Annotated in this window: 57 protein-coding genes and 1 pseudogene (1 of these 58 running past the window's edge); 28 read left to right on the top strand and 30 right to left on the bottom strand. The window is 28.3% G+C overall.

What is annotated here, in order from left to right:
• Positions 1-96 precede the first annotated feature (96 nt).
• Positions 97-309 carry a 30S ribosomal protein S21 gene (gene rpsU / locus GBG18_RS04370; RefSeq protein ID WP_071628030.1) on the bottom strand — a complete coding sequence of 71 codons (213 nt, stop codon included), beginning with the start codon at positions 307-309 and terminating at the stop codon, positions 97-99.
• A gap of 114 nt (positions 310-423) precedes the next feature.
• Here rpsU and moaC point away from each other — a divergent pair, with 114 nt between their 5' ends.
• From moaC to GBG18_RS04390, 4 genes are read left to right on the top strand one after another with little or no spacing between them, the layout of a single operon-like run.
• The gene (moaC, locus tag GBG18_RS04375; protein ID WP_152188752.1) at positions 424-897 is read left to right on the top strand and encodes a cyclic pyranopterin monophosphate synthase MoaC; all 474 of its coding nucleotides are present in this window, start codon (positions 424-426) and stop codon (positions 895-897) included.
• Between the two features lie 8 nt (positions 898-905).
• Positions 906-1,169, top strand: coding sequence for an HP0495 family protein (locus GBG18_RS04380; protein ID WP_152188754.1), 264 nt, complete (start codon positions 906-908; stop codon positions 1,167-1,169).
• 5 nt (positions 1,170-1,174) lie between these two features.
• Entirely contained in the window at positions 1,175-1,945 is a 771-nt protein-coding gene (locus tag GBG18_RS04385) for a D-alanyl-D-alanine carboxypeptidase family protein (protein WP_152188756.1), read from the top strand.
• A complete protein-coding gene (locus tag GBG18_RS04390; RefSeq protein WP_152188757.1) occupies positions 1,917-3,233 on the top strand; it encodes a M99 family carboxypeptidase catalytic domain-containing protein in 1,317 nt (438 codons plus the stop codon). The genes GBG18_RS04385 and GBG18_RS04390 overlap by 29 nt, the downstream gene beginning before the upstream one ends.
• Before the next feature lie 14 nt (positions 3,234-3,247).
• Here the strand turns inward: GBG18_RS04390 and GBG18_RS04395 are convergent, their stop codons facing one another.
• From GBG18_RS04395 to GBG18_RS04415, 5 genes are read right to left on the bottom strand one after another with little or no spacing between them, the layout of a single operon-like run.
• On the bottom strand, positions 3,248-3,511 hold the full coding sequence (locus GBG18_RS04395) for a hypothetical protein (RefSeq protein ID WP_152188759.1): 264 nt from the start codon (positions 3,509-3,511) through the stop codon (positions 3,248-3,250).
• Positions 3,512-3,521: 10 nt separating this feature from the next.
• Positions 3,522-4,310: a 5'/3'-nucleotidase SurE gene (surE, locus tag GBG18_RS04400; protein ID WP_152188761.1), complete on the bottom strand. Its 789-nt coding sequence runs from the start codon at positions 4,308-4,310 to the stop codon at positions 3,522-3,524.
• On the bottom strand, positions 4,307-7,858 hold the full coding sequence (dnaE, locus tag GBG18_RS04405; RefSeq protein ID WP_152188763.1) for a DNA polymerase III subunit alpha: 3,552 nt from the start codon (positions 7,856-7,858) through the stop codon (positions 4,307-4,309). Before dnaE ends, surE begins: the two co-directional genes overlap by 4 nt.
• A 37-nt stretch (positions 7,859-7,895) precedes the next feature.
• Positions 7,896-8,648, bottom strand: coding sequence for a patatin-like phospholipase family protein (locus GBG18_RS04410; RefSeq protein WP_152188764.1), 753 nt, complete (start codon positions 8,646-8,648; stop codon positions 7,896-7,898).
• A complete protein-coding gene (locus tag GBG18_RS04415; RefSeq protein WP_152188766.1) occupies positions 8,645-9,382 on the bottom strand; it encodes a UDP-2,3-diacylglucosamine diphosphatase in 738 nt (245 codons plus the stop codon). Before GBG18_RS04415 ends, GBG18_RS04410 begins: the two co-directional genes overlap by 4 nt.
• Before the next feature lie 111 nt (positions 9,383-9,493).
• On the opposite strand from GBG18_RS04415, the gene GBG18_RS04420 reads away from it, so the two are divergent.
• Together GBG18_RS04420 and GBG18_RS04425 are read left to right on the top strand one after the other, a co-directional pair.
• Complete coding sequence (locus GBG18_RS04420; RefSeq protein ID WP_152188768.1) at positions 9,494-10,159, top strand: FlgO family outer membrane protein; 666 nt, start codon at positions 9,494-9,496, stop codon at positions 10,157-10,159.
• A 4-nt stretch (positions 10,160-10,163) separates the two neighbouring features.
• The gene (locus GBG18_RS04425) at positions 10,164-10,742 is read left to right on the top strand and encodes a FlgO family outer membrane protein (protein WP_152188770.1); all 579 of its coding nucleotides are present in this window, start codon (positions 10,164-10,166) and stop codon (positions 10,740-10,742) included.
• Here the strand turns inward: GBG18_RS04425 and recJ are convergent, their stop codons facing one another.
• The 5 genes from recJ to mnmG all read right to left on the bottom strand — a co-directional run bounded on the left by recJ (position 10,743) and on the right by mnmG (position 18,269).
• Positions 10,743-12,311, bottom strand: coding sequence for a single-stranded-DNA-specific exonuclease RecJ (recJ, locus tag GBG18_RS04430; RefSeq protein ID WP_152188772.1), 1,569 nt, complete (start codon positions 12,309-12,311; stop codon positions 10,743-10,745).
• Positions 12,311-13,927: a CTP synthase gene (pyrG, locus tag GBG18_RS04435; RefSeq protein ID WP_152188774.1), complete on the bottom strand. Its 1,617-nt coding sequence runs from the start codon at positions 13,925-13,927 to the stop codon at positions 12,311-12,313. The genes recJ and pyrG overlap by 1 nt, the downstream gene beginning before the upstream one ends.
• A 141-nt stretch (positions 13,928-14,068) precedes the next feature.
• On the bottom strand, positions 14,069-15,451 hold the full coding sequence (gene ccoG, locus GBG18_RS04440) for a cytochrome c oxidase accessory protein CcoG (protein WP_152188776.1): 1,383 nt from the start codon (positions 15,449-15,451) through the stop codon (positions 14,069-14,071).
• 97 nt (positions 15,452-15,548) lie between these two features.
• Complete coding sequence (locus GBG18_RS04445) at positions 15,549-16,385, bottom strand: hypothetical protein (RefSeq protein ID WP_152188778.1); 837 nt, start codon at positions 16,383-16,385, stop codon at positions 15,549-15,551.
• Positions 16,386-18,269, bottom strand: a complete 1,884-nt coding sequence (gene mnmG / locus GBG18_RS04450; RefSeq protein WP_152188779.1) for a tRNA uridine-5-carboxymethylaminomethyl(34) synthesis enzyme MnmG — start codon at positions 18,267-18,269, stop codon at positions 16,386-16,388.
• Positions 18,270-18,457: 188 nt separating this feature from the next.
• Here mnmG and ribE point away from each other — a divergent pair, with 188 nt between their 5' ends.
• Entirely contained in the window at positions 18,458-19,072 is a 615-nt protein-coding gene (gene ribE / locus GBG18_RS04455; RefSeq protein WP_152188781.1) for a riboflavin synthase, read from the top strand.
• Between the two features lie 7 nt (positions 19,073-19,079).
• Here ribE and GBG18_RS15515 read toward each other — a convergent pair whose 3' ends face one another.
• The 15 genes and pseudogenes from GBG18_RS15515 to GBG18_RS04530 form a co-directional block, all read right to left on the bottom strand.
• A complete protein-coding gene (locus GBG18_RS15515) occupies positions 19,080-22,292 on the bottom strand; it encodes a flagellin N-terminal helical domain-containing protein (protein WP_226896457.1) in 3,213 nt (1,070 codons plus the stop codon).
• A 20-nt stretch (positions 22,293-22,312) separates the two neighbouring features.
• The gene (locus GBG18_RS04470) at positions 22,313-22,525 is read right to left on the bottom strand and encodes a hypothetical protein (protein WP_152188783.1); all 213 of its coding nucleotides are present in this window, start codon (positions 22,523-22,525) and stop codon (positions 22,313-22,315) included.
• Positions 22,526-22,588: 63 nt separating this feature from the next.
• Positions 22,589-22,726, bottom strand: a pseudogene (locus tag GBG18_RS15730) (hypothetical protein); the annotation flags it as partial.
• 15 nt (positions 22,727-22,741) lie between these two features.
• Positions 22,742-24,460 (bottom strand): sensor histidine kinase, encoded by a 1,719-nt coding sequence (locus GBG18_RS04475; RefSeq protein ID WP_152188785.1) that lies wholly within the window; start codon positions 24,458-24,460, stop codon positions 22,742-22,744.
• Complete coding sequence (locus GBG18_RS04480) at positions 24,450-25,100, bottom strand: response regulator transcription factor (protein WP_152188786.1); 651 nt, start codon at positions 25,098-25,100, stop codon at positions 24,450-24,452. Before GBG18_RS04480 ends, GBG18_RS04475 begins: the two co-directional genes overlap by 11 nt.
• A gap of 2 nt (positions 25,101-25,102) precedes the next feature.
• Entirely contained in the window at positions 25,103-25,315 is a 213-nt protein-coding gene (locus GBG18_RS04485; RefSeq protein ID WP_152188788.1) for a hypothetical protein, read from the bottom strand.
• A gap of 104 nt (positions 25,316-25,419) precedes the next feature.
• Positions 25,420-26,232: a rod shape-determining protein MreC gene (gene mreC / locus GBG18_RS04490; protein WP_152188790.1), complete on the bottom strand. Its 813-nt coding sequence runs from the start codon at positions 26,230-26,232 to the stop codon at positions 25,420-25,422.
• On the bottom strand, positions 26,225-27,256 hold the full coding sequence (locus GBG18_RS04495) for a rod shape-determining protein (RefSeq protein WP_152188792.1): 1,032 nt from the start codon (positions 27,254-27,256) through the stop codon (positions 26,225-26,227). Before GBG18_RS04495 ends, mreC begins: the two co-directional genes overlap by 8 nt.
• Positions 27,257-27,268: 12 nt before the next feature.
• On the bottom strand, positions 27,269-28,489 hold the full coding sequence (gene clpX / locus GBG18_RS04500; protein WP_152188794.1) for an ATP-dependent Clp protease ATP-binding subunit ClpX: 1,221 nt from the start codon (positions 28,487-28,489) through the stop codon (positions 27,269-27,271).
• A 14-nt stretch (positions 28,490-28,503) separates the two neighbouring features.
• Positions 28,504-29,286: an acyl-ACP--UDP-N-acetylglucosamine O-acyltransferase gene (gene lpxA / locus GBG18_RS04505; protein ID WP_152188796.1), complete on the bottom strand. Its 783-nt coding sequence runs from the start codon at positions 29,284-29,286 to the stop codon at positions 28,504-28,506.
• A 7-nt stretch (positions 29,287-29,293) separates the two neighbouring features.
• On the bottom strand, positions 29,294-29,737 hold the full coding sequence (gene fabZ, locus GBG18_RS04510) for a 3-hydroxyacyl-ACP dehydratase FabZ (protein ID WP_152188797.1): 444 nt from the start codon (positions 29,735-29,737) through the stop codon (positions 29,294-29,296).
• A 52-nt stretch (positions 29,738-29,789) separates the two neighbouring features.
• Positions 29,790-30,833, bottom strand: coding sequence for a lipid-A-disaccharide synthase (lpxB, locus tag GBG18_RS04515; protein ID WP_152188799.1), 1,044 nt, complete (start codon positions 30,831-30,833; stop codon positions 29,790-29,792).
• A complete protein-coding gene (locus GBG18_RS04520) occupies positions 30,830-31,903 on the bottom strand; it encodes an epoxyqueuosine reductase QueH (RefSeq protein ID WP_152188801.1) in 1,074 nt (357 codons plus the stop codon). The genes lpxB and GBG18_RS04520 overlap by 4 nt, the downstream gene beginning before the upstream one ends.
• 87 nt (positions 31,904-31,990) lie before the next feature.
• On the bottom strand, positions 31,991-32,947 hold the full coding sequence (locus GBG18_RS04525) for a tetratricopeptide repeat protein (protein WP_152188802.1): 957 nt from the start codon (positions 32,945-32,947) through the stop codon (positions 31,991-31,993).
• Positions 32,944-33,885, bottom strand: a complete 942-nt coding sequence (locus GBG18_RS04530) for a TP0624 family protein (protein WP_152188804.1) — start codon at positions 33,883-33,885, stop codon at positions 32,944-32,946. Before GBG18_RS04530 ends, GBG18_RS04525 begins: the two co-directional genes overlap by 4 nt.
• Before the next feature lie 128 nt (positions 33,886-34,013).
• Here GBG18_RS04530 and GBG18_RS04535 point away from each other — a divergent pair, with 128 nt between their 5' ends.
• Positions 34,014-35,084: a hypothetical protein gene (locus tag GBG18_RS04535; protein ID WP_152188806.1), complete on the top strand. Its 1,071-nt coding sequence runs from the start codon at positions 34,014-34,016 to the stop codon at positions 35,082-35,084.
• Complete coding sequence (locus tag GBG18_RS04540) at positions 35,081-35,662, top strand: hypothetical protein (protein WP_152188808.1); 582 nt, start codon at positions 35,081-35,083, stop codon at positions 35,660-35,662. The genes GBG18_RS04535 and GBG18_RS04540 overlap by 4 nt, the downstream gene beginning before the upstream one ends.
• Before the next feature lie 92 nt (positions 35,663-35,754).
• Here GBG18_RS04540 and GBG18_RS04545 read toward each other — a convergent pair whose 3' ends face one another.
• Entirely contained in the window at positions 35,755-36,921 is a 1,167-nt protein-coding gene (locus GBG18_RS04545; protein WP_152188809.1) for a hypothetical protein, read from the bottom strand.
• Between the two features lie 246 nt (positions 36,922-37,167).
• Here GBG18_RS04545 and GBG18_RS04550 point away from each other — a divergent pair, with 246 nt between their 5' ends.
• The gene (locus GBG18_RS04550; protein ID WP_226896421.1) at positions 37,168-37,461 is read left to right on the top strand and encodes a hypothetical protein; all 294 of its coding nucleotides are present in this window, start codon (positions 37,168-37,170) and stop codon (positions 37,459-37,461) included.
• A 17-nt stretch (positions 37,462-37,478) separates the two neighbouring features.
• On the opposite strand, the gene GBG18_RS04555 is transcribed toward GBG18_RS04550, so the two are convergent.
• Positions 37,479-38,678 (bottom strand): NAD(P)/FAD-dependent oxidoreductase, encoded by a 1,200-nt coding sequence (locus GBG18_RS04555; RefSeq protein ID WP_152188811.1) that lies wholly within the window; start codon positions 38,676-38,678, stop codon positions 37,479-37,481.
• A 234-nt stretch (positions 38,679-38,912) separates the two neighbouring features.
• Between GBG18_RS04555 and nfo the strand changes: the two genes are divergently transcribed.
• Positions 38,913-39,758 (top strand): deoxyribonuclease IV, encoded by an 846-nt coding sequence (gene nfo, locus GBG18_RS04560; RefSeq protein WP_152188813.1) that lies wholly within the window; start codon positions 38,913-38,915, stop codon positions 39,756-39,758.
• 24 nt (positions 39,759-39,782) lie between these two features.
• Here nfo and GBG18_RS04565 read toward each other — a convergent pair whose 3' ends face one another.
• Together GBG18_RS04565 and GBG18_RS04570 are read right to left on the bottom strand one after the other, a co-directional pair.
• Positions 39,783-40,406, bottom strand: a complete 624-nt coding sequence (locus tag GBG18_RS04565) for a tetratricopeptide repeat protein (protein WP_152188815.1) — start codon at positions 40,404-40,406, stop codon at positions 39,783-39,785.
• 6 nt (positions 40,407-40,412) lie between these two features.
• Positions 40,413-41,030, bottom strand: coding sequence for a tetratricopeptide repeat protein (locus GBG18_RS04570; protein ID WP_152188817.1), 618 nt, complete (start codon positions 41,028-41,030; stop codon positions 40,413-40,415).
• Between the two features lie 112 nt (positions 41,031-41,142).
• Here GBG18_RS04570 and GBG18_RS04575 point away from each other — a divergent pair, with 112 nt between their 5' ends.
• The 17 genes from GBG18_RS04575 to GBG18_RS04655 all read left to right on the top strand — a co-directional run.
• The gene (locus GBG18_RS04575) at positions 41,143-41,502 is read left to right on the top strand and encodes a hypothetical protein (RefSeq protein WP_152188819.1); all 360 of its coding nucleotides are present in this window, start codon (positions 41,143-41,145) and stop codon (positions 41,500-41,502) included.
• 8 nt (positions 41,503-41,510) lie between these two features.
• Entirely contained in the window at positions 41,511-43,244 is a 1,734-nt protein-coding gene (locus GBG18_RS04580; RefSeq protein WP_152188820.1) for an ATP-binding protein, read from the top strand.
• 249 nt (positions 43,245-43,493) lie between these two features.
• Complete coding sequence (locus GBG18_RS04585; protein WP_152188822.1) at positions 43,494-43,883, top strand: NAD(P)H-quinone oxidoreductase subunit 3; 390 nt, start codon at positions 43,494-43,496, stop codon at positions 43,881-43,883.
• Entirely contained in the window at positions 43,865-44,374 is a 510-nt protein-coding gene (locus tag GBG18_RS04590) for a NuoB/complex I 20 kDa subunit family protein (RefSeq protein ID WP_076088921.1), read from the top strand. Before GBG18_RS04585 ends, GBG18_RS04590 begins: the two co-directional genes overlap by 19 nt.
• Entirely contained in the window at positions 44,374-45,177 is an 804-nt protein-coding gene (locus GBG18_RS04595; protein ID WP_152188824.1) for an NADH-quinone oxidoreductase subunit C, read from the top strand. The genes GBG18_RS04590 and GBG18_RS04595 overlap by 1 nt, the downstream gene beginning before the upstream one ends.
• Positions 45,178-45,181: 4 nt before the next feature.
• Positions 45,182-46,408, top strand: a complete 1,227-nt coding sequence (nuoD, locus tag GBG18_RS04600; RefSeq protein WP_152188825.1) for an NADH dehydrogenase (quinone) subunit D — start codon at positions 45,182-45,184, stop codon at positions 46,406-46,408.
• A gap of 11 nt (positions 46,409-46,419) precedes the next feature.
• Positions 46,420-46,695 carry an NADH-ubiquinone oxidoreductase subunit E family protein gene (locus tag GBG18_RS04605; RefSeq protein WP_152188827.1) on the top strand — a complete coding sequence of 92 codons (276 nt, stop codon included), beginning with the start codon at positions 46,420-46,422 and terminating at the stop codon, positions 46,693-46,695.
• Positions 46,695-47,504 carry a hypothetical protein gene (locus tag GBG18_RS04610; RefSeq protein WP_152188828.1) on the top strand — a complete coding sequence of 270 codons (810 nt, stop codon included), beginning with the start codon at positions 46,695-46,697 and terminating at the stop codon, positions 47,502-47,504. The genes GBG18_RS04605 and GBG18_RS04610 overlap by 1 nt, the downstream gene beginning before the upstream one ends.
• Complete coding sequence (locus tag GBG18_RS04615) at positions 47,504-49,978, top strand: NADH-quinone oxidoreductase subunit G (protein ID WP_152188830.1); 2,475 nt, start codon at positions 47,504-47,506, stop codon at positions 49,976-49,978. The genes GBG18_RS04610 and GBG18_RS04615 overlap by 1 nt, the downstream gene beginning before the upstream one ends.
• Position 49,979: 1 nt before the next feature.
• Positions 49,980-50,972: an NADH-quinone oxidoreductase subunit NuoH gene (gene nuoH / locus GBG18_RS04620; protein ID WP_152188832.1), complete on the top strand. Its 993-nt coding sequence runs from the start codon at positions 49,980-49,982 to the stop codon at positions 50,970-50,972.
• A gap of 9 nt (positions 50,973-50,981) precedes the next feature.
• Positions 50,982-51,602, top strand: coding sequence for an NADH-quinone oxidoreductase subunit NuoI (gene nuoI, locus GBG18_RS04625; protein WP_152188834.1), 621 nt, complete (start codon positions 50,982-50,984; stop codon positions 51,600-51,602).
• Positions 51,603-51,611: 9 nt separating this feature from the next.
• Positions 51,612-52,202 (top strand): NADH-quinone oxidoreductase subunit J, encoded by a 591-nt coding sequence (locus tag GBG18_RS04630; RefSeq protein WP_152188836.1) that lies wholly within the window; start codon positions 51,612-51,614, stop codon positions 52,200-52,202.
• The gene (gene nuoK, locus GBG18_RS04635) at positions 52,199-52,498 is read left to right on the top strand and encodes an NADH-quinone oxidoreductase subunit NuoK (protein ID WP_152188837.1); all 300 of its coding nucleotides are present in this window, start codon (positions 52,199-52,201) and stop codon (positions 52,496-52,498) included. The genes GBG18_RS04630 and nuoK overlap by 4 nt, the downstream gene beginning before the upstream one ends.
• A 2-nt stretch (positions 52,499-52,500) precedes the next feature.
• Positions 52,501-54,372, top strand: coding sequence for an NADH-quinone oxidoreductase subunit L (gene nuoL, locus GBG18_RS04640; protein ID WP_152188839.1), 1,872 nt, complete (start codon positions 52,501-52,503; stop codon positions 54,370-54,372).
• Positions 54,373-55,899 carry an NADH-quinone oxidoreductase subunit M gene (locus GBG18_RS04645; protein WP_152188841.1) on the top strand — a complete coding sequence of 509 codons (1,527 nt, stop codon included), beginning with the start codon at positions 54,373-54,375 and terminating at the stop codon, positions 55,897-55,899.
• Entirely contained in the window at positions 55,896-57,398 is a 1,503-nt protein-coding gene (nuoN, locus tag GBG18_RS04650) for an NADH-quinone oxidoreductase subunit NuoN (RefSeq protein WP_152188842.1), read from the top strand. Before GBG18_RS04645 ends, nuoN begins: the two co-directional genes overlap by 4 nt.
• Before the next feature lie 63 nt (positions 57,399-57,461).
• Positions 57,462-57,671: the 5' end (the start) of a transglycosylase SLT domain-containing protein gene (locus GBG18_RS04655; RefSeq protein WP_152188844.1), read on the top strand. It continues 279 nt past the right edge of the window; 210 of the gene's 489 nt are visible here — the first part of the coding sequence; the start codon lies at positions 57,462-57,464; its stop codon lies beyond the right edge, outside the window.

A 57,671-nucleotide genomic window follows, 5' to 3' on the forward strand; every position in this document is an offset into this window, starting at 1 on the left:
GCAGAATATGATATTTTAAGATACTTATTATTAGATTTTTTACATAAAAAAAGGCCAATCTTTCGATTGACCTTTTTCTTGGAAGAAAAGTAAAATCTACAGTCTAGACTCGTATCGTCTAAGCATGTATAATCTCTTAAGCATTTTCTTTCTAGCGTTAATTTTTTGTTTTTTTCTGATCTCTGTCATTGGTTCAAAAAATCTTCTAGCTCTTGTTTCAGTTACAATAAGATTTCTATCACATTGCTTCTTAAACCTTCTGTATGCTTCGTCAAATGATTCACTATCTTTAACTTTAATGCCTGGCACTAAAATCACCCACTTTCTTTTTAAATTTTAGGGTTGCATTATATTTAAACTTTACTTAATTCTTATTTAACTAAAAATTAAATATAATAAATACATTAATAAAAAGGTACTTTTATGGAATTAACACATTTAGATGATAATAATAGACCAAAGATGGTTGATGTTTCAAGTAAAAATGAAACACATAGAATAGCAGTAGCTACAGGGCAAATTACAATGTCTTCTGATGCATATAAGGCAATTATAGATAATACTTCTAAAAAAGGTCCTGTAATACAAACAGCAGTTATTGCAGCTATTATGGGTGTTAAAAAAACTAGTGAATTAATACCTATGTGTCATCCACTATTATTAAGTGGAATTAATTGTGATGTTGAAGAAAAACCTGAACTTCCTGGTTTTAAATTAACTGTTACAGCAAAACTTAATGGACAAACTGGTGTTGAAATGGAAGCATTAACAGGTGTATCTGTTGGACTTCTTACTATTTATGATATGGTTAAAGCAATTGATAAATCAATGGTAATATCAGATGTACAATTGGAGACTAAATCTGGTGGTAAAAGTGGCGATTTTAAAAGGAAATAAAATAAGAGATGGTAGATTTAAGTAAAGAAAAACTAGAACTTGATTATCCGTGTAATTGGACGTATAAATTAGTTGTACTAGAGAAAATAAATATTAAAAGAACAGTAAAAGATGTTGTACTTGAAAGAGAGCATACAGTTATTGAATCAAAAACAAGTGCTAAAGGTAAGTTTAAAAGTTATACTTTGGAATTACTTGTTCATAACGAAGATGATAGAAAAACGTTATTTGAAGTTTTAGGTGAACATGATGATATAAAGATGGTAATATAATATAAATGCATCAAAACAGAAGAAACTTTTTACAATTAGGAGCAATATCACTATTTACATTATCTTCAAATTCTAACTTATTTGCAGGTACTAAAATAATTACTAAGGAAGATTTATATATTGCAAAAAAAGATTATGATGTTTTTCAATCAGTTAGAAATAAATTAAAATTAGTACAAACATATATTGGATATGGCAATTTTAATATCATAAATTTGGATACTATGCTAAGAATTTCAAAAAATGCTTCTAATATTGAAGAGTTTACAAAAGCTGAGATAGATTTCTTAGAATTTATTTTTTATTATAATCCTTCATCTCATGGTTTTTTTGGTGAAAGAATTAGTAATAATATTACGGATACAATTGATAAAAAGATAATTACAAAGATACCTAGAACTGGACATTATTTATTTAAAGGCAAGGCTGAAAAGACTTATTATGAAATGACAAATGATGTTGGGTCTTCACTTACTTTAACTTCAGGAATTAGAAGTATTGTAAAGCAAACAAAATTGTTTCTTGATAAGATTAATGCAGTTGAAGGAAATATTTCTGTCGCTGCTAAATCAATTGCACCTCCAGCTTTTACATATCATGCTATTGGAGATTTTGATGTTGGTAAAAAAGGTTTTGGATATGCAAATTTTACATCTAGATTTGCAAATACTAATGAGTTTAAAAAGATAAAAGAACTAAAGTATGTTGATGTTCGATATACAATAAATAATAAGGACGGCGTTAGGTATGAACCTTGGCATATTACAACTATTTAAATTTTTATTAATATTTATCTGTTTACAAAATTTAAATGCAGAAGTGAAGAGTTTTGATTTTGATTTTATAAAAAAAGGTCAACAAGATGAAAATACATTATTAATTATTGGTGGTATTCAAGGTGATGAACCAGGTGCTTTTATGGCTGCTTCACTTATTGCTACACATTATGATATTAAAAAAGGTTCTGTTTGGGTAATTCCAAATTTAAACTTTTACTCAATTATTAAAAGATCTCGTGGTCCTTATGGAGATATGAATAGAAAGTTTGCTGCATTATCTAAAGATGATCCAGATTATAATGCAATTGAGAGAATAAAGAAATATATTAAATCTGATGAAGTAAAATTGATTTTAAACTTACATGATGGAAGTGGATTTTATAGAGAGAAATATATTAATAATAAAATGTCACCAAGACGCTGGGGACAATGTGCAATTGTTGATCAATCTACTTTAGATATAGAAAAATATGGAAACTTAGAAGAGATATCTTCAAAAGTTGTTAAAGGTATTAATACTAATTTAATTAGAGAACGTGATATGTATCATGTTAAAAATACTAAAACAAGACTTGGTGATAAAGAGATGGAAAAAACTCTTACTTATTATGCTATTAATAATGGAAAAGCAGCCTTTGCAAATGAAGCTAGTAAAGAGCTTAATTTACAAGAAAGAGTCTATTATCATTTATTAGCAATTGAAGAGTATATGAATATTATGGGTATTGAATTTGAAAGAAAGTTTAGTATTTCCACTCCAGAAATTAAAAAAGTGATAAATAATGATATCTTTATCTCTTTTTATGATGAAAAAATAAAATTACCACTTTCTAAGGTTCGAAAACTTTTAAAATATTTTCCTATTAATAAAGATGGAGATTTAAGTTTTACTGCTTCGAATCCTTTAATGACTATTGTAAAAGAGGGCAAAGAGTATATTATTCATTATGGAAATAGAAAATTAGCTAAACTTCATCCTGATTATATAAAATTTATTGAAGATGAAAGAGATATAAATATATCTATTGATGGTGTTAATCAAAGTATAAAATTTGGTTATATTATTTATGCAAAAGATAGTTTTAATATTGAAGCAATACCTGATTTACGTGTAAATGTAATTGGTTATGTTAATAAAAAATATAGAAATGAAGTAGGCATAAATATAAATAAAAATGAAGTTGCAAAAAGATTTTCTATAGACCAAGATGGAAATTTATTTAGAATTGAATTTTATAATGGAGATAAGTTTGCGGGAATGATTCTTTTAGGATTTGAAAAATAGAGTATTTTTATACTCTATTTAAAGAAAACTAATTCTTTTTTAATTTTTTCTTGATTTAATTTTTTACAAGCAGTTTTATAAATTTCGTTAATTCTTTCTTCATCGTCATTTACAATAGTTTTAACTTCATCTATAGTTTTTCCCTCAGCAAATGCTATAAAAACTTTAAACTCTTTTTTTGTAAATTTCTTTTTAAGAACTTCTTCTAATTCATCTTCATCTTTTAATGTTCCAACTAACTTATCTATATTTAATTCTATTGCTTCTGTAAAATTCATATCTTTCCTTTTAATTATTTAACCAATTTTCTATATTTTCAATATCTTCGTATGAAGTTAAATCTAACATTATTGGTGTTATTGAGATGTAATTAGCTTTTATAGCTTCAAAATCACATGTTTTATTTTCAGACTCTTTCCATATTAATGGATGTAATCCAACCCAATAAAACTCCTCGCCTCTAGGATTATGATGCCTATGTGTATCATTTCCATATTCTCTATATCCAGCGTTTGTGATTTTAATACCATTACACTCATCTGGTTTTATTGGTGGGATATTAACATTTAAAAACTTTCTTTCCTCTAATGGAAAGTTATTATCTAATATTTTTTTTGCTAAAGATGCAATAGTTTGTCTTGCAAGTGCAAAATCCCAACCATTTTTTATATCATTACATCCTTTTTTACATACTTGTGATATTGCAATTGCTGGAACTCCTTGTAAAACTGCTTCCATTGCTGCTGCTGCTGTTCCACTATAAGTTATATCTTCACCCATATTAGCACCAATATTTATACCACTTATTACTAAATCAGGTTTATATCCATCTTTAAAAAGATTATTTAAAGATATAAATACACAATCTGTTGGACTTCCATCATCAACTCTATAATAGTCATCATCAACTCTATCAAGTTTTAGTGGTCTATCAAGTGTTAAAGAGTGTCCACAAGCTGATTTGTTTTTTGCTGGTGCAACTATAATAATTTTTGCAATAGGCCGTAAGGCTTCTATTAAGGCTTTTAATCCAATAGCATCAAAGCCATCATCATTTGTTAATAAGATTTGTTTCATGAGACTACAAATGCTCCCTCAATTTGGTGTATTAAATTTTCTACATTTGAAGTTACTTTAAAACCACTTTCTAATTCAATGTCAGCAAGTTTTGATTTAACTAAAATTTTTAATTCTCTTTTTCCTTGATTATTTGCAACAATTTCAAAGAGTTTAAAAATACTTATATCTTGATTTACAAAAGGTATTGCAATTGTAAGAGGTGGTTCAATAACTGCTTGTTGTTTAGTTTTAATTTTCTCTTTTTTTGCAGCTTTTAAATCTTCAATTTTGATAATATTCATTCTTGTAAAGTTTTCATCTTTAGAAATCTTTACTTTAAAAGCAATAGGTTTTTCTAAATCAAAATCATCTTCAAGCTCTTTAATTCTATCTTCAAATAGTAAAAGTTCAATACTTCCATGTAAATCCATAATAGAAGCAATTCCAAATTTATTACCTTTTTTTGATACTTTTGTAACGATATTTTCGATTTTTCCTACAAATAAAGCTTGCGAACCATCTGCTAATTCATCAATTTGAGAAGAAAGTGTATATTTAATTTGATCTAATTGCTCTCTATATTCATCAAGTGGATGTCCTGAAACATAAAAACCAAGTGATGCTTTTTCAAACTCTAAGATTTCTTTTGCTTCGTACTCTTCAAGTGCATCTAATTCAATATCAATTTTTGTAAGTTCTTGTGAATCACCAAATAATGAACCTGTAGCCATCTTTTTGGCTTTCATAGAGTTTGCAACACATTCAGAAATTTTTTCAATTTGCTCTAGCATTGCACGTCTTGAATATCCAAAACTATCAAAAGCACCAGTTTTTGTTAAAGATTCAATTACTCTTTTATTTACCTTACTTCCATCAATTCTTGAAATGAAATCTGAAAGGTCAGTAAAATCACCACCTTCATCACGTGCAGCAATAATTGATTTAATAGCAACATCTCCTGCACCTTTTACAGCACCCATACCAAACATTACAACTTCATTTTCTTTATCTTCTAAAGTAGTAGCTGAAAATACAAGGTCCGATTTATTAATATCAGGTGGAAATAAATCCAATCCTAATCTTTTTACTTCATCTACATATTTTACAACTTTATCAGTATTATCTTTTTCTAAAGTAAGTAATGCTGCCATAAATTCTGATGGGTAATATCTTTTTAAATATGATGTATAAAATGTTACAAGAGCATATGCTGCTGAGTGAGATTTATTAAATCCATATCCAGCAAATTTTACAATTAAATCGAACAGTTCTTCACAATGGGTTCTGTTATAACCTTTTTTAACTCCACCATCTGCAAACTCACCTTTAAGTCTATCCATCTCTTCAACAATTTTTTTACCCATGGCTCGTCTAACTAAATCGGCACCACCAAGGCTAAAACCACCAATAGTTTGCACAATTTGCATAACTTGCTCTTGATAAACAATAACTCCATAAGTAGGTTTTAAAATTGGTTCTAAAGGTGATGTAAATTCATCATAGAAATAGTCAATTTTTGCACGACCATGTTTTCTATCGATGAAGTCATCAAGCATCCCTGACTCCATTGGTCCTGGTCTATATAATGCTAGAACGGCAATAATATCTTCAAAATTATCAGGTTTTAGTCTTTTACATAAATCTTGCATACCATCTGATTCTATCTGGAATAATCCAATTGTATTTCCAGTTTGAATTAGGTCATACACACCTTTGTCATTAACATCTGCTGTTAAGAAATTAATTCTTTTACCATGTCTTTTTTCAATAAGTTTTAAACCCTCTTCAATAACTGTAAGAGTCTTAAGACCTAGGAAGTCAAACTTAATTAAATCAACATCTTCAACATATTTACCGTTGTATTGAGTGGCAAGTGTATCAAGTCCTGAGGGCTTAAATAAAGGAGTTTTATTCCATAAAGGCTCATTTGAAATAACTACACCAGCTGCATGAGTTCCTGCATTTCTATTAAGTCCTTCTAATGCTATTGCATATTCCCATACACGAGCTGCTTGTGGATCTGCATCACAAAGCTCTTTTATTTTTGGTTCTTTTTCCCAAGAATTTGTAAGGTCAATTCCTAATTCATCAGGAATTAGTTTTGCCATTGCATCTGCTTTTGAGTATGGCATATCTAAAACACGGGCAACGTCTCTGATTACCCCTTTTGCAAGAAGCTTACCAAAAGTAATAATTTGAGCAACATTGGCCCGTCCATATTGTTCAACAACATAGTCAATAATTTCCCCACGTCTTGCTTGACAGAAATCCATATCAATATCTGGCATAGATATTCTTTCAGGGTTTAGGAACCTCTCAAAAAGTAGACCATAAGGCATAGGGTCAATATCGGTAATTTCTAGCGAGAAGGCTACTAAACTTCCAGCAGCTGAACCCCTTCCAGGACCTACAGGAATTTTCATTTGTTTTGCAACAATAACGAAATCCCAAACAATTAACATATATCCTGGGAACTTCATACTGTTAATAATGTCTATTTCAACTTGAAGTCTATCTTTATACTCTTGGTGTTTTGATTCATCAACAATCTTAAGTCTTTTTTCTAAACCTCTCCAGCATTCATCAATAAATAATACCTTATCATTTTCAAGTGAGTATTCAAGTTCTGGTTCAGGAAGAGTAAGATTATTAACTTCAGATTTTTGACGTGTAAACTTGAAATTTGGAGGAGTTGGGTCTCCTAGTTTTATCTCTAAATTACATTTATCTGCAATCTCTTGTGTTGCTGTAATTGCTTCAGGAATATCTGCATAAAGTTTTGCAATTTGTTCTGGTGTTTTTAAATAAAACTCATGAACACTATGTCTTAATCTATTTGGATCATCATAAAGTTTATTCATAGCAATACACATAAATGCTTCGTGTGCATCAGCATCTTTTTGGTTTAAATAGTGTGTATCATTAGTTGCTACTACTTTGATATTTAGCTCATGTGCTAGTTTTAAAATTTGATCATCAATAAAATGCTGGTCACCAATACCATGCCTCATGATTTCTAAATAAAAATCATCTCCAAAGATTTCTTTATATTCTAAGGCTGCTTGTTTTGCTCCCTCATAACCTTTTGCACCATTTTTTACATTTCTTTCATTTTGTAGATTTAAATGCCAGTTTACTTCACCTTGTAAACAAGCAGCTGAACACACTAAGCCCTCAGAGTTCTCACGTAATAGTTTTTTATTTATTCTTGGATAATAGTAAAAACCATGCATATATGCTTGTGAGCTTAAAAACATTAAGTTTTTATAACCAGTTTGGTTTTTTGCATATAAACATAAGTGAAATCTTTTTCTTGTAGTTTTATCTCCGACTTCTTCATTGTTATGAATATAAGCTTCCATCCCAATAATAGGTTTAATACCTTCATTTCTCATTGCATTGTAAAAATCAATTGCTCCAAAAAGGTTACCATGATCTGTCATAGCAACAGAAGTCATTCCCATTTCTTTTACTTTTTTTGCAAGAGGTTTGATTTTATTTGCACCATCAAGTAGTGAGTATTCTGTATGTAAGTGTAAATGCGTAAATTGTGGTGTTGTAGACATATATAAATCTTTATAATAATTTTTATTTTTTAATAGTTTATAGTATATCTAAAAAATGATTTTGTGCCTCTTTAAAACCCAATTTAAAACACTCATCAATTTCATGAAAAGTGTATAATGAAAAGTTTCTAATATGCTTACTTCCTAAGTAGTGATTTGTATTTTCTAGTGAGTATTTGTGGTTTGTATACAGCTGTGTAAAAACTCTTCTTTTAATGGCTTTTATTGGGTTTAATCTCAAGATTGGATTTGAATATTTCTTTGGAAATAAATCAACAGAAAAAATATCATAGTTTTTATTTTCTAGAGGTTTAATTGGAATATTATCAAATAAACCACCATCAATTAAATACATATTTTTATATTTAACTGGTTTAAATAAAGGAATAATAGCACTTGATGCCATGCATAAAGTTATAGTATCCCCACTATTAAAATAATGAAGTTTTTTCTCTTTAACATCATATGCATTTACAAAAACTGGTTTTGGAATATCTTCTAACTTTTCAATAGGTAATAATTCTTTTATGATTTTATTTGAAGTATCAATTTTTAGTAAACCATTTCTAAAATAGTTGAATTTTAAAGCTTGTCTTATATCCTTTGAAGAGAATATTTTTAATTGTTCTTTTGCAGAAATTCCACTTGCATGAGAGCATGAAATAATACTTCCAATTGAAGAACCACTATATGCTTGTATCTCTATACTATTTTCTTCGCAAAAATGTAAAACTCCTAAGTGAAAAGCTCCACGAGCTGCTCCTCCACCTAATGCTAGTGCTAAATTCATTTATCTAACCAATTTATTATTTTAAATTCACCCTCATATGTCTCAACAATTGCTGTACATGATTCTACCCAGTCTCCACAATTTAGATATTCAACAGAATCAATATTTCTTATTTCTGCTTTATGAATGTGTCCACAAATAATACCATCATAACCTTTATTTTTTGCATGTTTTGAAAGTACAGATTCAAAGTCATTTATAAAAGAAACTGAGGATTTTACACTATCTTTTACATATTTTGATAAAGACCAATATTTTTGTATACCAATTTTTTTTCTTAAAAAATTTAATACAGAGTTTAGATGAAGTAATAAGTCATATCCATAATCACCTAATATTGCAAGCCATTTCTTTGTCATTGTAATTGAATCAAAAAAGTCACCATGGGTGATGTAATATTTTTTGCCATTTAAAGCTACATAGTCTAACTCATTACAAATATTTAGTGAATCACCTAAAATTAACGGTACAAAAGGTCTTATAAACTCATCGTGGTTACCAGTTATAAAGCTTACTTTTGTTCCTTTTCTAGCTTTTTTTAATATCTTTTGAATAACATCTGAGTGTGTTTGTGGCCATATAAATTTACGTTTTATTGCCCAACCATCAACAATATCTCCTACTAATATTAAGTTTTCACTTTCAGTGTGTTTTAAAAAGTTTAAAAGTTCTTTAGTTTTTGAGAATTTTGTTCCTAAATGTATGTCTGAGATAAATATGCTTTTATATTTCATAAAAATATAATATACAATCATGATTACAATTGAATAACAAAATTATTATATTTCAAGAGTATATAAGCAAAGTTTAAATAAAATTTAAATAATTAGTAAAAGGGGATTTTAATGTTTAAAAGTATTTCTAAAGTAGGTATAACTGCTATTTTATCAGCATTTGTTATATCTGGTTGTACATATAAAAACGAGATTACAAGTACAACAGTTGATGGTGAAGTTTTAAAAGAGTACAACAAGGTACAAACAACAAAGCAACATCTTGAAATTGCAGAAGATAAGCAAAGAAACGTAACAACACAACAAACATTAGAAGGTACAATTTCCTCACTAGCCACTCAAATGATGAGAAATAAAAAAATGACTACAAATAAACCTGTACTTATTACATCATTTGTAAGACTTGATTCTTTTAAGAAAACTTCAGAGTTTGGAAGAATTGTTAGTGAAAGTATGATTGATGAATTATCAAATAGAGGCTTTAACATTATAGAGTTTAGAGGTCAAATGGCTGTTTCTATAAATGATAAAGGTGAATATTTTATAACTAGAAAAACAAATAGATTAAAAGATAAAGTTCCAAATACTTATGTTGTAGTAGGAACTTATTCAAGACAATTTGGAAAAGTAATGTTAAATGCTAGAGTAATAGATAATGTTACAGGAAAAATAATCTCTAGTTCAAGATCTACTTATAATCACGGACTAAGAAATGACTGTATGTTATTTAAAGATTGTAGACCAGCTAGAACTATAAATATTATAAAAGAACGATAGTTAAATGAGTTCTAGCTTTTTTAAGATTATAAAGTATCTTACCCTTTCATGCTTTATAATTTTATCTTTTACTTCATGTACACATAAAAATCTAATAAATGGTACAAATGATTTTCATTCATTAGTATCACAACTTGTAGATGATTCTGCAAAAAAAATACAAAAATATACAATGCTTGATGATATTGTTTTAGTATCAGATTTTGTAAATCTTGATAACTTAAAAAATAGATCGGAATTAGGCTTTTTATTATCTGATATTTTAAAAGATAGATTAGTATCATTAAATATTTTAGTTCGAGAAGTTGAGTTTGGAAAAGAGTTTGAATTAGGACCTAGTGGTTTTAATTTATTAACTAGAGACCAAAGTAAGATTGTTTCAAAAGTAGTAAAAGAAGAAAAGTATGCTGTTGTTGGAACTTATTCAATTACAAGCAGAAGCTTAAACTTATTTATAAAACTAATTGATATTAGAACTGGGCATATATTAGCCTCTTCTTATGAAAGAACGGGTATTGATGAAGAGATATTACAACTTGAGGGAAGTGATCAGCCTGTGATTCGTCCTCATGTTGTATTGTAGTTATATTATTATCTCTTGAATTAAAAACTGAGGAGTAACCTCTCCTCTAAACTCATTTTTATTTAAAGAAACAATTAAATCAAAACTATTAGGTAAATTGATATTTGAATCATTAAATTTTATAGCTTCAAATATTACACCTTCTGAATTTAAAACTAATTTCATATGATTTTTATCTCTTCCCATTAGATTAATTTTTACAACACTTACTTTTGAAACTTTGAAAATTGGTTTATGATTTTCTAAACCATAAGGCTCAAATTTATCGATAATATCTAAAAACTCTAAATCAACTGATGCTACATCTAATTCACCTAAGGTTACAGGGTCAATATGTAAATCATCTTTGAAGTCTTCTAGTTCTTGATTTATCAAGGTTTTAAACTCTTCTAAATTCTCTTCTTTTAAAGATAATCCAGCAGCATTTTTATGTCCACCAAAACCTAATAATAAATGAGATGCTTTTGTAATAATCGTATGAAGATTTATATTAGCATTAGCTCTTGCACTTCCTTTTGCAATTCCATTATTTAAAGAGAATATAAAAGCAGGTTTTTTAAAAGAGTTTGATAGTTTTGAAGCAACTATTCCAATCACTCCCTCGTGCCAATCTTCTCCCCAAACGATAACTGCATTATCTTCTTTTGATGATTTACTTTGGGCTCTTTTTGTAATTTCTTCTTGTAAAGTTTTTCTATAGTTATTTAACTCTTCTAACTCTTGTAGGGATTCATTTGCTTGAAAAGAATTTTTTGAAAGTAAAAACTCTAAAGCAGTACTTGCATCTTGCATTCTTCCTGCACTATTAATCTTAGGAGCTATAAAAAAGCCAATATCATCAGAAACTAAGGCTTGTTTACCCATAACTTCATTTAGCTTTTTAAAGGCCTCTCTTGGAGATGTTTTGATTTTTTTTAAACCTTGTTTTACTAGTGTATAATTTAGTGCAGTCATTGGCATAATATCTGCAATAATTGCAACACAAAGTAAATCTAAAAAGTCAGTCATCTTAACATCTAAGTTTAACTCTTTTTTAATAGCTGCACATAAATACCAAGCAACTTGAGCTCCACAAATATCTTTAAACTCAAAAGTACAATCTTCTTGTTTAGGGTTTATAATTGCATATGCATAAGGGACTTCAATTCCTACTGTATGATGATCTGTAATAATTAAATCTATACCTTTTTCTTTTAGTTTTAAAGCAGCGCTTACTGCTGATATTCCATTATCAACAGTAATTACTAAACCTGAATCAATCATATCTACAATTTTAGGAGATAATCCGTAACCATGTTTAAATCTATTTGGAATTATATAGTCTATTTTTACATTTATTTTTTGAAAAAAATCAACCATAATAGTAGTAGAAACTACACCATCAACATCATAATCTCCAACTATTGTAATAGTTTCATTATTTAGTATTGCAGTTTTAATTCTTGAAGTTGCTTTGTGAATATCTTTAAAATTATTTGGAGTTGGAATATCTGCTAGACGCGAATAAAGGCTATTCGCGTGTCTTGCAGAGAGTAGTTCAAAAAGTCTATTTTTTGTAACTTTTGACATTAATCTTTTTTATTTGCTTGTTTTACAAATTCAAAGATAATTGGGTTTGGAGTTTCTAAATGTGAAGTAAACTCAGGATGGAATTGAACACCAACAAACCATGGATGGTCTTTAATTTCAACTGCTTCAATTAAACCATTTGATTGTCCTGAAATAACCATTCCAGCTTTTTCTAATACTTCTTTATATTTTGGATTTGCTTCATATCTATGTCTATGTCTTTCATTATATATTTCTTCATTTCCATAAGCTTTTTGAAGGTTAGTTCCTTTTAATGGTTCAAATGGATACTCCCCTAATCTCATAGTTCCACCCATTGGTGATTTATGAGTTCTAAGTTGTTTTTGTCCACTTTGGTCCATAAATTCATCAATTAAATAAATTAATGGATTAGGTGTTTCTTTATCAAACTCTATTGAGTTTGCATCTTCTAAACCTAGTACATTTCTTGCAAATTCAATAACTGCTAATTGCATACCAAGACAGATACCTAAGTATGGAATTTTATTTTCTCTTGCATATTTAATTGCTTCAAGTTTACCCTCAACACCTCTGTGTCCAAACCCACCAGCAACAAGTACTGCATCAGAATTACCAATGATATCATAAGCACCGTGAACTTCGATTTTTTCAGAATCACACCAGTGAATATTTACTTTTGTGTTTAAGTGTGCACCACTATGAATTAATGCTTCTGTTAATGATTTATATGATTCTTTTAATTCTAAATATTTTCCAACAAATGCAATTGTTAATTCATCTTTTGGTACTAATATATTTTTAACTAAAGTATCCCATTTTTCCATATTTGGTTTAATTTTGATATTAAAGTGTTCTGATAAAGGATTAATAATACCTTCTTTAATAAAGTGTAATGGAACTTGATAAATAGATTGTGCATCACCTGCTTCAATAACTGCATTTCTATCAATATCACATGACATTGCAAGTTTTTCTTTAAGGTTTTTAGGTAAGGCTTTTTCTGTTCTACAAACTAACATATGTGGAGTAATACCAATTCTTCTTAATTCTTGAACTGAATGCTGTGTTGGTTTAGTTTTAAGTTCCCCAGCAGCTGCTATAAACGGAATTAATGTAACGTGAATATTCATTGTATTTGTTTTTGGAAGTTCATGTCTTATTGCTCTAATTGATTCCATAAATGGTAATCCCTCAATATCACCAACTGTTCCACCAAGTTCAACTATTAAAAACTCATGACCTTCAGCTGCTGCATAAATTCTATCTTTAATTTCATCAACAACATGAGGAATTACTTGAATAGTTTTACCTAAGTAACCACCTTCTCTTTCTCTTTTAATAACACTTTGATAAACTTGACCAGTTGTAAAATTGTTTTGAGCAGTTAATGTAGTATCAATAAATCTTTCATAATTTCCTAAATCTAAATCAGTTTCAGCTCCATCAGCTGTTACGAAAACTTCTCCATGTTCTAATGGACTCATAGTTCCTGGATCTACATTTAAGTATGGGTCGATTTTAAGCATAGATACTTTAAATCCAGATTGTTTTAATATTGTTGCAATTGATGCTGCGGTGATTCCTTTTCCTAGTGAACTTAGAACCCCACCTGTTACGAAGATGAATTTAGTCATTTTAAAATACTCCAATGATATTAGTTATTAATTATATTCGCGATTGTAGCTAGTTTTTGTTGATAAATAAGTTAAGTAAAGTATATTTTTAATTTAAGTAGAGTGACAAGTTTATAAAATATAAACTTGTCATTTAAATAATTATTTTAATTTATCCATTCTTGGATAAATAAATACAGCTTTTCTAAATACTGTAACCTTTTCAGGGTTTTCTTTTGCATAAGCTTTTAAAGTTACTGTAATTGGAGTATCTTTAGTAGCATCATTTACTAAAACTTTGTCTGTTTCTAAGATAAGAACTTTTTTAGCCATTTTACCTGGACTTAAAGTAAAAGGTTTAAATCTTTTAATATTAATTTCTGGGTGATCCATAACTTCTACATTAAATGTTAATTTTTCTGATTCAGTATTTTGGAAAAGTAATAAGAAGTTATTTGTAACTACATTATTTTCTTTTACTTTATATAACTGTGTTGTTTTATTTACATTTAAAAGCATATACTCTTTCTTTCCACCCATTACAAATAAAAGACCAATAACAACAATTAGTGCAACTGCATACATAATAGTTTGTTTTCTTACAATTTTTGTAGGGATATCTTTCTTGATTGTATTTGTACTTGACCATTGAACAAGTGATGGTTTTCCAAGTTTTCCCATAACTGTAGTACATGCATCAACACATTCTAAACAGTTAATACACTCTAATTGAAGTCCTTTTCTAATATCAATATGAGTAGGACAAACAGTAACACAAGCTTCACATGTCGTACATTCATTTGTGTCCATTGGTAAATCTTTTGCTTTGAAGATAATTTTTTCTTTATCTTCATTATAAATTTCTCCACCTCTATTTGTTGAGTAAATAGCTTGGTATGTATCATCATCATATAAAACTGATTGAACTCTTGAATAAGGACAAATATAAATACAAAAATCTTCTTTTAACCAAATTGCATCATATATAATAAAAGCAGCAATTCCTAAAACAAAACCAATTAATACCATATGTTCTGTTGGGTCTTGTAAATAAGCAAAGAAATCTTCTGGTGGAATAAAGTACCACATGAAGTTTGAGGCTGCAAGTAATGCTAAGGCTGACCATATCAAAATGGCTACAATTCTTTTAGCTGCATTTTTAGGTTTTGAAAAATCTGGATCTTTTTGTTTATTTTTTATTCTTCTTAAACCTAATAGTTTTGTTTCTATCAAGTCTCTATAAATAACTCTAAAAATAGTTTGAGGACATGCCCATCCACACCATGCTCTACCACCTAAAGATGTAGCTGCAAATATTCCTAAAAATAAAAGCATCAGTAAAAAAGGCATTAAATATAACTCTTGCATATCAAAAGCAGTACCAAGTAAGTGAAGTTGTTTTTTATCAAATGATAATAGAAATAGATGGTTACCACCAATTGTAATAAATGGCATTGAAATAGAAACTAAAGTAGCAAGTATATATCCATAATATCTTTTTATTCTATAAGGAATCTTATCTAAAAACTCATTTTTTTCTTTCATAAAAAAACCTTTTTGTTTAATTTCATATATTATATATAAAGATAACTTATAATTAACATAAAGTATTATAAGCTAAAATTATACTTTTAAAATTTATTTAATTACCTACAAGCTTTTTATACTCATCAATCTCAACTTTTATCTTATTTGTAATATCTTCTAAATATGCATTTTTGAAGTTTTTAATTTCAGGATAATCTTCAATAATTTTTTCAAAATCTTTTACTATTGTTTTAAAATTCTTTGAATTAATACATGGAATATTTAATTCTTTTATTAGTTCTTCATCATAAGTTTTATCTTCTCTTTTAAATAAAACTGCTTTGTTTCCACACGAAATTGATTCTAATGCTGTTTGAAGTGATGCTGTTAAAAGGTATTTTGTATTTTGAATAGTCTCTACGTACTCTTCTTCATCAATTACATTGTTAAAATAGTTTTTAAATATTTTTTCATTTCCTAAGAAAAAATAATGTCCCATTAATAAATCCATATCTAAATTTTGGGCTTCTTTTATATTTTCTAAAAATAAGTTGTTATAATCATCATCTCCAAAAAACATAAGTTTTTCAATTGATGGATTTTCTACTTTTTTATAAATAGTTTCATCAACTACAATTTTAGAAATATCATTTTGTACAGAGTATAAAAGTGTGCAAAATTCTTTCATATCATTTTGCATAAACTCATTTGTTTCATCTGTATCATATATTAAGATGTCTCTTTTTTCCATGATATTATAAAGATTTCTTACAACATCAATATTTACATATTTTTTTACACCTAATAAATCTTTAGCAAATGCACCAGCTCTAAAGTCACTAGTACACAATACAGGTTCAAACTCTTTTAGAGCATTTGCGATAGTTGCACATCTTTTTGTAGCTTCTAATCCAATTGCATGACCACTTTTTGCATATAAATATACTTGCATCTATTTCTCTTTCTTTTCTTGTTGCTGTTTTAAGTTGATATTTAAATGAATAATATCAATAGCTGATGGCGTAATTCCAGAAATTTCACTTGCATTAAATAGTGTAGGCGGCTTGAATTTTTCTAGTTTTTCAATAACTTCATTTGATAAACCAGCAACTCCTTTAAAGTTAAAGTTTTCAGGAATTTTTAGTTTTAACATTTTTTTCATTTTGTCAATTTGCTTTTGTTGTTTTAAAATATATCTGTAATATTTTGCTTCAATAATAATCTGCTCTTTTAAATAAGATTCAGTATTAGCTAAACTTGGAACTAATTTATCAAACTTTTCTTTATCTACAGTGTTTCTTCCAACTATGTCAATTAAAAGTGCTCTATCTCTAATCTTATCTTCACCAATTGATTCTAATAAATCTAAGTTTTCTTTCTTTGAAGTGAACCACTCATTTGACATTAATTCAACTGCATCATTTAAAACTTTTCTTTTATTTTCAACTTTACTCATAGTTTCATCATCAATAAGCCCTAAGTCATGACCATATTTTGATAATCTTAAATCAGCATTTTCTTCTCTTAATAATAATCTATATTCAGCACGAGATGTGAACATTCTATAAGGTTCACTTGTACCTTTTGTAACTAAATCATCTATTAAAACTCCAATATATCCTTCATCTCTACGTAGGATAAAAGGCTCTTTTTCATCAATTGCTAAACATGCATTAATTCCTGCCATTAAACCTTGTGATGCCGCTTCTTCATAACCAGTTGTTGCATTAATTTGTCCTGCATTATAAAGGTTTTTAACTTTTTTAGTTTCAAGTGTATGTTTTAATTCAGTTGGGTCTACGTAATCGTATTCGATTGCATAACCATATCTAATAATTTTTGCATTTTCAAGTCCAGAAATTGAGTGTATCATCTCTTTTTGAACATCAATAGGAAGTGAAGTTGAAAGTCCATTTATATAATATTCAGTACACATAGCAGTTTGTGGTTCTAAAAATAATTGATGTCTATCTCTTTCAGAAAATCTATTTACTTTATCTTCAATACTTGGACAATATCTTGGACCTGAGCCTTGAATCTGACCTGTAAATAAAGGAGCTCTATCAAAATTTGATCTAATTTTATCATGAGTTCCTAGGTTTGTATATGTAATATAACAAGGATACTGAGTTGGATTAAAATTTGATTTATCTGTTCTAAATGAAAAAGGTGCTGGCATAACATCACCACCATGTGCATCCATATTTTCAAAGTTTATTGACTTTCCATCAATTCTTGCAGGTGTTCCAGTTTTAAGTCGTCCAACGTTTAGTCCTAACTCTTTTAGTTGAGTTGATAGCGTTGATGATGGTAATTCCCAAGCTCTTCCTGCATCATATGTACTTTCTCCAATATGAATAAGTCCTTTCATAAATGTACCAGTTGTGATGATAACTTTTGAAGCTTCAAACTCTTCGCCAAGTTTTGTTTTTACACCATAAACTTCATTTTCATTTTTTACAAGTAGTGTTGAAACTTCGTCTTGATAAACTTCTAGATTAGGAGTATTATGACAAACTTTTCTCATATACTCTCTATATTTATCCATATCAATTTGAGCTCGACTTCCTTGAACTGCTGCACCTTTTGATGCGTTTAATATTCTAAATTGAATACCAGTTGCATCAGTGCAAAGACCCATTTCTCCACCAATAGCATCTAGTTCTCTAACTAAATGTCCTTTAGCAAGTCCTCCAACAGCAGGGTTACAAGAAGCTGCTCCTATTTGTTCAACTAGCATAGTAATTAATAAAGTATTTTTCCCCATTCTTGCAGCTGCTAAACATGCTTCAATCCCTGCATGCCCACCACCAACTACGATAATATCGTATTTCATTTTATTCCTTTTAAAACACTTGCTATTAGATTCTAATAATCAAGTAGTTCTTTTTATATTTTTTATTTATATAGTTTTAGTATTTATTAATGTTTGAATTTTCAAAAATAGATTTTAGATTAATGTCAAAATTAGCTTCTTAACATATTTTAGATATTATACCTAAATTATATCAAAAGGTTTTTTAAGTGTTTACAGGTCTGATTAGAGAAATGGCAAAAGTTGTAAGTTTAAATAATAGTTTATTAACATTAAAAGCGAAATACACTCCTAAGATAGGTGATTCTATTGCGATTAATGGAGCTTGTTTAACAGCAGTAAAAGTTACAAAAGATACATTTTCAGTAGAAATTTCTCCAGAATCACAAAAGATTTTAGCAATGGAAAACTATAAAAATGAGGTTCATATTGAGCCTGCTATGATGATGGGTGATAGATTTGAAGGACATATTGTTCAAGGTCATGTTGACTGTTTAGGAACAGTAAGTGCAATTAAAAACAGTGGAAATTCTACAGATTTTTTCATATCTTTACCTTGTGAATATACAAAGTTTATAATACCAAAAGGTTCAATTACTGTTGATGGAGTATCTTTAACTGTAAATGAAGTTTTAAAAGATTCTTTTAGACTTACCATTATTCCTCATACTATTAAAAATTCATTATTTAAAAATTACAGTATTGGTTCTAAAGTCAATCTAGAAACTGATATGTTCGCAAGATACGTTTATAATATGTTTAAAAATAGTAATGATTCTAAAATGTCATGGAATGATGTAGATAAGATTATGGCAGCTTATTAAAAAGTTTTCACTTCAGTAAATTTAATATATTTTCAACTTGTTTATAGCTTTGTGATAAAGCAAAACTACCTGCTTGAGTTATTATATTTAGTTTATTAAAGTTTGCACTCTCTATTGCATAATCAACATCTCTGATTATAGATTCAGCATTTTTAATATTAACATATGAAGTCATTAAATTTCTAGTAGCTGATTCTAATTGATTTTGAGCAGAACCAAAATTTCCTCTAAATTCGTTTATTGTAGTAAGATTTTCATCAACTATTGACATAAACTCTTTAGCAATATCTATTGTTAAATAATCAAGATTTTTTAGCGATGCTAAACTTCTAACTCTTTGCAAGTTTTGAGTATCTATATCTTGTGTTTCATTATCATATTTTATTGTTGAATCTTCAGTATAAGTTTCATATTTACTTGTTGATGATTCAAAGGTTGCTACATTTGAAGAATTAATAGATAAATCATTTTTAATTTGGTCTGAAGTTATATTAGAAAGATTAACACTTGCACTAATTGTGTATGTTATTGAAGGTTTTATTAAGACTTGTATTGGTGGAGGAGTTTTAAATGCTACTACACCTGATAAAGGTGAACCACTAACACCACTTGCACTATCTCCATTAATTGATTTAACTAACCCATCTATTATATCTTCTTTTGAATCTCCACTTTGAGCAGTGTAAATTGCTCCACCAATATTATAAATATTTCCTTCATTTATAAAACCTGAAATATCATAAAAACTTTCTGCTCCAGCAGGTACATTATCAATTGTATTAATTAAACTTATTGCTTGGTCATTAGTACCTACATTTAATGCTTCAAAACTTGGTAAAGTAAAAGGAGTTCCTGTAACATCTGCTGTTAATAATAAACTAGTTGTACTATCTTTAGATGCAGTAACACTTGTTAAAGTAGAAGTTCCTGATAATCCTGTTGCTGTTCCACCATTAAGACCAATTATAAGTTTATCTACAACATCTTCAATTGTTGTGTCACTTGCTTGAATTTGATATGTAATCCCTGCAATATTATATTTATCACCTTTTTCAATAGTTCCTGATAATGTATATTTTTCTTGTTGATTCTCAGGAGATATTGGAGATACGGGTGAAATGTAACTATCATTAATATTGGTAATAATTGGACTTAAATTTGGAGTATCTGGAACTCTACCATAAAGACTTGGACCTCTAATATAATCATCTATAGTATTTCCCACTTCATCTTCATATGTAGAAGAGTATGATGAAAAAGATACTTCGGGAAAAAAAGTATTATTAATTGTACGATAGGCACTTTGTTGATATGAACCTGTAATAATATCTCCATTCGCATCTTTTGAGATACTAAACTGGTTTACATCTTCTAATGCTGTTCCATTGTAAATTTTTACAAGAGTATTACTCCTTGAATCATTATTAAAAGTGTTTATTAATCCATCTACAATATCTTCTTTAGTATCACCAGATTGTACTGTATAACCTATTCTAAAACTTGTTACTTCATCGTTATTAATATCATAAAAATCTCTACTTCCATTTGTAAAACCTATGTATACAGTAGCTCCTACCTGAATATTACTTTTCAATACAGTTTTAGTTAGTTCTTGTTTCGAAGTAACAGGTAAATAATTATTTACATTTACAGAACTTCCTACAACTCCTTCTTGTAATATTGATTCAGTATCAACAACTTCATAATTATGTTCAGCAGGGGTTCTAATTACATTTTCCCAAGCAGATATATTAATTGCATCTTTTGATTTGAAAGTAAAAGTATCACCACTTAATGAAAAAGTAACTCCATACAATGCGTCACTTGTATTTGTTGAAGGTGCATTTAAAAGTTTATTATTAAAAAAGTTTAACAAATCTTCTTTTGTAGTTACACTTGGATTTAAATGTGGAACAAAATCCATTGAATAACCATTAACAGTAAAGTAGTATCTATCTGCTTCTTGAATTGTTGTTGTTCCACTCCATTGAACAGTTTTTTCAATGAATTTTTCTTCTACTGCTAATATCTCTTTAACATTATTTTGGACAGTTGAAGTAGATATTAACTGGTCATCAATACTTGTTAGATTTGATGCTGAATAACTAAGTGGAGTAAAGGCTGTTCCTGCTGTATTTGCAGTTAATACTAAATTGCCTGAACTATTTCTTGAAGCTGTTGCATCACTTAATGTTGAAATTACATTTAATCCTACAATAGAACCACCATCTGTTCCATTTAGTCCTTCAACTATTTTATCAACAATATCATTCATTGAACTATCACTATCTTGTACTGTATAAGATACACCACCAACTGTAAATGTGTCTGCTGATTCAATAGTTCCACTAAATTCATAAGTCATTTCTTGGGCAACTGCAGCTAAAGAGCTAGAAGAACCAAGACTAATATCAGTGTCTAAAGTTATAGTTCCAGGATTAACAGTAAATGTTTCTCCATCACTTTTACTACTAAATTGTAATACACCATTAGATGTGTTTTCAACTGTAATTAATTTAGATAATTCACTACTAGATTCTATTTCACTCTTTAATCCCAAGGCTATCTGATTATGTTTATCACTTGTTGTTCCTACATCAGAAGCAGTTGCCACATAACTAACTGCAATATCATTTATCACAACAGTAAATATATCTTTTTCTTTGATTTTACCAGATATTGTTAAAGTATCAACTTGATTTCCACTTCCATATGAAGTATTTGCTTGAACAACTTCAATAGAAACTATATCTTTTGCATTATCCCCAACTTGAAATGTATGCTCAGAAGATTCACCTTGGTCATCTGAACTCTTTTGTAAAATTGTAATTCCATTATAGTTTGTAGTTGAAGCGATTTGGTCATATTGGGTAAGTGATTTTTGTATATCACCTAAAATCATTTGTCTACCTTCATCACTTGTCGTCATTGTGGCAGCTTGAATTAGTTTTTGTTTTGTAAAATCTAAAATATTTGATTGTTCTGCCATTGCTTTATCACCAATTTGTGCGAAAGCAACTGCACTATTTGCATTTGATATTGCTTGTTTAATACCTGATGCCTGAGTTCTTAATTTATCAGAAATTGCAAGTCCTGATGCATCATCACTAGCTTTATTTATTTTAAGTCCACTTGATAATTTATTTAAAGAATCAGATATTTTATTTCTGTTATTGGTAAGGTTTTCTTGTGCAATTAATGATAAATAACTTATATTCATTCACTATCAAAATTCTTAGGTTATGGATAATAAGGAATAAATACATCAGAATGATAAGGTACTGGTGTATGATAACGCATCGGTCTTGCGTAATACAGTGGTGACGGATAATAGGTATTTTGATAATAGTATGGTGTTCCATAAGAACTGTAATATGGAACACATCCACTTAATAAAAGAATACTGATTATTCCAAGTAATAACTTATAAGAGTGTTTTAAAGATTTGAGCATATTAAATCCTTCTAAATAAAATAATTTTTATTTTAGATTATAATTGTCAAATCTATGTCAAATTTAAAATGTATATGTAAATATGTTTTTTGAATCTTTAGAAGTTAAATTAATTTTAATATTATACTTATCACAAACATTTTTTACAATATTTAGTCCAATCCCTGAACCTCTTTGTGAATCATTCTCTCTATAATATCTATCAAATAGTTTATCTTAATCTTTAATCTCATCACCTCTTGAAATAAACTCTAGTTTTATACTATCTTTATTTTTTGTTAACGATATTTCAATTAAAGTATTTGGTTTAGAATATTTTATACAGTTTGATATATTATTATCAATCATCCTTTCTAATTCTATTTCATTAATAAAAAAGTTAATATTTGATTCTATTTTATCAATAATATCTCTTTTTCTAGAATTAGCAATTGAAGAAAAAAAGCGACACCTGCTTTTTAAAAGTTCAGATATAGATAACATTTTGGGAGTATACTTAATATTATCATTTGCAACAATAAAAGATAAATCTTCATAAGAGTTTGTAAGCATATTAATTGAAGAATTTATACTATCAATAAACTCTTTTGTGTTTTTATCTTTTTGAGTTAATTCAATTAAATTTGTATTTGCCATAATTACACTAAGTGGAGTTCTAATTTGATGAACCATATCAGATATAAACTGTTTATTTTGAGAAAGTAGAAGTTGGTTTTTCTGAACTTCATTATTTAATTTATTATGCAATTGATTATAATCGTCTTGTAGTGTTTTAATCTCTTGAACTATGATATCTTTTTCATTTGATATTTGGTTATTATTAATTTCTTGAATGATATTTAAAAGTTTTGTTGTTACATTACTCAAAATAAATCTATATACAAAAAATAGAATCAAAAATAAAACAACAAAAACTAATATTGAAGTATATAAAGTCTTATTAATCTCTTCCTTAAAATATTCATTATTAAATTTAGTTTTTACTATTAGTTTTGTTTCATCATTTTTATTAAAAAGTCCGTTTGTAATTGAATAAACTATAGAATATTTTTCTGAATTATCAACCTTAACTAAAAGATTATCTTTATTTTTCAAAATTTTAGTTAATTCTTCATTAAAGACTAAACTCTTCTCGTTTACATTTATTGATACTAATTTCTTAATTTCTTTTTTATGCTCAGGAAAAGTATTTGATAATTGGTTTAAAAAAACAAGTGTTTCCTTCCAACTATCTTCCATAGTTTTTTTCTTTAGTTTCTGATTATACAAATCTATATGTTGTAATGTATTCTTTGTAGCAAAAGATAAATCAATTTCATCCGCAAGATATTTCAATGACTTATGCTTTTGTTTAATTAAGGCAAAAGAGTCTAAAGCAAAAGCAATTTGAATAATTTTATTCCCATCTGTTGAAAGTTTTACAAGATATCTTTTTAAACTCATTGTAGATGAGTCAACTTTTGGTGCAGAAATATCAATATCAATTTTTTTTTCAAAAATAGAATCAAATAACTCTTTTACTACTTTAAACTTTGAGAAATCAAGTCCAAGATCAGCTTTGAAAGAAGTTTTTTCTATGGTATATTTTTTATTAATTATAAATATTTCATATTTTCCTAAAGTTACATTTTCATTTAATAGTTTTTGTAATTTATCAATAGAAAAATCTTCATTTTTATTAATATAATCCACTGCAAAATTTAATTTCTCTATATTTTCTTGCTCTTTTTGTCTAAAATCATATTGAATTTTATCAACTAAAAGCCTAAACTGTTCTCTAATATGGAGAGAATTTTTATAAATCCTATTTTTAAAATTATCAGTGATATTTTTTTGGGATAAATAGTATAAAGTTGATAAACCAATTACTAGTAAAAATAATACAAGATAAAATATTGATGATAAATATTGATTTAATCTGTAATTATCCTTCAATTTTATAGCCAATTCCTATTTCTGTTTTTATAATATCATATGGAAGTTTATTTCGAATAGTATTAACAAGTTGTCTTATTGGATACTTCTCTTTTACTTCTCCTTCCCATACATAATCTATTATTGAATCATTTGAAACAATAAACCCAATATTTTTAAAAAGGATATCAACAAAAAGTTTTTCTTTTTTTCTAAATTTAATTGACTCTTCTTTATATTTTAATTCCATTGAACTTTTATCATAAAAAAAATCATCTTCAATTTTTACAATATCAGTTTTTGTATAAAAAACTCTATCTAGTCTTATTTCAAGTTCAAGTAAATTAAATGGTTTTTTAATATATTCTGTACAACCATAATTAAAAGCAGTTTGAAGTGTTTCAATTTCAAGTGAAGCAGTTATAATAATTACAGGTACATCAATTTTAGTTTTTCTAATAAACTTTAGTATCTCTAATCCGTCAATATTTGGAACATTTACATCTAGAATATATAAGTCATAATCTATATTTTTCTCTTCTAAATGATTAATAACATCAAAACCATCATAAAATGTATCTATATTGTGAGCTTTTATTTTAAAAAATCTTTCTATAGAAGTTGCTAACTCAACATCATCTTCAATTAATAATATTTTCAATTTTAACCTTTTGAGTTTCTTTCAATATATTCTTTAATAATCTCTATAGCACTATAATTTGATTTATACCAGTTTAAAATCATTTCATCTGACGCATTGTTTATAAGTAATATATCTATTTGATCTAAAATGAGATTTACAGTTGGATATCTTTTTACAATATAATCATTGTGTTCATTTATACTATTTAAGAATTCAATTATTTCTTTTTTCATAAAATGATTATGAACTCTTAATGTAAAATATATGTCAAATTTTTAAAGATATAATTATAACTAAAAGGTATTAGTATCTTTTTGTAGTTTACTAGAAAATCATTTTACTTCTTAGTAGACTCTTTTTTCTTCTCGTTTATTTCCTCTTTTTTATCATGTGAATAGTGTTTATATGTATAAAAATATTTCTTTTTTAATACATTTGCATATGGTTTAATAATTGCTGTTTGCATATCTGGAAGTTTATTCTCTTCTGAAATTCTTCCAACTTTTAGTCCTTCAAAAAAGATATTATCCATTCCTGAAGTTATAACTTCATCGCCTATTTTTATTTCAGCCCAAATTGGAATATATTTAATATGTAAGTTTTTCCCATCTTTTGAAGAGGTAATAATTCCAGGAACCTTATCTTCTCCAATAAAAACTGCATAAGAACACTCTTTATTTCCATTTAGAAGTGCTACTGATTTTCCATTTTCATTTACAACAATTCCCGCTGCATACTCTTCAGTTATAAGACCTAAAATAGAGTCATCTTCTTTTTTTTGATCTAACCATACCTTTGTAAAGTCATTAAAGTTTATATATGATAATACTTTTGCTAAATGAATATTAGGTTTTGTTTCGTCAGCATGCATAGTAATTACAAACTCTTTTATTGTATCAAGTTGCTTTTGTGTTGCTGTGTAAAGGATTCTATACTCTTTTAATTCATTATTTTCAATTCGTAGTTTTTCTATACTACTTGCTTGATTAAAGTATTTTTCTACAGTTGTAGATATTCCTATTACTTTATTTATATATGATAGTTTTAGGTCATTAAAAAAGGTAAAGTTCTTGATAATTAGCTTATCTACCTCAAAGAGATATAATAAACCAATTATAAGAAAAAGAATTACAAATAAGAATTTACGCATTAGTGATTAGTTTAAGTAAAGCATCCTCATCTAATACAGCACTAGTTCCATAAGCAACTGCTAATAATGGATCTTCAGCAACTTTTACTGGTAGTTTAATAATATCAGCTAAGTAAGTATCAATACCTCTAATTAAAGCACCTCCACCTGTTAAGATAACACCATTATCAACAACATCTCCAGCTAAATCAGGCGGCATCTCTTCTAATACAGAACGTACTGCAGATACTATCTCTTTTAGTGGTTCTTTAATTGCAGATCTAACACCCTCACTACCTAATTCAATAGTTGAAAGTAATCCAGAATTATCTCGACCTTTAACTTTGATTTTTAGTTCAGTATCAAGTTTAACAGCCGTACCAATTTCAATTTTAATATTTTCAGCAGTTCTTTCACCTATATATAAATTGAAGTTTTGTCTAACATGTTCAATAATTGATTTATCAAACTTATCACCTGCAATTTTAATAGATTTAGAAAGTACTAATCCTCCTAATGAAGTTACACCTATTTCAGTTGTACCTCCACCAATATCTACTACTACATATCCAGATGGATCTGATACAGGAATTCCTGCACCAATTGCTGCAGCCATTGGTTCTTCAACTAAAAATACTTCTCGTGCACCTGCACTCATAGCTGATTCTTCAACTGCTTTTCTTTCAACTTGTGTAATTCCATAAGGAATACAAATAATGATTCTTGGACGAATAAAAGATTTTCTCGAATGAGCTTTTTCAATGAAATATCTAATCATTCTTTCAGTCATTTCAAAATCGGCAATAACACCATCTTGCATAGGTCGAACTGCTTGAATATTTAAAGGAGTTTTTCCTATCATTTGCTTAGCTTCTTGTCCAACTGCTAAAATTTTATCTCTACCATATTTATCATTTTGAACAGCAACAACTGAAGGTTCATTTATAATGATACCTTTTCCTTTTACTGAAACAATTGTATTAGCAGTTCCCAAGTCAATAGCCATATCACTTGAAAATAATCCTATTAATTTATCTAAAAACACGTTTCATCCTTTTTATGCAACTTTTGGTTCTTTTAGTTTTAGAACCACATCTTTTGTTATTGTTATAGTTTTATCTTTGTAATCTGGTAAATCAAACATGATATCAAGCATAATATCTTCTAAAATAGATCTAAGACCTCTTGCTCCTGTTTTTCTCTCAATTGCAAGACGAGCTAGTTCTTTTAATGCTGATTTATCAAATTTAAGTGTTACATCATCCATTTCAAAAAGTTTGATATATTGTTTAATTAATGCATTTTTAGGTTCAGTTAAAATATGAACCATATCATCTTCTGTGATTTCATTTAATGTGGCTAACATATGAAGACGACCAATTAATTCTGGAATTAAGCCATATTTTACTAAATCATCTGTTTCAACTTTTGAGATTATTTGTTTATCATCTTTTTTGCTTTTTGCTTCATGATTGAATCCTAAAACATTAGCACCTTCTTTTTTCTTGATAATATCTTCTAAACCATCAAATGCACCACCACAAATGAATAAGATATTAGTAGTGTCAACTTGAAGTGCTTCTTGTCCTGGATGTTTTCTTCCACCTTTTGCAGGAACATTTACAGTAGCACCCTCAACGATTTTAAGTAATGCTTGTTGAACACCTTCACCCGAAACATCTCTAGTAATTGATCTATTTTCACTCATTCTTGCTACTTTATCAACTTCATCAATAAAGATAATACCTCTTTGAGCTTTCTCAATATCTCCACCTGCTGCTTGAACTAATCTTGTAACAACATTTTCAACATCGTCACCAACATAACCAGCTTCTGTTAAAGATGTTGCATCAGCAATTGCTAAAGGAACATCTAAATATTTAGAGATAGTTTGAGCTAATAAAGTTTTACCAGAACCTGTTGGTCCTATTAATAAAACATTCGACTTATTTAATTCTGTATCGTCATCAATTTCATGATGTCTAAATATTCTTTTGTAGTGATTATATACAGCAACTGATAAAACCTTTTTAGCTGTATCTTGACCAATTACATACTCATCTAAAATTGCTTTTAATTGTGCAGGTGTTCTTAATACTACTTCTTCTTTTGAACTTGTATTTTCTTGTTCATTTTTATCTTCTGCAGGAAGATTACCACTCATAATATCGTTTGCAGCAGTTACACAAGCTTTACAAATTGAAGCATTGTCTCCTGCTATTACTGGATTATCTTTAGAGTCAGTTGCTCCACAAAAGTCACATATAATTTTGCTCATTTTCTACCTATTATCTATTTTCTGTTGTAAGGAATACCACGTTTTGTATTAACTACAAAATTCGCTAATTCTTTTACATGTTCATTTTCACTAGTTTCAAGTAATTCTTTTGCAACATCTGCTAATGGATTACCTGATTCAAATAGTGCTTTATAAGCGCTTTTGATTGCATTTATATCTGCTCTATCTTTGAATCTTCTTCTTAATCCATTTAAGTTAAGACCTCTTAAAACAGCTTTATTCCCCTCAACTAAACAGTAAGGTGGAATATCTTGAGCAACTGCTGAAGCACCACCTACCATTACATGAGTTCCAATTTTACAAAATTGATGTATTGGAGTTAGCCCACCAACAACTACAAAGTCATCAACTTCTACATGACCTGCAAGTGTTGCACCATTTGCAAATACACAATTATTTCCAATAATTACATCATGCGCAACATGAGTATATCCCATGAATAAATTGTTATCACCAATTTTAGTGATTGAACCACCACCAATTGTTCCTGGATTAAATAGTGTGAATTCTCTAATTTTATTGTTATCACCAATAATTAGTTCTACATCTTCACCATCAAATTTAAGGTCTTGAGGTATTGTTCCAATTGCTGCATGTGAAAAGATATGGTTGTTCTTTCCTATTGTAGTTTTTCCCTCAATTACTGTATGAGAATCTACAACTGTTCCATCACCAATTGATACATTACTTCCAATAATAGTGAAAGCACCAATTGTGATATTATCACCTAATTTTGCGCCTTCTTCAATTATTGCAGTTTTATGTATATTATTCATAATAAGCCTATTTGTCCACTATCATAGCTTTAAATTCAGCTTCAGCAGTTAACTTACCATCTACATAAGCTTTTCCACTTAACATCATTAAAGTACTTTTCATTTTGATTACTTCTAATTCGTAATCTAATCTATCACCTGGTTTAACTGGGTTTCTAAATTTTGCTTTATCAATACTCATGAAGTAAATTACTTTATTTTTCATCTCTTCTTCGCTTAAATCTGAACTCTTAAGAGCTAAGATTCCACCAGCTTGAGCCATACCTTCTAAGATTAATACACCAGGGTAAATTGGGTGACCTGGAAAATGTCCTTGAAATGCTGGTTCAGAAATAGAAATATTTTTGAAGCCTTTGATTGATTTTTTTAAGTCCATTTCAGTGATTCTATCCACAAGAAGAAGTGGATATCTATGAGGAAGAATTTCTTGAATTTGCGTAATATCTAACATGTACAATCCTAATTTTATTTGATTAATGGTAAAGATTATATCTAAAAAAAAATTAGTTTTGAATTATGCTTGCTACATTTTTAGAACTTCCATTTTGTAAGTATTCTCGTAAGATTTGTGATTTTTTGAAAAATAACTTTTTATCCATTGAATTATAATCATTTAATAGATTTTCAACTGTTACTTTTTCTTGTAGAAATTCTTTGTGAATTTGTTCTTTTCCCATTTTTTCAAAGAAAATATTTGCAAGTCCTACAAAGTTTAATTTTACAAATCTTGAACCAATAAAATAGTCAAGTTTTTTAGCAATATATGAAAGAGTAAAAGGAGTTCCAATTAGAGCTGCTTCAAGTGTTGCAGTTCCTGAACAAATAAAACCATATTCTGCCTCTTGTAGTGTTTCATGTGCCTGTGTTGATATTGTAAAACCTGATATATCACCATACGTTTTTTCTATATAATCTTTATCAAATTTTGAAGGTACTATTAGAATATGCTCTTTATTTGGTATCTTTTTTGCAAGCTCTTTGAAAATTGGCATATGATTTTTAATCTCTGTTTTTCTACTTCCAGGCATAAATGCAATTTTTCCACTTGAATTTAACTCTTTTTTAAAATCAGAAATTTCATCTAATAAAGGATGTCCTACATAAATAATTTTTTCTTTATCAGTGTACATTTCTTGCTCAAAAGGTATAATTGAACATAGTTTTGTACAATATTTTTCTAGTTTTTTTACACGCTTTGGTTTCCAAGCCCAAGCTTGAGGTAAAATATAATAAATTATTTCTTTATTTGGATAAGTTGCTTTTAACTTCTTTGCAAGAGGAAGATTAAAGCCTGATGAGTCCATTAATAAAACTTTGTCGCAATCACTTGCTAGTTCTACTAATTCATCTCGAAGTTTAAAGAAAAATCTTAGTTTTTTTAAAGCATCTACTATTCCCATTATTGCTAAAGCTGTTAAATCATATAAAGGATTTCCAAGTTCTTTATCAAAAACACCTACCATTTCAATATCATCATTAAAATGTTTTTTTAACTCTTTTAAGTGAATATTTGAAGATGTCTCCATTGCGCAAACTAATAGTTTCATATAATTTCCTCTCTTACGTCATCGTAAGTTTCAGCATTTAGTTCAATCTCATATTTTGCGTCTATAATTTTATCTAAAACAATAATAGTACTTAAGTTAAAAGCACTTTTTATTATTTGGTTTCTTACTTCTAATTCTTCTTCAAAAGATGGAGGTAGGTACATTAATTCTTTCACGCTTTTATAATTTGTATTTGCAAGAGCATTAAACTTTTCAAGAGAAATAATTTTTAATTCATCTCTATTTAGATAGTTGATTCCATCTTTTTCATACTCAATTCTTCCATTTGTTTTGTTTCTATTTATCATTGAGTATGGTAAAATGTATGATGGAATAGTTTGTTTAGCTACTTTAACTCGGGCACTTAAAAGTCTATAATTTAAAAATCTGTGTTTTACTATTTTGTATTTTTCACCGCTTGTCTCAAGCTCATTTCTTCTTTTATAAAGTTCTAATCGCTCTTCAATTGACTCAGGTAAAATTTGATTTGAGATAGGATTAAACATCTCATCCATGATTTTATCTTGAGCTTCTCTTTGTGCTGATAAACCAAATAAACAACCACAATAGTTTTGTCTATATAAAGAGTTTTCTTTTACTTTTTTACCTTGAATTTCTGCACCATTTCCAGCTTTATAATCTCTGTAAATGAACTCAATTCCATGAAGTTTTTCTAAGTTATGACCTATAATATCAAGCTTTTCTTGAGATTTTTTAGGTGAGATTAAAAGAGTTGTAGTAAATTTATCATGACCTAACTCTTTTGCTTTAGCAACTGTATTATCAAGTCTATCATCATAACAAACAGTACATCTATCACCTTTTTCAGGTAAATGCTCCATACCTTTTACTTTTTTAAGCCACTCTTCTAGATTGTAAGGACCTTCAATAAGCTCAATGCCTAATTTCTGGCATGAGTACTCTACATCTAAATATCTTAAACGATACTCACTATAAGGATGAATATTAGGGTCATAAAAAAAACCTACTAGAGTTTCATCTGGATACTCTTCTTGAACTCTTTCTAAAAAATAGTGACTATCGACGGCACAGCAAATATGTACTAACAAAAAATAACCTTTGATTTTATAATTTAAAGATATTATAGTAAAATATTTTAAAACAAAGGTTTATGTATTTACAACATACTAACTTTTTTATTTTTTAATTAAGAGTAAAGTTTTTCTAATTATATTTATAGCTACATCATTTGTACAATATTTTAATAATTCTAGAGTAGTGCCTACTTTATGTTTTTCCAATATCTCAATAGAGTCTTTTAAGTCTTTAAAATTGTCATTTAAAGATTGTTTTTGTAATAGAATTGCAACATCCATTTCTGTAATAACAATATTTCTAATTGAATTGTATCTACTTACTAGATATATGATTATTGAAAGTAAAATAGAACTTTTAATATAAGTTCCTATTTCATTACTAGTAATAAGAAGCAATGAATCATTAAAATATAGTGCTGCTAAAATTATACTAATAATTACAACTGTCAGTGTAAATATTATGGTAATAAATATTAATAAAGATAATAGATTACAAATAGAAAAAATGTTTTTAAAAAAGATTTTAAAAGTAATCAAGAAGTTATTTTTTTCACTAATAAAATAATTAATTTGATTTTTTTCACTATGCATATTACAAAATGAATATTTTTTAGCAATTATTTGAGAACCTAAAAAACCTAAAAAAATCATTAGAAAAGAGAAACCTTTATTTTGAATGAAATCACTAATAGATTCTGAATTTTTGTTAACTTTTGCTTTTTCCTGAGCTTCGATTTTTAAAATACCTTCTTGTGCTTCATTATTACTAGGTTCTAATTGAAGAACTTTTAAAAAATCTATTCTTGCTTTTTCCAAGTTATTTAGAGCATAATATGATTTGGCTCTAAGCTGCAAAAGCGATATTTCATTAGGGTATTTAATCAGACCTTTGGATGATAAAATAGAAGCTTTCGTATATTCTCCTGCATCATATAATTTCTTTGTTTTAACAATCGCATATATTTCATTTTGTAAATGTTTTTTGAAATCCATTTCATCATTTGCAATAGCTTGACTAATAAAAAATATAAATAAGGTAATTAGTATTTTTTTCATTTTCTACTCTTTGGTACAACAACAATTATTTTTGCTTGTTTTAATAACATATTATAAGGATTTAATTTCTCTATATCTTCATTTGAAATAACTAAATCAGATTTTTTATTTTTGAATGTACTAACTGCTTTTATTTCATAAGGAACATTTAGAACTCTAGCATTATTTCGGGCATCATTAATATCTAAATCTAATGCAACTGATACACCATTTTTTTCAATAAAGTTCGTTTTTTTTGTTAAGTTTGATGGATATATTTCCTCTCCATATGTATTAACAAGTTTTAAATTTAAAGCAATCTCCATATCTTTTAATTCTCTTGCGTCTATTAATATCCCACTATATAAAGTAGTATCAAACTCTTCTATAATTTTTTCTAAAAACTCTTTAGCGCTTTTGTTATCAGTTTCTTTAAAATCTTTAATTAATTTATTAATAGTCTCTTTTTCATTTGTTGTATAAACCTCTTTTGCATTTAATTGAGTATTAAAAATATTTGTGAAAAATTTGAATTCATCTGAATTCATCTTAGTGAGTTTGTCATTTCTTAAAATAGATTTTAATAAGTCTTTACCTAAATCTATTTTTATAACTGCTGTTGCATATTTATCAGAAGAATTATATTTATTCGATATTACTTGAGCTCCATTTACAGTACCAATTACAGAGCTAGTTATGATATCACTTTTTAACATACCATCTTTTACTGTTGTTGAAGAATCAATTTTTACACCTTCTGTATATTCAAGTAAGTTTCTTCTTGCAATAGTTACTGATGCTCTTTTGGCATTATATCGTACTGGTTCTTCTGCTGATTCACCTGTACACTCAATTGTTCCAATAGTCCAATTTGTTTTACAATATTCAGATTCTTCAATTACATCTTTAGAAAATAATGAAAAGGGAATAAGAAATAATAGAAATAAAAAATTCTTCATACGTGACCTTAATTTAAATAATAAAAGAATTTTATCTTAATTTTTATGTTAAAAATATTATTTTTTAACCTTTTTAATATGAAAGTTACTATAAAATAATCCTTATAAATAGATATTTAAGGTATTTAATGCGAATTTTCACAGCTCTTTTTATTTTTTTTATTTCATTAACTATTTGGGCAAATGACAAATATGAAACCTCAAAAATTAATTGTATTTTACAATCAAACTATAATAATAAAACAATAGATGAGTTAAAAAGAATACTAGTTGAACAATCTAAAAGAGAAGCATTAGAAGAATTATATGGAACTACAATTTTATCTAAGACAGATGTTTTAAATGGGAAACTAGTAACAGATGAAATAAAACAAAAAGCAGTTGGTTCTGTACGGCTAAAAGGAAATCCTGAATTTTACAATGGAGAAAATTTTGGTGAAATATGTTCAAAAGTACATGTCTATATTACTAAAAAAGATTTAGAAAAGTATTCTCCTAAATCTGTAATATTGAATAACTTTTGTTTTAATGATACTTCTATAACTTTAAAAGATTTAAAGCAAAAAGCAAAAGAAAAAGCTTATATAGAGATGATTACCAGATTTAAGCCAGAATTTAAAGATATAAAACTTTTAGATGCAAAAAAATATATTCACAAATTTATTATTTCTAATGAGACTTTTGATACTAAGAAAGAAAGCTATTGTTTTGATGCAAGAGGTGATATTCTACCGCACGAATTAGAATTAACAGATATTTCTTCTATTAAATCAAATAAAGACAATGGTTTATATGTATCATTTTTTAAAAAATCTGATTATGGCTTACAAAATGAGATATTTGATACAAAATTAAAAAAGGACTTAAGCCTTTTTAATGAAAACTTTACAAATGATATTCTTAAAAAAGAAAAAGTTTATGTCATAAGAATAAGTGGATATTTATATTCAGAACGTATTATACACAAAAAATTTAAATTAGAATCAGATGTAAATAATGCAACTTTAAAAATCAATAATAGTGTTGTTTTAACTAAGAAAAATCCAATAGGTGGGATAACTTTAGATTTAGGTTTTAATAAAATAGAAATGATTATCAATTCAAAAAATGCTTATGATATTAAGTTATTAGAAAAGCAAAAAAACAATATCTATTCTCCAATAAAACTAGAAAATTTATATACAAGGAAAAGTAAATGAAAAAAAATGTTTTAGTAGTAATATCGCTATTTCTATTATCTCTAAATTTATTTGGAGCAAGTACAAATAGTAGTGATACAACAGGAAAACTATATAACACTGCATATTTTGATATAACGTTAAAATCACAAGGTGCAATGCTTGATTATATTAAGTACTCTAAAAGAGCTTCCTTTGATACAAAACAATTTTTAGGAACAGTTAATAAAATCAATGAAAGTGAAATTGTTATTAATATTCATGGAAGAATAGAAGTTCCAAGTGATATTACAAGTAAACTAGTATACGTTAATGTTGGTCCTAATTATATTCATACGTATAGTCATAGTAGTAAGTATATTTATTATAATAATTCAAAAAATAATCAAACTGCAGAATATTTTTTAGTTGATACAAAAAATGATAAATTTGGGAATAGATATATAGATTATAAAATTGTTATAAAAAGAGGTAGTATTCGTGATATTAATTCTAGTCCTACACTTCTTCCTTCAGGAATTAAGTTCACAGTAGCACCAAAAACTAGAGGATTTAAAGATAAGTTTCAAGATGCAGAAATTTATGTTTTTGAAGAGTAGTTATAAAATTAATAAGGAAAATAATATATAGCTTTTGTTATTCTCAAGTAAAATTAGAATAATTAATTATTACTTGAGTTATAAGGCTATATTTATCTTTTAATAATAATTTGTTTTACTGGAAAGTCTTGTTGGTCTTCTCTTCCATAAGCTGGTAGTAATAATTGTTTTTTGCCATTTACAAGTACAGCTCTTACATTTAATACTAGTTCATCCATTTTATACATATCAATTACTAAAGAAATAGATTGCATATTATGTTTTCTCCAAGAAGTTTGCCAACCTTCGATTAATAAATAAGAAGATCTAATAACTTTTTTCAACTTTGCATTCCAAAGTTTACTTCCTTTTTTATATACTTTAAGTGTAGATGCTTTATTTGAAGATGTATCAAGGATTCTTCTACTATTAGTAAACTGTGGAAAAGAAACAGAAACTCCACCTTTTAAACTTCTATAAATATTGTCAATAAAAATATCAACATGTGCTTCATCTCCAACTATTTTATAGCTAACTTGGCCTTCTAAGTAATCGTTTGCAAAAGTAATCTTTTTTAAAGTATTAGATTTTGTTTCAACTACTCTTGGAACTTCTCTTACTACTTCTTCTTTTTTCTTTTTATGACTAGTTGGTTTTGCTTTATATAACTCTAGTTCATATGGATAGACAGAACCTATTGCATCAAAACAGTAAGAACCTGTATTAAAATCAAATTTATCTTTTGAAATATTAAACTTATGAATTAACTCTTGCGCTTCTTCTAAAGAGATATTTCTAAGAGAGGGTTTATATTTTGTAAGTATTTCTCTATAAGCTTTTTCTTTTGCTTTGTATTTTATATCTTTTGTGGCAACAGTTGTATCATTGAAACAAAAGTTCTTAAGTGAGACTTGTTTTTGTGAATATTTTTCTAAATCTTTTTCCGTAATATATGCTTTAATATCAGAACATATTTCACCAAAATTTTCTCCATTATAAAACTTTGGGTTACCCTTCACTCTAATCGCACCGATTGCTTTTTGTTTGATTTTATCTGAGATTAGTTTGCCATTTTCAACATTTGTCTTCGAAACAATTAAGCTTCCATATAGTTCTTCTAAAGCATCTCTTTTAGCTTGATTTATTAAAACTTCTTTTTGTTGTTCTAAAGTTTTCCCTGAGTATTCAGATTGAAGTATACAAGAAGTTTTAACTGTTTCTAGTTTAGAGTTTGCATAAACTATATTTGTAACAAGTAGCAAAGCTAATAATAATCTCATTAATTTCCTTTATTAAAACAATATAATAATAGATAAAATTTTAAAAAGTAATAAAATATAGGTATTTATAATAAAGTATTACATTTTTTATTAATATTATTAATCAAGTTATAAAGCTTTGCTATAATAATGTAAATTATAGAGAAAGGATTCCATATTAAAGTAATTATATCTTTTATACTTGTAATACTCTTTTTTTCAGCATGTGCAACAAAGCAAATAATTCAAAGTTCAAGTGCAACGATTTTGATTAAAACACCAAAAATGAAGTTCTATGACAAGGGTTTCATTTATAAATATAGTGACTATACCCAAGTTCAAATATTCTCCGCTGGTACGGTGGTACTTGATATGAAAATATATGAGAATAGAGTTTGTAAAAGTACTTTTAAATGTCAAGATTTAAAAACATTTAATAGAGAAAATTTGAATAAATCTTATAATGAAATGTTTTTAAAAAACTTATTTGATAAAAATGAAAAAGAAGTTGTTCATAGAGATAAAGAGAATAATATTTTGATTAAAATCAGAAGAGATTAATTCTCTTTAATATTAATTTATAATTTTTTTAACTTTTTATAACCTGCTTTGATGATTTTAAGAAGTGGTTTTCTATATGAAGAGAATACATACTTTTTAATCTCATAAGCAATTCTTCCTTCAACATGAACCATATCATATAAGTTTCCTGCTGCAAATTTACCACCAAGAGCAATTAAAATACCTTCAAGTTTAGGATCACAAGCAACTAGTTTTTTCTTATTTATATGTTTTAAAATATTCTTCCCAGCACATGTTCCACTAATTCTTGCAACTGTAACATTAGGAGGCATTATTTCGCCTTTTTTATTTTTAATTTCTGCAATATCTCCTACTGCAAAAATATTTTCATGACCTTGTGCTTGTAAGTATTCATTTACAAGTATTTGTCCTCTTCCATTTTTTTCTACATCTAAATCACTTGTAATCGTTGAAGCTTCAATACCACCTGTAAATATAATAAATGAATGGTAGATTTTAGTACCATTTGATAACTCTAAATGGTCCTCATTACATTTTTGTAGTTTTGTATTTGTAATAACATTAATACCTAAAGATTTCAATCTTTTATGTGACATACTAATAAGTTTAGAACTTAATCCTGGAAGAATAGTATCAGAACTACTTACAAGTGATATTTTTAAATTATCACATGAAAAATTTCCACGTTTAAAAAACATCTTCGAGTTATAAGCCATCTCAGCTGCAATTTCAACGCCAGATAAACCAGCACCAACTACTACAATATGCGTGTCATCACACTGTTTTGCTTCATTACTAATTTTATTGAAAAGTTGATTTTCAAAACTTTGTTTAAAGAACATTGCCCAATGTAACTTTTTAATATCATGTGCATTATTTAGTCCTGGAATTTGTGGAGGGAAAAATGTTCTTGTTCCTGCTGCCATTACTAAATAATCATATTCTACAATCTCTTTTTCTTCTGTATATATTTTTTGGGCTTCTTTGTCAATTTTTCGTACCTTTAGATTTTTATACTCAACATAATCATGGTTAATCCCCATACATAAAGTAGTCAAATCAATAGTAACATCTGCAATATTTGATTTATTTGCAATTAAATCATAAACTTCTGGTTGTAAGTTATGAAATGTATGTTTATCTATTAAGGTTATTTGTATATTTTTATTTTTTGCTAGTTCTTGTAGTGCATAAATTCCGGAATACCCACCACCAATTATTACAACTTTCTCCATAAATCCGCTTCCTTTTTATATCTTTTATTCTATCTATAATATTTCTTTAGACAATAGTAATAGTAATCATTTTTAATAAAATGATGTATGCTTAGTAATTATGTAACAGAAAATGAGATAAAATAATTAATTGTTATAATAATGATACTAAAAATTTATAGCTCAAATATAGCTACTCTTATCCTAAGAGAAAAAATTGTAATATAAGAAAATTTAAAAACTATAGGAAATATTATGAAATATGTTGGAGCACATGTAAGTGCAAGTGGTGGAGTATTTAACGCACCAATAAATGCAAAAGCAATAGGCGCAAAAGCTTTTGCTTTATTTGTAAAAAACCAAAGACAGTGGAAAGCTAAAGATTTAGAAACAAAAGTAATTGATAAGTGGTTTGAAGAGTTAGAAAAATCAGGGGTTCAAACAAAGCATATTTTACCTCATGATTCCTACCTTATAAATCTAGGACATCCAATAATTGAAAATAGAGAGAAATCGTATGATGGTTTTATTCATGAAATTGAAAGATGTGAGATTTTAAAGCTTGATAGGCTTAATTTTCATCCAGGTTCTCACCTTAGAAAGATTACTGAAGATGAGTGTTTAGATAATATTGCAGAGACATTAAATAGAGCAATTGATGCAACTAATGATGTTAAGCTTGTAATTGAAAACACTGCAGGTCAAGGAAGTAACTTAGGTTATAAGTTTGAACACTTAGCACATATTATTGATAAGATTGAAGATAAAAGTAGAATTGGTGTATGTATTGATACTTGCCATATGTTTACAGCTGGTTATGATATTCGAACAAGAGAAGCTTACGATAAGACATGGAGTGAATTTGATTCAATTGTAGGACGTGAGTATTTAATGGGAATGCATATAAATGATTCTAAACCAGAACTTGGAAGCAGAGTAGATAGACATGACTCACTAGGTGAGGGTAAAATTGGTTGGGATGCTTTTAAATTTATTATGAATGATGATAGAATGGATGATATTCCTCTTGTATTAGAAACAATAAATGAAGAGATTTGGGCGCAAGAAATTCAAGCGCTTTATGATTTAGTAGAAAAATAAATCTACTAAAGATATATATAAACTTTACAGTTTATATATATCAAATGTTGTATCGTTTTTATTCTCTTTTGCTTTATTAAACCAAATCAGAGCTTCTTTTTCATTTTTTGTAACTCCAAAAGCACCTTGTTTATAAATAGAAGCTAATTTACTTTGGGCAACTTTCATTCCTTTATTTGCAGAACTTTTCATAAGTCTTATACCCTCGTTTATATCTTTTTCTATAACAATTCCCTCAAAATAAAATCTTGATAATTGATAAGCTGCGTTGGCATCAATATTAGCAGTTTCTTTTAAATAGTTAAAAGACTTTTCTAAATCTTTTTCAACACCATCTCCTTTAAAGTATAAATACCCTAAAGGTAAGTTTGCATAAAAGTTTTTATTCTCTTTTGCTTTTTCTAGTAAAGTAAGTGCTTTTGGAAATTCGTTTTTCTCTGCATAATAAATTCCAAGTCTTAATTGAGCAACTGAGTTTTTATCCACGATTTTTTCATAGCATTTAAGTTTTGAATCTAGTTTTTCAAACTTACTACATGTATTAGCTTCTTGAAGTAATGTTTCTTTTTCAAACTTTACAGGGTCTTTGAAAAAACATCCATTAAAAGTAAGTACTACTATAAAAGTTAAAAGTATTGTTTTTATCATTTTATTTTATATCCCGTAAATTTTTCTAAGTAAACTATTACTTTTATCTTCATATTTTTCGTACCAAAACTTTGCTTTTTCTGGATTATCTTTTGTAATAAGACCATCTCTATATATTTTTGATAATTCATATTGAGCTTTTTTAACATTGTTATTTCCTGCAAAAGTTAAAAGCTCTATAGCCTCATCATAATCTTTTTTATTTATATAATAAAATGAAAGTTTATATGCAGCAATTCCATCAACATTATCAACATCTTTTAAAAGCTCAAGAGCTTTTTCTTGATTTTTTGGAATTCCATTTCCTTTATTATAAAGGTCAGCTAAAAGTGAATTTGCATAAAAGTTACCTTTTTTTTGTGCAATAGTATACTTTTGAAAAGCTTCTTGGTAATTCCCTTTTGAATATGCTATTACTCCTGAACGAAGCATTGCAATTGAGTTTTTATATGAAATTAAATCATAACAATCTGCTTCAAACTCTTTATTTGTACTTTTACACTCATTTGCTTGTGCAATCTCATTTGGCATAGTTTTTATTGCAGCTTCGTGATTAGCACATCCTATAAATAATAAAGAACTAATACTAGCAAGTAGCAATAATCTAAGACTTTTTTTTGACATGGTTTCCCTTTTATATTTCTCTTGTTTAAATTATGGGCTTATTTTACCTTTTTTTTTGTTCATAAATTGTTAAGAGATATTTATGTATGATTTAATCTATATAGGAGATATAATGATTTTTATTGGACTTTTTTTATTTATTGTATTTATAGTTATGGCTTTAAATATGTATGATAATTCGAACTTAGAAAAAATAGAAAATTATATTACAGAAAAAAAATGTAGTAATTATATTTATACAAAAGGTTCATACAAAGCATTATGTAAAGATGAACTACTAGAAATACCAAATAGTTTTAGTCTTGATATAAAAAAAGATAAATTAGAGTATAAATACAAAGATATACAGAGTATAGAAAAAGAAGATAAAAATATACTAATTAATGATAAAGACAAAATATCTTTTTCAAAAACCAAAGAAACAGATATCTTTTACATGCAATTAGAAGAAAAATTAAATAAACAGGATTAGAATAAATAATGAAAGAATTAATTGATTTTATAAAGTCAAAGAAGATAGAAGATACAAATTTTTATGCACAGTTAAAATGTACAAAAGAAGAAGCAATATTATTACAGTTTATTACAAAAGAGTATACACAAGGAAGAGATAGTTTAGTTGTTATTGATGTATTAAGTAAATTTTATGATACAGAAAAGTTTGAGCATTTAGAGAAACTAAATTTAATTAAATCCTTACTTGAATTTGGATGGTTAGTTCAAATATCATTTGATCAAATCAAATTAAATGAGATATCAAAACTAGAGTTATTAAACTCAAGTATTTCTTTATCAAGCTCATATTTAAAACTACTTGAAAATGGTTCAAATGATTTTGTGTTACCAGAAATTAAAAACTACTCAGACCACTTAGAATACCTACAAGACCAGTTTTTTAAAATAGATTTAGCGCAGCAATTAAATGTTGTAAAAAAGAACTTTGCTATAAATTCACCTAGTTCAAATAGATTAAAATCAAAGTTAGTATTACTAGAAAATAGAATTAAAGAGAGAATAAAAGTTACAAGCAACTCAATTATGCTAGAAGACTTTTTTAAAGAAAATGATTTAAAAGAGCAAGAGCAAACACTATTTTTAGCACTATTAAAAGAAGAGTACTCAGGAGGCGATGGTTCAATTAGAGATATGAACGCATTAATTGAATTAATCTCAAGTGATGATTATGAGAAGATTAAATATAGATCTTTACTAGAAGAGAGTTCAACTCTTGTAGCAAACTCACTAGTAGATTATGATGAGGTTTTAACAGCTTTTGGTGGAATTAATAGAAATTTCTATATTCCAGATGAGGTATTATATAAAATCTCACATCCAACTAAGAAAAAAACTAGAGGAACAAAAATAAAGCTTGATTCTATTATTAAAGAGCAAGATACTTTTGAGCTTATAAATACATCAAAAACACTTGAAGATGTTGTTTTAAATGACAAAACAAGAGAAACACTAAGTGCTTTATTAAAACAAGTGGATAAAGATGTAATAAACCGATTAAGACAATGGGGAATTAAAGATAAGAAAAAAGGGATTGAAGCAAAGATTATCTTTTATGGAGTAGCAGGAACTGGTAAAACATTAACAGCATTAGCAATGGCGAAATCTTTAAAAAAAGATGTACTTAGTTTTGACTGTTCAAAAATTTTATCTATGTATGTAGGTGAAAGTGAAAAAAATGTTAGAAGTATTTTTGATAAATATTATGAGTTAAGAGAGCAAACAAAATCAGAGCCAGTATTGTTACTAAATGAAGCAGACCAGTTTTTAAGCGGAAGAACTTCAGGAGCTGGAAGTGGAAGTGATAAAATGCATAATCAGATGCAAAATATTTTTTTAGAGCAAATAGAAAAGTTTGATGGCATCTTAATCGCAACAACAAATTTACTTGAAAATTTAGATAAAGCATTTTCAAGAAGATTCAATTATAAGATTGAATTTATTAAACCAAATAAAGCACAAAGACTTGAACTTTGGAAAAAACTACTTCCTTCAAATCTTCCTTTAAGCCAAAACTTCGATATTGATAAGTTAGCTACTTATGATTTGACAGGTGGGCAAATAGAGCTAATTATTAAAAATACTGCTTATAAAATAGCAGCTACAGCTGAGCCTATTTTTAATGTTAAGGATTTTGAAGAGCAAATTACAAAAGAACAAAAAGGGCAATTTGATAGTGAAAATAAAGTGGGGTTTTTCTAAAAATCTCATATTTATATTAGATTTTAACGTTAAAATATCTTTATAATTTTTATTTAAAACAATGATTATAGAGTGTTTCTTTTTGTACCATCTTATGAGTATCCTAAAAAAACACTTAAAAAATAAGCTTACTTTTAAAAGGTTAGATTATTATTTGCTTAAATTATTGTAAGTGGCTATTTATCACTAATTTGATAAAATATTAGTCATTATAAAGAAAACTTTTTTAAGGTTTAAAGGAAATATAATATGACACACATGGAATTTGCCCATCCTTATTTTGGTGCATTTGTGATGTTTATAGTAACATTCACTGCATTCGGTGCTACAGTATGGCTATCACGGTATATTAGTAGAAAAATAGCACGTCTAGATACAGAAAAATTAAAGACTACATTATATGAATGTGGACCAGAAGTTACAAAACAACCTAATACAATATCAACACAATTTTATTTAATAGCACTATTATTTATTCTCTTTGATGTAGAAATAATTTTCATGTTTCCATGGGCTGTTAACTTTAAGTTATTAGGATGGTTTGGATTTGTAGAAATGTTACTATTTATCACACTATTATCAATCGGATTTTTATACGCATGGAAAAAAGGAGCCCTTGAATGGCACAGCATAAAGTAAATTATTTACAAGATGGTGGCGCACCAATTAAATTAACAACTATTGATAAGTTAGTTAATTTTGGTCGTTCAAACTCACTATGGCCAATGACTTATGGATTAGCATGTTGTGCTATTGAAATGATGGCAACAGGAGCATCTAGATATGACTTCGATAGATTTGGTACTATTTTTAGAGCAAGTCCAAGACAATCTGATGTATTAATAATCGCAGGAACTCTTACAAAAAAACATGCTGAGTTTATGAGAAGATTATATGACCAAATGCCAGACCCAAAATGGGTAATCTCAATGGGTTCATGTGCAAATACTGGAGGTATGTTTAATACTTATGCAACAGTACAAGGTGCAGATAGAATTATTCCAGTTGATATTTATCTTCCAGGATGTGCTCCAAGACCAGAAACACTACAATACGCACTTATGACACTTCAAAGAAAAATCAGAAAAGAGTCAATTTTTAGAGCTCATAAGAAAAAAAGGTTAGTGTAATGAGAAAATATACGCCAAAAGATAATGTTCAAAGACAAGCACCTTTTTCAGATAGATTCTTCGTAAGTCCAAGTGTTCCTAGACTAGATATAAATTCAGATGAAATTTTTTCAAAAGATTATGAATCTTTTTGTAAATCATTTAAAGTAGAAGATGCTTATATTGAACATACTCATCTTGTATTGAATGTTGATAAAAATGATATTGTAGAAATCATGAAGTTTTTAAGTGAAGAACTAGAGTATGACATGCTTATGGAAATGTCTGCTATTGATTATCTAGCAGCTAAAGATGGATATGAATTATTTTATGAAATGCTTTCACTTTCAAAACACAAAAGACTTAGAATCAAATGTTTCTTAAACAAAAATGATACAGTTGAATCTGTTACTTCAGTATTTGATTCAGCAAACTGGTCTGAGAGAGAAATGTACGATATGTTAGGTGTTAAAGTTTTAAATCATCCTAATATGAAAAGAATTATTATGCCAGATGATTGGTATGACCACCCATTAAGAAAAACTTACCCGCTTCAAGGTGATGAGGCTGCATCATGGTATGAAGTTGATAAAATCTTTGGAAAAGAAGCTAGAGATGTAATAGGACCAGAGCAAAGAGATCCTGCTGCAATTGATAGATATGACACAGAACGATTTGCAAGACTAGGACATGAGGTTCCATTTCAAACTGATATTACTGAATTTGAACCTGAAACGCCAATCTCTTATCAAGAAGAAGATAGCTCAAAAATTATGAAAACTTTAAAACCTGAAGAATCAGTTGTTTTAAAAAGAAGAAGGTAATAGTATGCAACAACCAAATAGATTAAAACCTTTCTTTGAAAATATTAACTTCGAGAGAGAAGATAATACAATGATGGTGAACTTCGGACCACAGCATCCATCAGCTCATGGACAATTAAGACTTATTTTAGAACTACAAGGTGAAGAAGTAGTAAAATCTCGACCAATGATTGGATACCTTCACAGAGGTATGGAAAAAATGGCTGAGAATATGATTTATAATGAATTCTTACCAACAACAGATAGAATGGATTATATTGCAGCAACTTCAAATAACTATGGTTATGCCTTAGCTATTGAAAAACTTCTAGGTATTGAAGCTCCAAGACGAGCTGAAATTATTAGAACAATGCTTTTAGAATTAAATAGAATCACTTCTCACCTTTTCTGGTTAGCAACACACGCACTTGATGTTGGTGCAATGTCTATGTTCCTTTACTGCTTTAGAGAAAGAGAATATGCAATGGACTTAATTGAAGATTATTGTGGGGCAAGATTAACGCATAGTGCTGTTAGAATTGGTGGAGTTCCTTTAGACTTACCATCAAATTGGATTGCTGATTGTTTATCATTCCTAGATATTTTAGAGACAGAAATTAAAAAATATGAAGGTCTTTTAACAGAAAATAGAATCTGGAAAATGAGACTTGAAAATGTAGGTATTATTACTCCTAAAATGGCAAAATCTTGGGGATGTTCAGGTATTGCTTTAAGAGGAAGTGGTATCAAATGGGATTTAAGAAAAGAGATGCCTTACGGTATTTATGATGAATTAGATTTTGATGTTCCAATTGCAGAGACTTGTGATTCTTATGGAAGATATAAAATTTGTATTGAAGAGATGTATCAATCTTCAAGAATTTTAAAACAATTAGTTCCTATGTATGAAAAAAGTGAATCTCAATTAATGGCTCATGCGCCAAATTACATTTCAGCTCCAAAAGAGCAAATAATGACTCAAAACTATTCTTTAATGCAACACTTTGTTTTAGTAACTCAAGGTATGAGACCACCTGTTGGTGAAGTATATGTAGCAACTGAATCACCAAAGGGCGAACTAGGTTATTATGTTGTTAGTGATGGAAGTCCTTATGCATATAGAATGAAAATTAGAACACCAAGTTTTCAGCATACTGCATTATTAGAAGAGATACTTGTTGGATTACAATTAGCTGATGTTGTTACATTAATCGGAAACTTAAACATAGTTTTCGGTGAGATTGATAGATAAGGGGAAGCATTATGAAAAGATTTGATTTAAGACATTTAAAAAATGATTTCTATGACAGAATGCTTGAACTGCTCGATAAGCAAATTCAAGATGGTGAAAATGCAATTATTATATTTGAAATTGGAGATTTTGAAAATGTTCAAAAATCCGCAGATGTAATATATGAAGCTGGATATACATTAATGAACTCAATTAAATTTACAGAAGTTGATTGGACATTAGTTATAAAAAAAGTTGCACCAGAACCTAGAGTTGTTGAAGAAGAAGCTAAAGAGGAAGTGAAATAATGAATAAAAAAGAACTAATCTCTAAAAGTGATTTCATTCTTTCTTTAGGAACAATGCTTTCTAATAATAAAGAAGAGGTAAGAAATTCAATTATTGAATCAATTGCAAAAACAAATGCGCAATTTGTTTATATGCACCCAATTGATAATATTGATTTAAAACTTTATTATACTCAATTTATAAAATATGAAGCAGGAAGTGAAGAGGGTATTTTAGCCTTAATCCTTGATGCTTTTGTAAAAGAATCTACTAGTGATATTCAAAAATATATAAATGATTTAGATTTAGGTTATATCTCTGCTGAAAGTTCTGCTGGAGAAGAAGAGTTTGAAGAAGCTTATGAAAACTCAAAAGAATCTCAATTTAAAACATTAATTATTGGTGATGATTTAATTGAACATCCAAGAGTTGAAAATATAGTAAAACTTCTTAGTATCATAAAAAAATACACAGATTTTAATCTAATTGTTTTAGATAACGATTTTGAAGAAAAAATAGACTCATGTGATAACTTTGATTTAGAAGAAGTAGAAGATTTAAAATCTTTTGATGGAACTGTAGTATATAGACTTATTGAAGATGAATCTACTGAAGATTTAATAGTAAGTGCTTCTTTTTCAAGAATCGCAAAAGTAGCTAACAAAGATGAAGTATATTTAAACTATAAAACTTCAAAAGTAAAAAAGAGTATTAAAGTTGATGAAAAATTACATGGAACAATCGCAATTGCTAAAATTACAGATTCTAATGAAGAAATTTTCACTAACTATAGATACAAACAAGTAAAAATAGAAAAGGTTGATGCATAATGAGTGATATGATTACATTAACAATTGATGGAAAGCAAGTAGAAGCTAAAGATGGTGAATCAATCTTAAATGTAGCTCGTGCAAATGATGTATTTGTTCCAGCTGTTTGTTATTTAACAAGATGTTCACCAACACTTGCTTGTAGATTATGTTTAGTTGAAGCTGATGGAAAACAAGTATATGGTTGTAATACAAAAGTAAAAGCTGATATGGAAGTGGTTACTGAAACTCCTACAATTGCAAAAGAAAGACGTGCAATTATGGAAGTTTACGATGTAAATCATCCATTACAGTGTGGTGTTTGTGACCAAAGTGGTGAGTGTGAATTACAAAACTATTCATTATATATGAAAGTTGATTCACAAAGCTATAGTATAAAAGATGTTCATAGACCAACTGCACATTGGGGAGTTATGAATTATGACCCAGGTTTATGTATTGTATGTGAAAGATGTGTAACTGTATGTAAAGATATGGTTGGTTCAAACGCACTTAGTACAGTAAAAAGACCATCAGATGCAATTGAAAAGACTTTTAAATCTGAAATGCCAAAAGATGCATATGCAATGTGGAATAAACTTAATAAGTCACTTATTGGTTATGATGCTGATGCATGTACTGATTGTGGTGAGTGTATAGCTGCTTGTCCTGTCGGAGCTTTAGTTTCACATGACTTCCAATATACATCAAACTCTTGGGAATTAAAAAAGATTCCAGCTGCAAATTCACACTCAAGTGATTGTGCTTTTATTTATTATGAAATAAAACAAGATTCAATTGATAATCACGAAACAAAAAGAATTTATAGAGTTACAAATGAACCTCATTATTCAACATTAAATGGTGCGGGAAGATTTGCTTATGATTTTGATAATAAAGTACAGACAAAAGATACAACTGCATTTATAAATGCAATTGAAGCGTTTAAAAAAGCAAAAACAATTAAGTTCAATTCATTTATTACAAATGAAGAAGCATTGCTTTTACAAAAAATATCAGATAAAACTGGTGCAAAATTAGTAAATGAAGATGCAAGACTATATCAAGAGTTTTTATCTAACTACTCAAGTACTGCAGGAAATTCTTTATACTCTTCAACACTAACAGCTGTGCATGATTCAAACTTTGTAATTTCTGTTGGTTCTTATTTAAAATCTGATTTACCAAATGCAAGATATGCATTAAATAACTCCGTTATTATGAATAAAGGTGCTGCTTTATACTTCCACCCAATTGCAGATCCAGTTATGGAAAAAATTGGTAAAAAAGGAAAAACAACAGATTTTATTTACCATGATGCACTAGCTCAAGAATCAATTCTTTATTTTATTCTTTATAAGTTTGGAAAAGAATTACCTGAAAATGTTAAAACATATATTGACTCTTTAACTGAAACTAGAACAAAAACAGTAACTGAAACTATTAAAGAAAAAGTTGTTGAAATTGTAAAAGATGAAGAAACTGGTGAAGAAAAAGAAGTTTCTAAAATGGTTCCTAAAAAAGTTTCTAAAGAAGTTGAGTTTGAATATATTTCACTTTTAGAAGACTTTGGGAAAGATGAATCATTTATTGAACTAATTGATACAATGCTTGCTAAAAAAGACACTTACTCTTTAATGGTTGGTGAAGATTTAATCACTCATCCAAATGCAGCAAACTTAGCAAAATTATGTGGTCTTATTTCTAGATGTACAGATTTTGATGTTGTGATTATTCCAACATCTACAAATACATTAGGTGTTTCGCAAATCTGTACACTTTCAAAGCAAGAAGAAGGCTTTACAGTTGGATATAACGAAGCAGCAGATTTCCAACTTTCAGCACTTGGTGATGGAGATTTAGATATTCCAGCACTTAACCAACAAGAAGGTACTTTTACAAATATTGACCAAAAAATTATTCCTACAAATGCAGCAGTTGGATTTAAAGGCTATGCTTTAAATAATATTGCAAATATGATTTTAGATGTTGATGTAGAATACACAATTGATTATACATCGCAGCTTCCTGTATCAAAAGGTTATCAAGCTGTAGAGTTTGATGATTTACCAAATATGTTTGGAAATGATAGAGTTGAATATAGAGGTTATGATTTAAAAGCTAATGAAATAGAGTTTAATGATGAAGTTAAAGAAATTACTTCAAAGAAATTAGAAGTAAATGAAAATGAAATTGTAATTTACAAAGCTAATCCAATTAATCAATTTAATGAATTTACTGCAATGTCTCATGAATTTAAAGATGAACTTCAATCAGGTATTTTCTTCTCAACAGCAATGTTTGAGAAGTTAGAATTAGAAGCTGGAAGTAAAGTAAAAGTAAGTGCAAATAATGAAACTTTAGAACTAGAAGCATTTACTGATATTCAAATTACTGGTGAAATTGCTTATGTTTCTACATTTGATAAAAACTCTGCATCTAAAGCTTTATTTGATACTTTTAGATTCAATACAGCAGTAGTAGAAAAGGTATAATATGGAAACAAGTATTATAATAGAAACAATTATCAAAGTAATAGTAGTTTTAACAGTATTTTCAGCGCTTGCAGGATTTACAACTTATATTGAAAGAAAAATATTAGCATTTATGCAACGAAGACTTGGTCCTACAAATGTTGGTCCTTATGGTCTTTTACAAATTGCAGCAGATGGTATTAAACTTTTTACAAAAGAAGATTTTATTCCAGCAAATGCAAATAAACCTATCTTTATGATTGCCCCAATCATCACAGCAGCAACAGCATTTATTTCAATGAGTGCTATTCCTTTTTTCCCAGAATTTGAGATGTTTGGTTATACCGTAAGACCAATTATAAGTGATATTAATGTGGGTGTTTTATTTGTACTATCAGTTGGTGGTGTTGGACTTTATGGACCATTATTAGGTGGTATGAGTTCTGCAAATAAATGGGCACTACTTGGAGGTGCTAGAACTGCAATACAACTTTTATCTTATGAAGTAGTTTCAGGTCTTTCACTTTTAGCTCCTTTAATGATGGTTGGAAGTTTATCTTTAATTGATATTAATAACTATCAAGCAGGTGGAATTTCAAATTGGATTGTTTGGTCTCAACCATTAGCATTTGTTTTATTTGTTATTGCAGGTTTTGCTGAAACAAATAGAACACCATTTGATTTACTTGAGCATGAAGCAGAATTAGTTGCAGGTTATGCAACTGAGTATTCTGGTATGAGATGGGGTATGTTCTTTATTGGTGAGTATGCAGCATTATTTACAATTGCTTTCTTAACTGCACTAATTTTCTTAGGTGGATTTGAGCCATTATGGTTTATTCCAGGTGGATTAGCAATTGTACTAAAAGTAATGTTCTTGATTTTCTTATTCTTATGGACAAGAGCATCTTGGCCACACATTAGACCAGATCAATTAATGTGGTTATGTTGGAAAATATTAATGCCTTTAGCACTACTAAATATTTTAGTTACTGCTTTAGTGATAATGATTTAGGGGAGAGTTATGGGATTCGAAGAATTTAAAAATAGAAACATATCAGAAGACTATGTAGTAGTTCAAGAAGATAATTATCCTAAAACATCTTGGGACACATTTAAGCAAGTAGTTACAAGATCTGTAAAGGGTGAATTATTTACAGGTTTAAAAATTACATTTAAGATGATGACAGGTGCTTTATTTAATGGTGAAATGGCAACTGTTCAATATCCAGCAGAAAAACTGCCAATAGGTCCACGATATAGAGCGGTACATAGATTACTTGTATTATTAGAATCAGGTGAAGAAAGATGTATTGGTTGTGGATTATGTGAAAAAATTTGTATTGCAAATTGTATTAGAATGGAAACTAGAGTTGATGAAAACTCTAGAAAAGAAGTTTTAGAATATACAATTAATATGGGTAGATGTATTTTTTGTGGTTACTGTGCAGAAGTTTGTCCAGAGCTTGCAATTGTTCATGGAGGAAGATATGAAAATGTTTCAGAACAAAGAGCATCTTTCTCACTTAAAGAAGATATTTTAACACCATTTGATCAGTTAAACCAACAAACAGAGTTTGCTGGTTTTGGTTCAGTATCACCAGATGCTGATGAAAAAATTAAAAAAACACCATTGTCGTACTAAGGAGTATAGATGTTTGAAATAGTAGCTTTTTGTCTGTTTTCAGTTTTAACTATAACTATGTTTAGTATTACAGTATTAACAAGCAATGCTTTATATGCGTTAAGTTCATTAGCAGCGGGAATGATTTTTATATCTGCATTTTTCTTTTTATTAAATGCAGATTTCCTAGGTGCTGTACAAATCGTAGTTTATACTGGTGCGATTATGGCACTTTATGCCTTTGGAATGATGTTCTTTGATTCATTATCTGAAGTAAAAGAGAAGGTTAAAAATCCAAGATTAGTATTTTTATTATCAGGAATGGTAGCTTTAATTGTTGTAGTTATTTTTATCTCACCAATTTTAGGTGAAAATATTGATGCAAACTTACCAATTAATCCAAGTTATGGAAATACAGTAGATGTTGGTTTAGTATTATTTACTAAATACTTAGTTCCTTTTGAAGTTGCTGCAATTATGTTATTAATTGCCATGATAGGTGGAATTGTATTAGCAGGAAAGAAAATGGAAGTATCATATTCTGATATGACTGAAGAAGAAATTGATGCACATATTGAAGCTCAAAATGAGTTAGAAGCATCAAAAAAGGATGTTAAATGACACTTAACGCTTATTTGATATTATCAACACTTTTATTTTGTATTGGATTAGTTGGAGTATTAAGAAGAAAGAATGTTTTAATGCTTTTCTTCTCAACAGAAATTATGTTAAATGCAGTAAATGTTGGGCTTGCAGCAATTTCTAAATTCCATGGAGATTTAGCAGGGCAAATGTTTGCTTTCTTTATTATTGCAGTTGCTGCTAGTGAAGTTGCTATTGGATTAGGTCTTTTAATTCTTTGGTATAAAAGAACAGGTTCTATTAACTTAGATGATATTGCTAAGATGAAGGGGTAGTAATGGAAAAATATGTATATATAGCACTTTTTGCCCCACTAGTTGGTTCTTTAGTTGCTGCTTTATTCTCAATGAGAGGAAAGATTGCCTTTACAGGATGGTTTACATCATTTATGTTAGCTGTTTCAATGTTTGCATCTTTAAATCTTCTATCATTTATTTATTCAACAGATACAGTTTTAAATATAACTCTATTTCAGTGGATAAAAGCAGGTAATTTAAATATTCCTTTTGGTTTTATTATTGACCATGTAAGTGTTGTGATGATGACAGTTGTAACTGTGGTTTCAACAATGGTTCATATTCACTCAATTGGTTATATGGAAAATGATGAAGGTTTTAATAGATATTTCTCTTATCTTTCAGCTTTCGTTTTCTCAATGCTTGTTCTTGTAATGAGTGATAACTTTGCTGTTCTTTTCATTGGATGGGAAGGTGTTGGAGTTTGTTCATGGCTATTAATTGGATTCTGGTATAAAAAAGAATCAGCATCATGGGCAGCTAATGAAGCCTTTATTATGAATAGAGTGGGAGATTTAGGTCTTCTTCTTGGTATGTTCTTAATTTACTGGAATTTAGGTTCGTTACAATATTCACATGTATTTGAAAATATTGCAAGTTTAGAAACTAGTACTATTGCATGGATTGGAATACTATTATTCGTAGGAGCAATGGGTAAATCAGCGCAATTCCCATTACATACATGGCTAGCAGATGCGATGGAGGGACCAACTCCTGTTTCTGCATTAATTCATGCAGCAACTATGGTAACAGCTGGTGTTTATTTAGTAGTACGTGCAAATGAATTATATGTATTAGTTCCTGAAGTTGGATATGCAATTGCTTGTTTAGGTGCATTTGTTGCAATATTTGCTGCATCAATGGCACTTGTTCATAATGATATGAAAAGAATTATCGCTTACTCAACACTATCTCAACTTGGATATATGTTTGTTGCTGCTGGTCTTGGAGCTTATTGGGTTGCATTATTTCACCTTGTAACTCATGCTTTCTTTAAATCAGTATTATTCTTAGGTGCTGGTAATGTTATGCATGCTATGAATGATGAACTTGATATTAGAAAAATGGGTGGATTACATAGTAAAATGAAATCAACTTCAATTATTATGACAATTGCATCTGTTGCTCTTGCTGGTATTTTCCCTCTTGCTGGTTTCTTCTCAAAAGATAAAATCTTAGAAGCAGCCTTTAATGGTGATGCTTATTTCTTATGGTTAATTTTATGGATAACAGCAGGTTTAACAGCATTTTATTCATTTAGATTAGTAATGAAAGTTTTCCATGGAGAACAAAACTATTCAAATGAAGATTTCCATCCTCATGAAGCAAAAAGTTTTGTAATAGCTGCAATGATTCCTCTTGCTATTTTAGCAGTAATTGCTGGATGGTTTGAGCATGCATTTATAGATTTTGTTACTAAAACTTTACCAACTTGGGAAGCTAGTAATACTGCATCTTCAACAGTTTGGATTTTAATTCTTGTAACAAGTGCAGTTGCCATTGCTGGTATTGCTTATGCAGTTATTAAATATAGAAATGGTGGATTTAGTAAAGAATGGGAAAATAAAGGGATTTATAAACTTTTATCAAACCAATATTATATTCCTCATTTCTATGAAAACTTTATTACAAAACCATATCATCAGCTTTCAGTTTGGGTATTTGAAGTTATTGAAATAAAAATGATTGACAATACAATTGAGGGAATTGCAAGATTAATTAATAAAGCTGGTGGAAAAGCTAGAGTTATTCAATCAGGTAATTTATCATCATCATTAAGACTTATGGTTTTAGGATTAATTTTAGGATTAGTTTTAGCTTTAGTGTTATCGTTATTTGGAGGAGTTAAGTAAATGGAAAATATCTTATCAATGCTGATATTTTTTCCAGCAGTAGCAGCAACTGTAGGATTTATGATTCATAAAGATTCTATGAGACAGTTTGGTGTAGTTGTTACTATTGTTGAGTTTGTATTAGCTCTTTTATTATGGTATCACTTTGATACTAATGTTGCACAAATGCAGTTTGTTCAAACATTCCCACTTATTAGCTCTTATGGTATTAATTATGTGGTTGGAATTGATGGTGTTTCATTATTCTTAATTATTATGATTACGTTTATGACGATGATATCTGTAATTGGATTAACAGAAAAAAGAGCAGTTAAAAACTTAATTATTACAATTCTTTACCTTGAAATGACAATGGTTGGAGTTTTTGTATCTTTAGATTTAATTATGTTCTATATTTTCTGGGAACTTACACTTATTCCAATGTTTTATATTATTGGTTTTTGGGGTGCAGAGAGAAGATTCCACGCAGCTATTAAGTTCTTCTTATATACATTTATAGGTTCACTAATTATGCTTATTGGTATGTTATATTTTGGATATATTTACCATGAAACTACTGGTGTTTGGAGCTTCAATTTACTTGATTGGTATAGTGTTGTTTTACCATTTGATGTTCAATTATGGCTATTTATTGCTTTCTTCTTTGGTTTTGCAGTTAAAGTACCTATGTTTCCTTTCCATACTTGGTTACCTCTTGCACACAGTCAAGCGCCAACTATTGGTTCTATTGTATTAGCAGCTGTATTACTTAAAATGGAAACTTATGGATTTATTAGATTCTCACTTCCACTGTTTCCAGATGCGAGTGTATACTTTATGCCATTTATGGCAACGCTTGGAATCATTGCTATTATTTATACGGCAATGGTGGCTTATGCGCAAGAAGATATGAAACAAATGATTGCATACTCTTCAATTTCACATATGGGTGTAATTATTCTTGGAGTATTTGCATTAAATGCTGAGGGGATTTCAGGAGCAGTATTCTTAATGATTGGACATGGTGTTGTATCAGGAGCACTATTTATGAGTGTTGGTGTACTTTATGATAGAAGAAAAACTAAGATGATTAAAGAGTTTGGTGGATTAGCTAAAAATATGCCAATGTTCGCATTAGTTTATGCGGTTGTATTAATGGCTTCAATTGGTTTACCTTTAACAATTGGGTTTGTTGGAGAGTTTTTATCTCTTCTTGGATTCTTTAAAGTTTCACCAATCTTAACATTTGTTGCATCTTTAACTATTGTATTAAGTGCTGTATATATGTTATCAATGTATAAAAGAACATTCTTTGGAGAATTAATAAAAAAAGAGAATAAAGATATGAAAGATATTCATGGACGAGAGCTTCTAGCTTTAGGTTCACTAGTTTTCTTAATTATTTCATTAGGTGTTTATCCAAAAGTTATCTTAGAACCACTTGATATCTCAGTTCAAAAAGTTATAAAAATTATGGATGTAAAATCTGTAGAAGAGAGTACTAAAGAGAGACTTCGTTCTTTAAATTCAATTGGGGAGGTTAAATAATGGAACCTATTTCAATTAATATTGATTCTTTAAATTTAGGAACTTTAGCACCAATGCTTATTGCAATAATTGGGGCTATTAGTATTTTATTAACAGACCTTTTTAATAAAGAAAAACACAAATCTTTATATGTAGTTTTAGTTGTACTGTTTTTAGTATTTGATTTATTTACACTACTTGCATATAGCGGTGAACCAGATGGAATGTTTGATTTAATGCTTCTTGATGGTATTGCGATTTTATCTCAATGTATTATTATTTGTGGAGCTATTTTATTTATATTCTTATCTTTATCAAAACTAAGATTCCAAGAGTTTAGATATGCTGAGTTCTTTGCTCTTTATTTATTTACAATAGCAGGGTTCCAGTTTATGGTAAGTTCTGATTCTTTAATCTTAATCTTTGTTGGATTAGAAACAGCATCTTTATCTTTATATACAATGATTGCAATGCATAATAGAATGACATCAATTGAAGCTGCTGTTAAGTACTTTACAATGGGTGCACTTGCAGCTGCGTTCTTTGCTTTTGGTGCTATGATTTTCTACGGCCTTACTGGTTCATTAGATTTATCTCAAATCTCAGAAATAATTGTTCAAGAAAATTTCTTATCTAGTGAAAATTATGCAAACCATGTATTTGTTTTAACTGGATTTGTATTTATGTTTGCAGCTTTAGGATTTAAACTATCTTTGTTCCCATACCATGTATGGGTTCCAGATGTTTATAGAGGTTCAAGTTCTGCAATGGCTGGGTTCTTATCAGTTGTTCCAAAAATGGCAGGTTTTGTAGTTGCAATTAGATTCTTTGAAGTATTTATTGCAAGTGATGATATGATTATTAAAACTATGCTTTATACAACAATAGTTGCAACTATTACAATACCAAACTTAATAGCCCTACATCAAACAGATATTAAAAGAATGCTAGCATACTCTTCAATATCAAATGCAGGTATGGCAATGGCTGCTGTTTATATTGGAACTACACAAGCAACTACAGCACTATTTTTATACTGGATTTTATTTACAATAACTAACTTTGGTGCCTTTGGTATGTTGTGGTTAAATAGAGGGAAAGAGCAAAAAGATTATGAATCTCCATATACTTTTGAAAAGTATTCAGGATTAGTTCAAATTTCGCCATTTGCAGCTTCAATTTTAGCAATGTTCCTTTTTGCATTAACAGGACTTCCTCCATTTGCATTATTCTGGGGAAAAATGTATTTAGTTGCAAGTGCAGTAAATGCAGGTCAAATTGCACTTGCTGTAATTATTGTATTAAACTCAGCAATTGCTGCTTATTATTACTTAAGACCAATTTCTTATATGTTCTTAAAAGATCCAATTGAGGGTGCAAATAAGAAGTTTATGCAAAACGCATCAACACCAATGAAATCTGTAATTGGTTTATGTGTATTCCTTGCAATTGTTTCAGTTTTAGCAATAGAACCACTTTTACAAGTTATTACTTACTACGTTACAAACGCAGGGTTTTAGATAAATACTCTAAGCATTTAAGAATAAATACTTAAATGCTTAGAATTATTGTAAAATTAATTTATGAAAAAAATATTTCTTATATTAATCCTTTCTTCTGTATCACTATTTTCTAACACTTTAAATTTAACTCAAAATGATATTGTAATTTTAAAAAAACTAAAATCTCTTACAAATGATAAAATGATGAAATACTCATTAATGGCAATAGCTATAAAAGAGTCATCTTTAGGAAAATATGTAATAAACACTCAAAGTGAAGATTATGGTCTA

Origin of the sequence: Poseidonibacter ostreae (assembly GCF_009208075.1) — a bacterium.
Classification (GTDB): domain Bacteria; phylum Campylobacterota; class Campylobacteria; order Campylobacterales; family Arcobacteraceae; genus Poseidonibacter; species Poseidonibacter ostreae.

Excerpts from the sequence above, each read along its gene's own strand:
- moaC (WP_152188752.1), top strand. The coding sequence starts at position 424 with ATGGAATTAACACATTTAGATGATAATAATAGACCAAAGATGGTTGAT.
- GBG18_RS04380 (WP_152188754.1), top strand. The coding sequence starts at position 906 with ATGGTAGATTTAAGTAAAGAAAAACTAGAACTTGATTATCCGTGTAAT.
- GBG18_RS04385 (WP_152188756.1), top strand. The coding sequence starts at position 1,175 with ATGCATCAAAACAGAAGAAACTTTTTACAATTAGGAGCAATATCACTA.
- GBG18_RS04390 (WP_152188757.1), top strand. The coding sequence starts at position 1,917 with ATGAACCTTGGCATATTACAACTATTTAAATTTTTATTAATATTTATC.
- GBG18_RS04395 (WP_152188759.1), bottom strand. The coding sequence starts at position 3,511 with ATGAATTTTACAGAAGCAATAGAATTAAATATAGATAAGTTAGTTGGA.
- surE (WP_152188761.1), bottom strand. The coding sequence starts at position 4,310 with ATGAAACAAATCTTATTAACAAATGATGATGGCTTTGATGCTATTGGA.
- dnaE (WP_152188763.1), bottom strand. The coding sequence starts at position 7,858 with ATGTCTACAACACCACAATTTACGCATTTACACTTACATACAGAATAC.
- GBG18_RS04410 (WP_152188764.1), bottom strand. The coding sequence starts at position 8,648 with ATGAATTTAGCACTAGCATTAGGTGGAGGAGCAGCTCGTGGAGCTTTT.
- GBG18_RS04415 (WP_152188766.1), bottom strand. The coding sequence starts at position 9,382 with ATGAAATATAAAAGCATATTTATCTCAGACATACATTTAGGAACAAAA.
- GBG18_RS04420 (WP_152188768.1), top strand. The coding sequence starts at position 9,494 with ATGTTTAAAAGTATTTCTAAAGTAGGTATAACTGCTATTTTATCAGCA.
- GBG18_RS04425 (WP_152188770.1), top strand. The coding sequence starts at position 10,164 with ATGAGTTCTAGCTTTTTTAAGATTATAAAGTATCTTACCCTTTCATGC.
- recJ (WP_152188772.1), bottom strand. The coding sequence starts at position 12,311 with ATGTCAAAAGTTACAAAAAATAGACTTTTTGAACTACTCTCTGCAAGA.
- pyrG (WP_152188774.1), bottom strand. The coding sequence starts at position 13,927 with ATGACTAAATTCATCTTCGTAACAGGTGGGGTTCTAAGTTCACTAGGA.
- ccoG (WP_152188776.1), bottom strand. The coding sequence starts at position 15,451 with ATGAAAGAAAAAAATGAGTTTTTAGATAAGATTCCTTATAGAATAAAA.
- GBG18_RS04445 (WP_152188778.1), bottom strand. The coding sequence starts at position 16,385 with ATGCAAGTATATTTATATGCAAAAAGTGGTCATGCAATTGGATTAGAA.
- mnmG (WP_152188779.1), bottom strand. The coding sequence starts at position 18,269 with ATGAAATACGATATTATCGTAGTTGGTGGTGGGCATGCAGGGATTGAA.
- GBG18_RS15515 (WP_226896457.1), bottom strand. The coding sequence starts at position 22,292 with ATGAATATAAGTTATTTATCATTAATTGCACAAGAAAACCTTACCAAT.
- GBG18_RS04470 (WP_152188783.1), bottom strand. The coding sequence starts at position 22,525 with ATGCTCAAATCTTTAAAACACTCTTATAAGTTATTACTTGGAATAATC.
- GBG18_RS04485 (WP_152188788.1), bottom strand. The coding sequence starts at position 25,315 with ATGAAAAAAGAAATAATTGAATTCTTAAATAGTATAAATGAACACAAT.
- mreC (WP_152188790.1), bottom strand. The coding sequence starts at position 26,232 with ATGCGTAAATTCTTATTTGTAATTCTTTTTCTTATAATTGGTTTATTA.
- clpX (WP_152188794.1), bottom strand. The coding sequence starts at position 28,489 with ATGAGCAAAATTATATGTGACTTTTGTGGAGCAACTGACTCTAAAGAT.
- lpxA (WP_152188796.1), bottom strand. The coding sequence starts at position 29,286 with ATGAATAATATACATAAAACTGCAATAATTGAAGAAGGCGCAAAATTA.
- fabZ (WP_152188797.1), bottom strand. The coding sequence starts at position 29,737 with ATGTTAGATATTACGCAAATTCAAGAAATTCTTCCTCATAGATATCCA.
- lpxB (WP_152188799.1), bottom strand. The coding sequence starts at position 30,833 with ATGAAACTATTAGTTTGCGCAATGGAGACATCTTCAAATATTCACTTA.
- GBG18_RS04525 (WP_152188802.1), bottom strand. The coding sequence starts at position 32,947 with ATGAAAAAAATACTAATTACCTTATTTATATTTTTTATTAGTCAAGCT.
- GBG18_RS04530 (WP_152188804.1), bottom strand. The coding sequence starts at position 33,885 with ATGAAGAATTTTTTATTTCTATTATTTCTTATTCCCTTTTCATTATTT.
- GBG18_RS04535 (WP_152188806.1), top strand. The coding sequence starts at position 34,014 with ATGCGAATTTTCACAGCTCTTTTTATTTTTTTTATTTCATTAACTATT.
- GBG18_RS04540 (WP_152188808.1), top strand. The coding sequence starts at position 35,081 with ATGAAAAAAAATGTTTTAGTAGTAATATCGCTATTTCTATTATCTCTA.
- GBG18_RS04545 (WP_152188809.1), bottom strand. The coding sequence starts at position 36,921 with ATGAGATTATTATTAGCTTTGCTACTTGTTACAAATATAGTTTATGCA.
- GBG18_RS04555 (WP_152188811.1), bottom strand. The coding sequence starts at position 38,678 with ATGGAGAAAGTTGTAATAATTGGTGGTGGGTATTCCGGAATTTATGCA.
- nfo (WP_152188813.1), top strand. The coding sequence starts at position 38,913 with ATGAAATATGTTGGAGCACATGTAAGTGCAAGTGGTGGAGTATTTAAC.
- GBG18_RS04565 (WP_152188815.1), bottom strand. The coding sequence starts at position 40,406 with ATGATAAAAACAATACTTTTAACTTTTATAGTAGTACTTACTTTTAAT.
- GBG18_RS04570 (WP_152188817.1), bottom strand. The coding sequence starts at position 41,030 with ATGTCAAAAAAAAGTCTTAGATTATTGCTACTTGCTAGTATTAGTTCT.
- GBG18_RS04575 (WP_152188819.1), top strand. The coding sequence starts at position 41,143 with ATGATTTTTATTGGACTTTTTTTATTTATTGTATTTATAGTTATGGCT.
- GBG18_RS04580 (WP_152188820.1), top strand. The coding sequence starts at position 41,511 with ATGAAAGAATTAATTGATTTTATAAAGTCAAAGAAGATAGAAGATACA.
- GBG18_RS04585 (WP_152188822.1), top strand. The coding sequence starts at position 43,494 with ATGACACACATGGAATTTGCCCATCCTTATTTTGGTGCATTTGTGATG.
- GBG18_RS04590 (WP_076088921.1), top strand. The coding sequence starts at position 43,865 with ATGGCACAGCATAAAGTAAATTATTTACAAGATGGTGGCGCACCAATT.
- GBG18_RS04595 (WP_152188824.1), top strand. The coding sequence starts at position 44,374 with ATGAGAAAATATACGCCAAAAGATAATGTTCAAAGACAAGCACCTTTT.
- nuoD (WP_152188825.1), top strand. The coding sequence starts at position 45,182 with ATGCAACAACCAAATAGATTAAAACCTTTCTTTGAAAATATTAACTTC.
- GBG18_RS04605 (WP_152188827.1), top strand. The coding sequence starts at position 46,420 with ATGAAAAGATTTGATTTAAGACATTTAAAAAATGATTTCTATGACAGA.
- GBG18_RS04610 (WP_152188828.1), top strand. The coding sequence starts at position 46,695 with ATGAATAAAAAAGAACTAATCTCTAAAAGTGATTTCATTCTTTCTTTA.
- GBG18_RS04615 (WP_152188830.1), top strand. The coding sequence starts at position 47,504 with ATGAGTGATATGATTACATTAACAATTGATGGAAAGCAAGTAGAAGCT.
- nuoH (WP_152188832.1), top strand. The coding sequence starts at position 49,980 with ATGGAAACAAGTATTATAATAGAAACAATTATCAAAGTAATAGTAGTT.
- nuoI (WP_152188834.1), top strand. The coding sequence starts at position 50,982 with ATGGGATTCGAAGAATTTAAAAATAGAAACATATCAGAAGACTATGTA.
- GBG18_RS04630 (WP_152188836.1), top strand. The coding sequence starts at position 51,612 with ATGTTTGAAATAGTAGCTTTTTGTCTGTTTTCAGTTTTAACTATAACT.
- nuoK (WP_152188837.1), top strand. The coding sequence starts at position 52,199 with ATGACACTTAACGCTTATTTGATATTATCAACACTTTTATTTTGTATT.
- nuoL (WP_152188839.1), top strand. The coding sequence starts at position 52,501 with ATGGAAAAATATGTATATATAGCACTTTTTGCCCCACTAGTTGGTTCT.
- GBG18_RS04645 (WP_152188841.1), top strand. The coding sequence starts at position 54,373 with ATGGAAAATATCTTATCAATGCTGATATTTTTTCCAGCAGTAGCAGCA.